A 55446-nucleotide genomic window follows, 5' to 3' on the forward strand; every position below is an offset into this window, starting at 1 on the left:
ACGAGACCACGAATGAAGACACGCCGGTCAGCGGCAAGGTCGTCGGCAGTGACGTCGATGGCGACGCGCTGACGTACACCAAGGGCAGCGACCCCGCGCACGGCACGGTCACGGTCAACGCTGATGGCACGTACACCTACACCCCGGGTACGAACTTCAACGGCACCGACAGCTTCACCGTCACGGTGAGCGACGGCCACGGCGGCACCACCACCAGCACCGTGAACGTGACCATCAACCCGGTCAACGACGCACCGACGGCGCCTAACTACAACCAGACCACGAACGAAGACACGCCCGTCAACGGCAAGGTGACGGGCGCTGACGTGGACGGCGATGCGCTGACCTACACGAAGGGCAGCAATCCCTCGAATGGCTCGGTGGTCGTCAACCCCGACGGCACCTACACGTACACGCCGAACCCGAACTTCAACGGCACCGATACGTTCACCGTCACGGTCAGCGATGGCCATGGCGGTACGACGACCAGCACCGTGACGGTCACGATCGACCCGGTGAATGACGCTCCGACGGCGCCCAACTACAACCAGACCACGAACGAGGACACGCCCGTCAACGGCAAGGTCATCGGCAGCGACGTCGACGGTGACGCGTTGACCTACACCAAGGGCAGCAATCCTTCGAACGGTGCTGTCACGGTCAATCCCGATGGCACGTACGTCTACACGCCGAACCCGAATTTCCACGGCACTGACACGTTCACCGTCACGGTGAGCGACGGCCATGGCGGCACGACGACGAGCACCATCACGGTCACCGTCGATCCGGTGAACGATGTACCCACGGTGCCCGACTACACCAAGACCACGAACGAAGACACACCCGTCAGCGGGCAAGTGGTCGGCAGCGACGTCGATGGCGACACGTTGACCTACACGAAGGGCAGCGATCCAGCGCACGGCACGGTGACGGTCAATGCCGATGGCACGTACACCTACACCCCGGGTGCTAACTTCAATGGCACCGACAGCTTCACCGTCACGGTGAATGACGGCCACGGCGGTACGACCACCAGCACAGTGAACGTGACCATCAACCCGGTCAACGACGCACCGACAGTCCCCAACTACACCGAGACGACGAACGAAGACACGCCAGTCAGCGGACAAGTGACCGGCAGCGACGTGGACGGCGACACGCTGACCTACGTGAAGGGTAGCGACCCCGCGAACGGCACGGTGACGGTCAACGCGGACGGCACCTATGCCTACACCCCGAATGCCAACTTCAACGGCACCGACACGTTCACCGTCACGGTGAGCGATGGCCATGGCGGCACGACGACCAGCACCATCACGGTCACGATCGATCCGGTCAACGATGCACCGACAGTCCCCAACTACACCGAGACGACGAACGAAGACACGCCGGTCAACGGCCAGGTTGTCGGCAGCGACGTCGACGGCGACACGCTGACCTACACCAAGGGCAGCGATCCGGCGCATGGCACGGTCACCGTCAATGCCGACGGCACGTACACCTACGTCCCTGGTGCCAACTTCCACGGCACGGACAGCTTCACCGTCACGGTGAGCGACGGCCACGGTGGCACGACGACCAGCACCATCACGGTCACCGTCGATCCGGTGAACGACGCACCCACGGTGCCCAACTACACCGAGACCACGAACGAAGACACGCCGGTCAGCGGCCAGGTCGTCGGCAGCGACGTCGACGGCGATACGTTGACCTACACGAAGGGAAGTGATCCGGCGCACGGCACCGTCACGGTCAACGCCGATGGCACATACACCTACGTCCCCGGCGCCAACTTCAACGGCACCGACACGTTCACCGTCACGGTGAGCGACGGCCACGGCGGCACGACGACCAGCACCATCACGGTCACCGTCGACCCGGTGAACGACGCCCCCACGGTGCCCAACTACGCCCAGACCACGAACGAAGACACCCCCGTCAGCGGTCAAGTGATCGGTAGCGACGTGGACGGCGACACGCTCACGTATGCACTGGGCAATGGTCCTGCGCATGGCACCGTCACGGTCAACGCCAACGGCACCTACACCTACGTCCCCAGCGCGAACTTCAACGGAACCGACACGTTCACCGTCACCGTGAGCGACGGCCATGGCGGCACGACGACCAGCACCGTGACGGTCACGATCGATCCGGTGAACGACGTGCCGACGGTGCCCAACTACAACGAGACGACCGACGAAGACACACCCGTCAGCGGCCAGGTCGTCGGCAGCGACGTCGACGGCGACACGCTGACCTACGTGAAGGGCAGCGACCCCGCGAACGGCACGGTCACGGTCAACCCGGACGGCTCCTACACCTACACCCCGAACGCCAACTTCAACGGCACCGACAGCTTCACCGTCACGGTGAGCGACGGCCACGGCGGCACGACCACCAGCACCGTCACCGTGACGATCGACCCCGTCAACGACGCTCCCGTGTTCGTCGACGGCGGCGGCACGCCGGTCGACACGGCCACCGGCTACGTCTTCGGCTACGACGAGAACCGCCCCGCGGGCACCGTGCTCGGCACGGTCCACGCCACGGACATCGACAGCGCGAACGTCACTTACAGCATCCTCTCGGGCAACGACAACGGCTACTTCGCCATCGATCCGGTTACCGGCGAGATCAGCCTCACGCCGGCAGGCGCTGCGGCCTTCGTCAACGACTTCGAAGCAGGCGCCAACGCGCACTCGCTGGTGATCGGTGCGACCGATGGCACGGCCACGACCACCATCCCCGTCACGCTCAACGAGCAGAACATCAACGACGCACCGACGGTGCCCGACTACGCCAAGACCACGGACGAAGACACACCCGTCAGCGGCAGTGTGGTCGGCAGCGACGTCGACGGCGACACGCTGACCTACGCCAAAGGCAGCGACCCATCGCACGGCACGGTCACCGTCAACGCCGACGGCACCTACACGTACACGCCCAACGCCGACTTCAACGGCACCGACAGCTTCACCGTCACGGTGAGCGACGGCCACGGCGGCACCACCACCAGCACCGTCACCGTGACCATCAACCCCGTCAACGACGCCCCGGTGTTCGTCGACGGCGGCGGCACGCCGGTGGACAGCGCCACCGGCTACGTCTTCGGCTACGACGAGAACCGCACTGCGGGCACCGTGCTCGGCACGGTCCGTGCCACCGACGTCGACAGCGCGAACGTCACCTACAGCATCCTCTCGGGCAACGACAACGGCTACTTCGCCATCGATCCGGCCACCGGCGCGATCAGCCTCACGGCGGCAGGCGCTGCAGCCTTCGTCAACGACTACGAAGCAGGCGCCAACGCGCACGCGCTGGTGGTCGGTGCGAGCGACGGCACCATCACGACGAACATCCCCGTCACGCTCAACGAGCAGAACGTCAACGAGGCCCCAGAGGCTCCCGACGACACCAAGACCACGGACGAAGACACGCCGGTCAGCGGCCAGATCGTCGGCAGCGACGTCGACGGCGACACGCTCACCTACACCAAGGGCAGCAACCCGTCGAACGGCACGGTGACGGTGAACCCCAACGGCACCTACACCTACGTTCCCAACGCCAACTTCAACGGCACCGACAGCTTCACCGTCACGGTGAGCGACGGCCATGGCGGCACGACCACCAGCACGGTGACCGTGACCGTCAACCCGGTGAACGACCCGCCGACGGCCACGGCGACCGACGCCGGCATCGTCTCCGAAGGCAGCCTGCCCGGCGGCATTGCGGCGGTGGGCGAGCCGTCGGTGCAATCGACCGGCAAGATCTCCATCGCAGACCCCGACAGCCTGGCGGGCGACCTGTCGGTGTCGCTCAGCGGCCCGGCCGGCGTCACCTCCGGCGGCCAGCCGGTGTCGTGGACCTGGGACGCGGGCACGCACACGCTCACGGGCAGCGTCACCGTCGACGGCGTCACCACCGAGGTGATGACCGTGGCGGTGGGCAATGTCACCGCCACGGGCGCGGGCCTGTTCGAGGCGGGCTACACCGTCACGCTGAAGGCGCCGATCGACCACCCGGCGGGCAACGGCGAGGGCGTGTCGAACCTGCAATTCCAGGCGCATGTGACAGACGGCCAGACCGCTGCTGCGCCGGTGAGCTTCGACGTGCCCGTCAAGGACGATGCGCCGGTGCTCGTGAACGGCGAGCAGTCCGTCGACGTGGCACCGATCAACACGAACCTGATGGTGATCCTGGACCTCTCCGGGAGCATGGGCGAGGAGAACCCGACGCGGCTCTCGCGTGCGAAGGAAGCCATCAAGAACCTGATCGACGGCTACGACATGTACGGCGATGTGCGGGTGCAACTCGTCACCTTCAGCACGACCGGGCAGGCACAACAGGCCTGGATGACGGCGGCCCAAGCCAAGACGCTGGTGCAGAGCCTGGAGGACGGGGGCAGCACCAACTACGACGCCGCCCTGGCTACGGCAATGACCGGCTTCGAGGCCAATGGCAAGCTGCAGGGCGCCCAAAACGTGTCCTACTTCCTCACGGACGGCGAGCCGACCCGGGGGGACGGCAACACCGGCCAGCTCGGGAACAACAGCAACGGCAGCAACGCGGCCGACTTCGGCATCCAGGCAGCGGAAGAAGCGATCTGGAAGACCTTCCTCACCACCAACAAGATCAACTCGTTCGCACTGGGCCTGGGTTCCAGCCTGGGCCCGACGGAGCAGGCCTACATCGACCCCATCGCCTACAACGGCAACACCGGCACGAACACCAACGGCAAGATCGTCACCGACACGAGCCAGCTGAACGACATGCTGCAAGGCACGATCAGCGTGCCGCCCACCGTCAGCAACCTGCTGACCGGCGGCCTTGGCGGTTCGTCGGGCTTCGGTGCCGACGGCGGCCATGTGTCCACGCTGACCATCGACGGCACCATCTACGCCTTCGACAGCAGCACGGGCCTGATGACGAAGACCGGCCCCGCCACCAGCAGCGACTACAGCTACAACCAGGCGACGCACCAGGTCACCATTGCTACCGACAAGGGCGGCAAGCTGGTGGTGGACTTCGACACGGGCGAGTTCAGCTACCAGGTGGCACCGCGCACCACCACCTCGCACAACTACGACGAGACCCTCAGCTACCAGGTGGTCGACCGCGACGGCGATGCGAGCAACGTGGCCACGCAGACGCTGCACGTCAACTACACGCCAGCAGCGGGGGCGGCAGCGCTCTTCACCTCGGCAGACTCGCTGGGCCTGGCCGGCGTCGACGAAGTGACGGTGTCGATCGAGCAGCAACAGCAACCGCACGATGCGCCGCATTTCCCCTTCGGCGACGGTACGGCGTGGGGCGGGCTGCAGCTGTCCGACATGCTGCAGGGCTTCGGCGCTGCCGAGTCGCTGCATGCACTGCTGCAGGCGGCGTTCCCGCCGGCCTTCGGGGGCGCGCAGGCGTCTCCCACGGTGCTGTCGCTGGCGTCGTCGGCCGATTCGCTCGCGGCCTACGCACCGCCGGTGGCGCCTTCGCTCGACGACGAGCTCCACATGGGCCTCGCGCTTCACCACTGACCGACCGGTGTGCCGGCGCCGCTTGCGGCGTCGGCACCTGGTGGTCTGCACGTCTTCACGCATGCTTGCTTCCCGTCATCTTTCGTCTGCTGCCGCGGGCCTTTTCTTCCTGCTCGCCGGATCGGCGGCGCTTGCGCAAGCGAGCACCGTCGCCCCGCTGGGCATGGCCGAGGCCGTGCGCCTGGCCGCCACCTCGCACCCGACCGTGCGCAACGCCGTCGGCCAGGCGCTGCAGGCGGGCGAGGGCATTGCGGCCGCGCGCTCGGGCTACTACCCGCAGGTCAGCGCCGGCCTCAGTGCGCGCACGGGCAATCGCCAACTGCAGGCCAACGGTCGCCGCCAGGTGCACCAGGCCTCGCTGTCGGTGACCCAGCTGCTGTACGACTTCGGCAAGGTGTCGAGTGCCGTGAGCGAGGCCGAAGCCTCGGCCACGGCCGCGCGCGCCAAGCTGCTGGTGGCGGTCGACGACGTGGTGCGCGACACCGCGCAGGCATGGATCGAAGTGCATCGCCAGCAGGCGCTCGGCGAGATCGCGCAGGCCCAGGTGAAGGGCGTGCAGTCGCTGGCCGGCCTCGTGGGCGAGCGCCAGGCCAAGGGCGCCACCAGCCAGTCCGACGTGGCGCAAGCGCAGTCGCGTCTGGAAGCCGCGCGCGCCCAGCAACTCAACACCGCGTCGCAGGCCGAGCGCTGGCGCCTGAACCTCATGCACCTGACCCAGGGCCGCGCGCCGGCCGACATCGCCGGCGAAGCGCCCGTGCCGCTCGCGAGCGCTTGCGCCGCGTTGCCGCAGACGGCCTTGCCCGCACCGACCGTGCAGATGGCGCAGGCCGAGCGCGACATGGCGCAGGCCGCGCTGCGCGGTGCCGATGCGCAACTGCTGCCCACGTTGTCGCTCAACGCCGCCGTCAATCGGGGGCTCGAATCGGGCGGGCGGCCCGCCGGCCAGTCCGCCAACGAAAGCACGTTCACCGTCAACTTCACCGCGCCGCTGTACGAAGGCGGGCGCAGCCAGGCCCGTCAGCGCGCCGCCGCGCACGCCGTTGAGGCGGCCGAGGCCGCGCTGGGCTATGCCGAACTCAGCGTGCGCCAGCGCCTCGAAGACGCGCGCGTGCAGTCGCAAGGCCACGCACAGCGCCTGCCCGTGCTCGCCGCGCGCGTGCACAGCACGCAGCGCACGCGCGACCTGTACCGCGAGCAGTACCTGCAGCTGGGCACGCGCTCGCTGCTCGACCTGCTCAATGCCGAGCAGGAGTTCCACGGCGCGCGCTTCGAACAGGCCGAGAGCGCGCACGAAGTGCAGCGCCTCGCCGTCGAGTGCCTGTACCAGTCGGGCCGCCTGCGCGAGGCCTTCGGGCTGGTCGATGCGGGCGAGCTCGTCGCCGGAGGCCAGCCATGACCGCCACCACCGTGCCCGAACTGTCCGCCGCGCGCGGCCCCGAGCTGCTCGCCGGCTGGGTCGATGCCGTGCTCGCCGTGGCCGCCCACTACCACCTCGACACCTCGCGCGAGCGCATCCGTGGCGCTGCCGCGTGGAGCGACCACGAAGACATCGGTGAGCGCGTGCGCCAGATGGCCCGCCAGGCCGGCCTCACCGTGCGCCAGGTCGCGCCGCGCCTGGACACCCTGAGCCCCTGGCGCCTGCCCGTGGTGCTGCAGCTGCGCGACGGGCAGGTGGCCGTGGTCACCGCCATCTCGGCGCAGGGCCTGCGCGTGATGCTCGGTGGCGACCAGGGCGCGGAAACCGTCTGCACGGTCGACGAGCTGCAACCCGCGCTCGAAGCCATGGCCGTGCTGCGGCCCGCGCAATCGGCACCCGACTCGCGCGTGGACGCCTACATCCGCCCGGTCGAGCCGCACTGGCTGCGCCAGATCGTGCTGGCCGACTGGCGGCCCTACGCCCACATCCTCGTCGCGTCGCTGGCCTACAACCTCATGGCGCTGGCCGGCACGCTGTTCTCGATGCAGGTGTACGACCGCGTCGTGCCCGCGCAGTCGCTGCCCACGCTGCATGTGCTGTTCGGCGGCGTGCTGCTGTCGATCGCGTTCAGCTGGGTCATGCGCGGCGCGCGCATGCGCATCACCGACGTGGTGGGCAAGCGCGCCGACCTGCGCATTTCAGACCGCGTGTTCGGCCACGCGCTGCGCGTGCGCGGCTCGGCGCGCCCGCGCGCCACCGGCACCTTCATTTCGCAGCTGCGCGAGCTGGAGCCCGTGCGCGAAATGCTCACGTCGACCACCGTGGCGGCCGTGGCCGACCTGCCGTTCTTCTTCGTGTTCTGCGTGCTGTTCTGGTTCATTGCCGGCTGGCTCGTGCTCGTGCCGCTGGCCGCGTGCGTGCTGCTGATCGTGCCCAGCCTGCTGGCGCAGCCGCGCCTGCGCGCGCTGGCCCAGACGGGCATGCGCGAATCGTCGCTGCGCAACGCCATGCTGGTCGAGGCCGTGCAGGGCATCGACGACATCAAGGGGCTGCAGGCCGAGCCGCGCTTCCAGAACCAGTGGAACCACTACAACGCCGTCAACGCCGACTCCGGCCTGCAACTGCGCGCGCTGCTCAACACCCTGAGCAACTGGACCCAGACCGTGCAGGGCGCCGCCTTCGCCTTCGTCGTGTTCTTCGGCGCGCCGCTGGTGATGGACGGTCACATGAGCACCGGCGTGCTCGTGGCCGCATCGATCCTGTCGACCCGCATGCTCGCGCCGCTGGCCGGCGTGACGCAGGTGCTCAACCGCTGGCAGCAGGCCAAGGTGGCCGGCGAGGCGCTCGACCAGCTCATGAAGCTGCCGGTCGACCACCCGCCCCACGAGACCCGCGTGCATCGCCCCGCCGTGCAGGGCGACTACACGCTGCGCGACGCCGTCTTCAGCCACGACGGCCAGACCACCGCGCTGCACGTGAAGGCGCTGCACATCGGCGCCGGGGAACGCATTGCCGTGCTCGGGCGAAACGGCGCGGGCAAGTCGACCTTGCTGCAGGCGCTGTCGGGCCTTATCGAACCGCGCGCGGGCAGCGTGCTGCTCGACGGCGTGTCGATGGCCCACATCGACCCCGCCGACGTGCGCCGCGACGTCGGCCTGCTCGCGCAGGACGCGCGCCTGTTCCACGGCACTCTGCGCGAGAACCTGCAGATGGGCACGCCCCACGCCACCGACGCCGAACTGGTGGCGGCGCTGCAGGCCACCGGCGCCTGGGCCTTCGTGCGCCGCCTGCCCACCGGGCTGGACCATCCGCTGCTCGAAGGCGGGCGCGGCCTCTCGGGCGGACAGCGCCAGAGCTTGCTGCTCGCGCGGCTGATGCTGCGCCGCCCCGGCGTGCTGCTGCTCGACGAGCCCACCGCCTCGCTCGACGAAGTGGCCGAACGCGAAGTGATCGAACAGCTGCGCGCGCTGCCCGCCGGCCGCACGCTGGTGGTGGCCACGCACCGCCCGGCCGTGCTCGAGGCGGTCGACCGCATCCTCGTGGTGGACGGCGGCGCCGTCGTGCTCGACGGGCCGCGCGACCAGGTGATGGCGCGGCTGCGCCAGGGCGCGGTCGCCTCGCGCGAGGCCATGGCCTCCGCAGGCCGTGGCAAGGAGGGGCAGGCATGAACGCCGTGACATTGACCAAGGCGCAGGTGCAGGCCGCCGCGCAAGCTCCCGCCGTATCCACCGCCACCGTGTGGGGCCCCGGCGGCGCCGACGACTTCGACGAAGCCCGCGCCAGCGGCTCCGCGCGCGTCGTGTGGTTCATCGCGCTCTTTCTGCTCGCCTTCTTCGTGTGGGCCTGGGTCTTCGAGATCGACGAGGTGTCCAGCGGCATGGGCAAGGTGATTCCCAGCTCGCGCGAGCAGCGCATCCAGTCGCTCGAAGGCGGCATCCTGGCCGAGCTGCGCGTGCACGAAGGCCAGATCGTCGAGAAGGGCCAGGTGCTTGCGCAGCTCGACCCCACGCGCGGCGAATCGAACGTGGAAGAAACCGCCGCGCGCTACCGCGCTGCCCTGGCCAGCAGCGTGCGCCTGCGCGCCGAGGTGCAAGGGCAGGGCAGCCTGCAGTTCCCCATCGAACTGAAGGCCTACGCCCAACTGGTCGATTCCGAAAGCGCGCTCTTCCGCTCGCGCCAGGGCAGCCTGCGCGACACCGTGTCCGGCCTGGGCCAGGCGCTTTCGCTCGTGCGCAAGGAGCTCGACATCACCCGCTCGCTGCAGGTGAGCGGCGCGGCCAGCAACGTCGAGCTCATCCGCCTGCAACGCCAGGCCGCCGATCTGGAGCTGAAGATTGCCGAGGCGCGCGCCAACTACATGGTGCGCAGCCGCGAAGAGCTGGCCAAGGCCGATGCCGAGGTCAAGTCGTTGTCGTCCGTGGTGCGCGGGCGCGCCGACTCGCTCGAGCGGCTCACCCTGAACTCGCCCGTGCGCGGCATCGTCAAGAGCTTGCAGGTGACCACCATCGGCGGCGTCGTGCCGCCCAACGGGTCGCTCCTGACGCTGGTGCCGCTGGACGACCAGCTGCTGGTCGAGGCGCGCATCTCGCCACGCGACATCGCCTTCATGCGGCCCGGGCAGGAGGCGCAGATCAAGATCACCGCCTACGACTACGCCGTGTACGGCGGCCTCAAGGGCCGCGTGGTGACCATCGCGCCCGACACCCAGCGCGACGAGGTCAAGCCCGAGATCGTGTACTACCCCGTGCTCGTGCGCACCGACTCCGACGCACTCACCGACAAGGCCGGCCGCCGCATGCCCATCGTGCCCGGCATGGTGACCACCGCCGACATCCGCACCGGCCGCAAGACCGTGTGGGACTACCTGACCAAGCCGCTGAACAAGGCGCGCGAAGCCATGCGCGAGCGCTGACCCGCGCGCGCCCATCTCTCCCCGCAAACCCATCCGACACCCATCCGACCCAAGAGGACGCTAGCCATGAAAACCACCCCGCACGCATCCCCCGCCGCTGCCGCCTTCGTGCTCGCCGCCGCGCTGCTCGGCGCCGCCGCTCCTGCGGTGGCCCGCGACAACCCCGTGGACCCCGTGAGCAACCCTGACAAGCTGGACTACCGCGACGTCGAGGCGCGCCGCCCCGACTTCAAGGAGCCCTTTCTGCGCGACGGCGTCGTGTCGCGGCCCGAGCGCTTTCGCGAGATCAAGCCCGGCCTCAACCAGGCCCAGGTGCTCGCCGTGCTCGGGCAGGCCCTGAAGCAGCAGCGCGGCGCGCTCGGCACCGAGTGGGACTACCACTTCAAGTTCCAGATGCCCCAGTCGGCCAACTACCTCGTGTGCCAGTACAAGGTCGTGTTCGACGACAGCCAGGCCGTGCGCAGTGCCGTGTGGCGCCGCCGCCAATGCCTGGACCTGCTGCCGCGCTGAGCCGCAACGCCGGCCCGCAGCCCATGCCTCGCGATTCCACGCGCGTGCCCCGTCCCTACGAGGCCTTCGTGTACGGCAACTCCGCCGACGAGCCCACGCGGCTGGCCGAGCGTTGCCTGGAGGTGATCGAGGGCACGCTGAAGAGCGTCGACCGCGTCGTGGCCTGCCTGCGCGCCGCCGAGCTGGAACACGGCATCGGCATCGCGGCCATGACGCGCGCGCAGATCGCCGACGCCGCCGAGTGGCACCGCGCCAAGCTGCAGGGCCTGCTGGCCGTGAAGCTGCAGCTCACCAACCGCGGCGGCGACATTCATCTGGTGGACGACCTGCACCTGGTCGTGCGGCTCAAGTCGCGCCTCACCGCGCCCGGCGGCTTTCTGCCGGAGCTGTACCACCTCATGCCCCATGGCTGACGTGGACGACGCGGCCCTCGAGGTGGATGCGTTCCGCCGCATGGGGCCTTGTCTTCTTCTGGCGTTGAACGACGACGCCCGCACGGCCGCCCTGGGAGGCGCGCCGTGATCCGCCGCACCAAGCGCTTTCGCAAGAACCTCTACCGGTTGAGCGACGTGGCGCTGTGGCTGCTCCTTGCGCTCTTCCTTGCGCTGGCGGCCGACGCGCTGCCGGCGCGAGGCGTCAGCCAGGACCACCACGACAGCGAAGCCGAGCGCGCCACGCACGCGCACTAGCTGGCGGCCGGCCCCGAGCCGAACCTTGCTTCGCCCCGTCTCGCCTCCGGTGAAGCCGAAAAACAGCGGCACCTCAGATAACTCGTCGATTCGAGAAATCGTCGACGAATTCTTTTCTCTTGCGCGGCTTCGCTTCTCTACAGTGAATGCCCCCGCGACAAGACGGCCCGCTGTAGCGGCCGACGAACCCCGTGAAAGGAACGCCTTCTTCCCAGACATTCATTGATTGATCGATCGATTGATTCGTGCGAGCGAATGAACCGCCTTGCCTCACGGCGGGTGTCGATGCCTCTTTGTGAAGCGACGACACGAATGTGAGGCACAAAAGGCGACGGCCAGGGTGCGTGAACACCCTGACCGTCTGACCACATGACGTGCATTACTTTGGAAAGAGAGCACACCAAATGGCTGATCGAATTATGGCCGGGCGTTCCACGCCCCAATCTCCCCGCCGCACACGCGGCGCGACCCCTTCGTCCACCCCCACAGGCGAAGACGCCCGAGACCTCCTCGAAATCAAACTGGCCCAGCTGAACTCCCTGCTGTGGTGCTGCTACGGCGACGGCAATGGGTGGTTCGAGGAAGCCGGGGAGAAACACCGGGATCACATGCTGTGGATCGCGGCGGATCTGGCTAGGGAGGCGGAGAGGTTGTTGGGGGAGAGTGGGAGGGGGTAGGGGCGGCGGTATACGACCTTCGAGGGCTGGGCTCTGGCGGCGGAGCCTAGCTCGCTAATGAAATGACTCGATGGTTTCCAAGCTCATCGTTGGGTGGATTGCCTGATTCTCAAGTTTGATTTCAGGTCGCTGCATGGGCGAGTTCGCAAGAAATTGCTTCATTCCGCCACTCCCGACGATATGGGATTTCCTGAATGAGAGCACCGGTGAACTCAATCCGCGATGCTTTTCCCATAGACGGCGTTCATGTCATCGGCGCCGAACTGCCATCTTGCGGCGATCTTCTTGGACAGAGGATTTGCCTCGAGCGTGTTCTGTGCTCGCTCGAACATGCTGGCATAGGTGACGGCGAAATGCGCGGCAAGCATGCAGGCGACACCGAACATTGATCCTGACAACATGCGTTGGGATTCGATCTCCGTGGCTTGCCCTACCTGAAGAGCGCTCGCGTAGCTGGAGTGCGAGTAGCCGCATAAAAAACTGTATATGTTGCGGAAGTAGATGGGATGAAATCCCGCATTGATCGCCAAATCGTCCCATGCCTTCCCAGTTTTCCACTCGCCGTCCAACAGTTTTCCCTGCTGTTTCTTGGTGAAAGAATGGAAGGATCTGTGCGATTGAAGTTTTTCGCGGAGACTTAGAACTTGATTCCATTCCACGGCGCGTACGCGTTGGCTAGTGCTCGTGGTTGCAACAAAATTCTGTCGATCCATCAAGCCGCCGAGGACCCAGGCGGTGTGCCGGAAGCGAGACTCTTCAAGATCGTTTTTGCCGAAGATGTAATAAAAAACCAAGTAAGTTTCGAGGCTCGCTCGCGCAAGAACCTTAACCGAGCTGTGATCTATAAAAGAACTTCCTTGCCCGCGAAAGAGAAGCACTGAGCCAGTACCAAGTTGCCTCATCGAATGGAGGTGGCGATACAACTTGGTAGCGAGCGTCTGACGGTCATTTAGCCACGCCTCTCCATCCCTTACCTCTTGACCTGCTTGCGACTGCACGAGTTCGACGAAAAGTTCAAGCAAGGTATTCAGATCTTGCTCAGAAGAAAATCCGAGATTGGTTGTCATGAATCTGTCTCCCTTGTACTAGGTTTCTTTGAAATTTCCAGAAGGACAAAAATGGAAAATTGGATATTCGATCATGCTGCTTTGGCCTATGTGAATCAGTGGTATGTGACAGATCGAGATTTTATTAATTGTCTGAAGATAAGGGGCGTTAAAAATGAGAATGTGATAAAAAGATTGGCATCTAAATACATGGTCGCGCGCTGCTTTAAGAGTAAAGATGGACTCTGGGCTGAGGTTGAGGTTGAAATCAACGGCGTGCTGAATAAATCCCTCGCCCCAGAGGATATGGTCGATGAATTGGCTGGTCGACTTGGGGCTATTTCCCCAATGAGAGATGCTAGCTATCTTCCTTCCGCCGCTTCCAAATTTCTTTGGTTTAATGGAAAGAAGAGCGTGCGCATCTATGATCGGCGCGCGGCGAAAGGCTTAGCAAGGCTTGATGGGGGCTTCAAAAAAAATGGCGAGTATGGTGATTTTCTTTCTTCGTGGAATGAGGCGTTTGAAGTATTCAAGCCAGAGATTAGGCATTCTTTGGATGAGTTAAGTTCTCATCTTCGGTGGTCGATTGTTCCGCCAGGAAGTCATGGGTTAATTTCTCTGGTTGCGAAAAGGTTATGGTTCGAGCAACGTGTGTTCGATAAATATCTCTGGCTTATTGGATCTGAAGAGGGCGCAAATTTTGGGTCGTTTATGTGATTTTCGAAAACACCGCAGTCGCGGAGGTGAGACAGCTTTGCGATAAGGGGTTATAGTGTAAAAATATTGCGTAAACTATATTGATCAAATGCGCCGCTCGTTAGGAGATAAAATGGCAAAGCGACGACCCCCGCCAGAAATTCGATGGCTTGATGATGCAGAGTGCCTTTACTATAGAGATCAACTCCGAATGGCTCGATACGCAGCGCTTGCTGACGCAGAGGGTTTTGGGGGAGTTTGTTATGCTCTTGAAGAGCTAGGGCTTCGTCTCTTGGGGCAGCAAGCTGATCTTGGCGCCTACGAAGAAAGAATTGGTTTGTATGCGAAAAAATCACCAGTCTTAAGTGATTTATCCAGAAATCTCCCATCTCGTTTCAAAAATTTTGATGCACTTTATCAAATTGTTCGAATGGCTCGAAACGACGCCATGCACATTGGCGCCTACGCGCGCCATGCAACAGAGGCAGCAATTGAGTTGTGTATCGGATTGGAAGAGTCTCTAATGACGGGTGTGAAAAGAACCGTGGGAAATGTCATGGTTAAATCGCCCATTACGGTTGAGCCATGGCAACCTGTTGCCCACGCGAGGCAACTAATGTTGATGCATTCATTTTCTTTCCTCCCAGTCCGAATCGCAGGCCAGTGGTGGCTGGTTTCAGAGCTTGGATTGGCTAAGTTCTTGTATACGAAGCGCGAAGAAAAATTAACGCGTCTCGGCTCAACTATCGAGTCCGCAAAAAAAGAAGGATTAGAGATGGTTTCGTGCTCTGATGGATTGCTTCTTTCCGTTTCCATGACGATTGATGCAGTCCTTGATGGAGCGAAAAATCAAAAAGGGCCAATGCTGTGGCTGGTCGTTGATCAGGATCGAAAAGACCATCTCGTAGGGGTTTTATCTCCCTTTGAATTGATGTAGGGAAAATTGGAGGTGATTTGAGTATTGTCTAAACCAATCAATTTGCCGTGATATTTAATTCAGAGGGAGAATTGAAGGTTGAACAGGCAGGCGATGCAAATGCTCCAATCTGCTTGTTGGCGTATTACCTCCGCGGCATATTGCGGTGGTTCATGCGTCAGTGCAACGGGCGGCGGAAGGTCAGCTGGCGTCTTTCAGTGGGGCATCAGCGACACGTCATCGAGTGGGTATGCGGCGTCGGCCTTCACTTCGGCGGTCCCAAGAGTGGCGCGACCTCTTCGTCTACCGCCACAGGCGGAGATATCCGAGACCTTCTTGAAATCAAACTGGCCCAGCTGAGCTCACTGCTGTAATGCTCCGACGGGAACGGCTGGTTCGAGGAAGCCAGATAGAGGCACCACGATTCACATGCTCTGGATCGCAGTGGATTTGGCGAGGGAGGCGGAGGGGGAGTGTGTGAGGGGGACTGGTTACACGACCGTCGTGTTCTTGTGATTGGCGGAAGTTCGCCTTCCATGCCCTCGAGTGCGACTGGGAGCGAGTGTCGATTTGCACTCGAGTGGCGGCAGGCGTCGAACAGGCCTGTCGGCTCCGAGCTTCGTCTCGATCCAGGACGAGGCTACTTCCTGCCGTCAAGTCGATAAGTGAACCGCGCTGAGGCGACTCCAATCACTGGCAACGTTCACAAATCTCCCTGACGTCTTGGCTTCTCTTGCGCGCCGAGTTCCAATCGACAATCCGACGAAGCAAAACGGCTACGACGAGCGGCGATGCTCCAACCAATCCCCTTGACTGCACATGATCTCCGACGTCCCAACTCCACAAGATTTTTATGACGCAGGGCACGAACTGTTCGACTTTGCTTGGGATACGGTCGCGCGATTTTGGATCGCGTTGGCAGAGGCCGAAGGCTGGGGCGTGGACAAGGACGAAGTTTCCGAGGAGTACTGGAAGGCCGCAAAAGGCCGTCTTGCTTCATCACTTGCCGTGACGCAGCAAGGCGTTGAATTGATATTGAAGGGAAAAGTCGCAGAAGTTTCTCCTTTCCTTCTTCTTTCCGACCCGCCTAGCAAATGGCCGGCGGAACCGAAGTCTTTTGCTGACTATCGAACGACCGATGCGCAAGACCTAGTTAAGTTGTTCAATTCCATTTCTGATTCAAAGCTTCCGGAATCCTTTGTTCATCGTTTCAATGAGCTGCGCAACAGCAGAAATAAAATATTTCACTCGGTAGATAAAAATCTGACAGTGGCAGCCGCCGAGGTGTTGGAGACTATTCTTGCGTTTAATAAGACATTTTTTCCAAACCAAAGCTGGCCGCACGAACGCGCTGAACTTGTAAGTCGATCGCCCGATTCAAAACTTGATGGCGACGATTGGAGTCGAAATTTCGTATGTCGAGAAATAGAGGTTGTGATTAAGATCCTCGAGCCGGCAGCGGCGAAAAATTATTTCGGAATTGATAAGAAAAAGCGCCTTTACCAATGCCCGGAGTGCTTGGACTTCATGAATAGTGACGACGATCGCTTGTACATGATGTCGCAATTGCAGCCGCCCACTGTAGGATGCAAAGAGCTATTCTGCCCAATTTGCAACATCAAACACTCGGTTGCCAGGCAGGTTTGCAGCAATTGTAGTGAATCCGTTCTTAGCGAAGAGGGGCGTTGCCTCTCCTGCGGTCAATGGAATGACCAATAAGTAACTTGCTGCGAATGGCACCATTTGATGATGCGTCATTTTGGTTCGATCTGAAAACTAAGATGTCACTTCGTGGTTTGATTTTCCGAAACACCTAACAGCTGGCATATTTTAATTCTTCCAACTATCTGCATATGCTACTTGTGCGTGGAGGGGCCAGTGGTCGTTTTGACCCTCGCTCTGGGTCCTGTGAATCAATGAGCGGAAATCTATGAAACGATCTGATTTTTGGAAAAACTTTCAACTTGGCGAAGAGATTCACATTTCCGGAGCATTCATCTACAACGGTCTGCGACACTTTCATGAGCTACGTAAATTAGATTTCTCCGACGAGCTCTTTGAGTTTTTGTATGAGCTGTCCGTCGGCATTGAACGGCTGCTGAAGACAGCTGTTGTCCTGTACGAACATACCGACACCATTGATCAAGAGGAATTAGAAAGATCGCTAATTACTCACAACCATCTTGATCTCGTGGCACGCCTGCGCCGCCATGTTGCGCTGAATTTAGGAACGAGGCATCACGATTTTCTGAGTCTGCTTAGCACCTTCTACAAATCGTTGAGGTACGACCGGTACACGTTGACCTCGGTATACGAGGGAAAAAGGGAAGCAAAGGCGATCCGTGCGATATTGGTGAAGCACTTGAAAGTCAATTTTCCAGACGAGAACTCGTTCTTTGATACCGACAATGATGATCAGTATCGTAAGTTCGTTCAGCGAACAGTTCTGAAAATTGTTAGAGAGGTGTACCGCATCATTAAAGATCGCGCGAGACAAATCAATCTCTATACATATGAGCTACGCAACCAGTCGAAGGCCGAAAGCGTTTTTCTTCGCGAAGTAAATATCGCTAACGAAGATGTGCTTTGGAAGGAGTTACTGATCTTCTTCATGAACGTCGAGGCGGATACAAGTTGCCTGCAATTTCTCAGGGGAACGCCACCACTTGAATTTGATCCCGCTTTGATTGCCGACTACCTCGACTGCTTCAAGTCGGACTCGTCGAAAGCCGGCGTGATGGATGAATTGGAGCACCTTTACGGCGAAATGGAGCATGACGAGCGGGATCAGCGGCTGAAGCATATGGAGGTCATCGGAGCGCTCAACGTGTTCTTCTCGGACGATGACGACGAGATTGACGATACCGATAACGGGGAGGACATCAAGCCGTGAAGCACTCGCCACTCTTGCTGCTTCCAGCCGCCCGGGTGGAGTCAGGACAACAGTTCGCAGATGACACAGCAGGCGCGCGAAGCTGTAGCCGTACAGCAACCGCAAGGGCATGCGTCGCCGCACGGAAGGATTTCTTCTTGTTCGATTTTTCGTAGTTGGCTTACGACAAGTCGAACAAATCAAAACCCGCCGCCGCAAGACGCTCACCTCTGCGGCATATCCTTAACCGAATACCCAAGACTCACAGTCGCATCCTCCGGAATCCCCGGCATCGTCGCATTCCAAGCCTGCCACTGCGCCCGCATCGCCTCCAGCCGCTGCGGCTCCTTCTTCCCTAGGTTCGCGCGTTCGCGCTCATCGGCCGGAATGTTGAACAGGTACTCGTTGCCGTCGACCTTCAGGTACTTCCAGTCGCCGTCGCGCATCGCTTCCTGGCCGCGGTGGTTCATGCGCCAGTGCAGGGGGCGGCGGAAGGTGTGGGTGGCGTCTTTCAGCACGGGCATCAGCGACACGCCATCGAACGGGTACGCCGCGTCGGCCTTCACGCCGGCGGCGTCGAGCATGGTGGCCGACCAGTCCATGGTCATGCACAGCTGAGTGCTCTCGCCGCCCTTGGCGATCACCTTGGGCCAGTGCGCGATCCATGGCACGCGGATGCCGCCTTCGGTCAGGTCCATCTTGCCGCCGACGAGCGGCCAGTTGTCGGAGAAGCGCTCGCCGCCGTTGTCGCTGGTGAACACGACGAGGGTGTTGTCGGCCATGCCGTGCTTTTCGAGCGCGGCCATGATCCAGCCGATGCCCTCGTCCATGTGATGGATCATGCGGCGGTACACATGAATGTTGCCGCCCGACAGGTCGAACAGGTTGTCCTTCACGAGCGGCGCCTTGTCGGCGTCGTCGCGGGTTTCCCATGGCCAGTGGGGGGCGGTGTAGTGCAGGCTCAGGAAGAAGGGCGCCTCTTGCGTGGCCATGCGTTCGACGTAGTCGACGGCGCGCTTGGAGAGCACGTCGGTCAGGTAGCCCTCGTCGTCCTTGTGCTCTTCTTCGCCGTACCAGAGGTCGTGGCGGCCGGCCGAGTCGCAGTGGGTGAAGTAATCGACACCGCCCGACATGGGGCCGAAGAATTCTTCATACCCCGAGCGCAGCGGGCCGAAGCTGGGCGGGTAGCCCAGGTGCCACTTGCCGATGAGCGCGGTCTTGTAGCCGCTGTCTTTCAGCAGCGACGGCAGGGTGGGGTGCTCGGTGGGCAGGCCCAGCGTGGTGCTGCCGCGGCTGCGGCTGTTGATGGGCTCTTCGGCCGCGCCGCGCAGGCGGTACTGATACCGCGCGGTGATCATCGCGAAGCGCGTGGGCGAGCACACGGGCGAATTCGAATAACCCTGCGTGAGCTTCAAACCGTTGGCGGCCAGGCCGTCGAGCACAGGCGACACGCGGCCAAAAGGCGCCTCGCGGCCGCCGTAGCAGCCGAGGTCGGCATAGCCGAGGTCGTCGGCCACGATGAAGATGATGTTGGGGCGGGTGCTGCGTGTCGTCATAGATCGCTGGAGGATTTCAATCAGGGTTGGTAGCCAGACTTTTGGACCACGGGCGCCCATTGCGCCTTGTAGGCCTTGAGCATCGCGGCGGTCTGCGCCTGGGTGCTCACCACCGGCGTCATGCCGGCGTCCTTGAACTTGCGTTGGGTGTCGGGGTCTTGCATCACGGCGTGGATGGTGGTGGCCAGGCGTTCGACTTTCTCCTTGGGCATGCTGGCCGGCGCGAAGAAGGTGTTCCAGCCGGTGGCGGCAAGGTCGAGGCCGGCTTCCTTGAAGGTCGGAATGGTGGGCGCGAAGGGCGAGCGCTTTTCGCCCGACAGCGCCAGGATGCGCAGCTTGCCGGCGGTGTGCTGGGGCAGCACGACGTCTTCGGTGTCGACGGCAATGGGCACCTGGCCACCGATCAAGTCATTCAGCAGCGGGGCGGAGCCGCGGTAGCCGATCACCTGGGTCTGCACCTTGGCCTTCTCGCCCACCATGAGGCCGAAGAAGTGCGGCAGGCTGCCGGTGGCGGGCACGCCCACGTTGGCCTGCTGCGGGTTGGCGCGCATCCATGCGAGCAGGTGGTTCAGCTCGCGCACGGGCAGGGTGGGCGACACGGCCAGCGCAAAGTCGTAGGCGTTGACGTGCGACACGGGCACGAAGTCACGCTCGGCGTCGTAGCCGTTGTCCTTGAAGACGAGGGGCGCCACCACCATCACGGCGGGGTTGGCGAGCATCAGCACGTTCTGGTTGGCGGGCGTGGCCTTGGCCTGCTGCGCGGCCAGGCGGCCGCCCGCGCCGGGCTTGTTGTCGACGATCACGGGCACGCCGAGCTGGGCCGCGAGCTTGTCGCCCACGATGCGCGCCACGCGGTCGGTGGCGCCGCCGGGCGCGTAGCCGACGACGATGCGCAGCGGGCTGTCGAGTGCGGCTTGGGCGGCCTGTGCGCGCGCCAGCGTGGGGGCGGCGATGGCCGCCACGAGGCCGGCCATGGCCAGCACGGTGGCGAGGCGGCGGCGGGCCGGGTTGAAGGAAGAAGCGAAAGCGGGGAGGGCGCGCGGGATCATGAAGGGTGTGTCCTTGGTGTCGATCGGTCGGTCAGTCGTTGGCCTGGAAGTTCACGGCCTTCATGATGCCGGCCCAGCGGGCAATGTCTTCGCGCATGGTCTTCACGAGCGCCTCGGGGCCGTCGGCCACGGGGTACATGCCGTTCTGCAGCAGCAGCTGGCGCACGTCGCGCGAGTTCACGGCGCGGATGATTTCAGTGCGCAGTTTCTCGGCGGTGGCGGGCGGCGTCTTCAGCGGCGCGTAGTAGGCGAACCAGGCGGTGGCCACCACGTCCTTGTAGCCGCTCTCGACGAAGCTGGGCAGCTGCGGCATGAGCGGCGAGCGCTTGTCGCCGCTGGTGGCCAGCACCTTCACGCGGCCGGTGGGCAGCATCTGCTGCGCGCCGCCGATGGTGTCGAAGTACACGGGCACGGTGCCGCCCATCACGTCCTGGCGCGCGGGCGTGGAGCCGCGGTAGGGCACGTGCACCATCTTCAGGCCGGCCGCGCGGTTGAGCATTTCGCCCAGAAAGTGCGAGGGCGTGCCGGCGCCGTACGAGCCGAAGCTCACCTTGTCGCCCTGCGCCTTGGCCCAGGTGATGAACTCGGCCAGCGTGTTGGCGGGCACGTCCTTGTGCACGGTGAGCGCCAGCTCGAAGCGCGCGGCGTTCACGAGCGGCACGAAGTCCTTGATGGGGTCGTACGACAGGTTGCGGTAGGCGCTGGGGAACATGGTCATCATGCTCGCGGTGCCCAGCAGCAGGGTGTGGCCGTCGGGCGGCGCGGTCTTCACGGCGTCCACGGCAATGCGGCCGGCCGCGCCCGAGCGGTTGTCGATGATGAGCGGGCCGAGCGAATCGCGCACCTGGTGGGCAATGGCGCGGGTCAGCACGTCCTGCGTGCCGCCGGCGGGCACGCCGATGAGCACCTTGATCGGCTGGCCGGGGGTGAAGGCGGCGGGCTGCTGCTGCGCGAACGCAAGCGGTGCGAAGGATGCAAGGGGTGCAAGGGCCAGCCCGCCAAGGGTGGTCAGGGTGCGGCGGCGGGTCGGGTCGGGAAGCTGGGGCATCGTCAATCTCTCCGGGGTCTCGTTCGGCGTTCGGCAGGGTCTGTGCGTGGCCGGGGCGGGTGGCCGCGGCTGCGGACGATTCTGGAGACGCTACATTCGATTGATCAAATCAACCATCGCCCGGATTTACCCGGCCTTTCGAGACCCCGCCCCATGACTGCCGAAGACGCCGCCACCCCGCCGCGCCGCCCGCTGGACGACCTGCTGCTGTACCGGCTGTCGCGCCTGCTCGCGGTGGCGGGCAGCATGGTGATCCGGCTGTGCGAGGGCCGCTTCGGCATCACGCGGCGCGAGTGGCGGCTGATCGCGGTGCTGGCCAGCCGGGGCGAGCTGGGCTCGTCGCAGCTGGCCGAGCACGCGCAGCTGGACCGGGCGCGCACCTCGAAGGCGGTGGGCTCGCTGGTGGCCAAGCGGCTGGTGTCGCGCACGGCGCTGGCGGGCGACCGGCGGCAGGTGCGGCTGGGCCTCACGGCGGCGGGGCAGGCGCTGTACGACGAACTCTTTCCGCTGGTGACGCGCATCAACGCCGAGCTGATGGGCACGCTCGACGCGGACGATGCCGCGCGCTTCGACGACGCGCTGCACCGGTTGCAGGCGCATGCCGAAACCATGGTGGCGCAGGCGGTGCTGCCCAAGGCCGATCGGGGGCGCCACGCGGCGGCTGCTGCGGCAGCGGCAGCAGGCAACGGCAAGAAGAACAGCACGGCGCGCAGCGGCAAGGCCGTCAGTCCACCTTCATCCCGGTCGCCTTGACGATGCGCCCGTAGCGCGCCTGCGCCGTGGCCAGGCGCGTGGTGGCGACCGCATCGGTTTCGGCCAGCGGCACCATGTCGAGCGAGGCCAGGCGGGCCTTCAGTTCGGGCAGGGCCAGCGCCTTGTGCAGCGCCTGGCGCAGGGTCTGCATCACGGGCTCGGGCGTGGCGGCCGGCACCATGGCGAGGTAGAGCACTTCGAACTCCAGGTCTTTCAGGCCCAGCTCGCCCACGGTGGGCACCTCGGGCAGCAGCGGCGCGCGCTGGCGGCCGGTGACGGCCAGGGCCCGCAGCTTGCCGCCCTGAATCTGCGGCAGCACGCCGGGCGTGGCGACGATGCCGGCCTGCACCTCGTTGCCGAGCATGGCCATCACGGCCGGGGCGTTGCCCTTGTAGGGCACGTGCACGATCTTCGCGCCGGTCGCGTTCGCGAAGATCTCGGCGGCGATGTGGCCCGGGCTGCCGTTGCCGGCCGAGCTGAAGGTGGCGGGCTCGGCCTTGGCCTGCGCGATGAAGTCGGGCAGCGTCCTGGCCTTCACCGAGGCGGCGGTGGTGAAGCTCAGGCCCGACGAGCTGAAGATCATCAGCGGCTTGAGGTCTTTGGCCGCGAAGGGCATCGAGGCGTACAGGTGCGGGTTGACGGTGAAGGTGCTGTCGATGCCCAGCAGCACGGTGTAGCCGTCGGCCGCGCTCTTGGCCACGGCGTCGGCGCCGATGTTGCCGCCCGCGCCGGGGCGGTTGTCGACCACGAAGGGCTGCTTCAGGTCTTTCTGCAGCGCGTCGGCCAGCGCGCGCCCGAGGATGTCGATGGGGCCGCCGGCCGGGAAGTTGACGAGGAACTTCACGGGCTTGGCGGGGTAGCTCGCCTGGGCCTGCGCGGCCGGCGCGGCGAGGCCGAGGGCCAGCGCGGCGCAGGCGGCGGCGAGCGTGAGGCGGCGGCGCGTGCCGAAGGAAGAGGAAGGCTTCGAGGAAAAAATCGTGGTCATGGGCTGCTTTGTCTGTCTCCGTATCCACGGCACTCTAGAAGGCTGCGCGGCGCGGCACAACTGAAGTCTCTTCCGCCAGCTATTCCCTCTGGTTATATTTGAAAGCACGTCGCCCCACTGGCTTCGAGGAGAACCGCATGTCAGCCATGAACTTTGAGCGCCTGAAGATGCGCCACCTGCAATGCCTGGTCATGGTGGCGCAGGAGCGCAACCTGGTGCGCGCGGCCGAGGCGCTGTCACTCACGCAGCCGGCGGTGTCGAAGACGGTGGCCGAGCTCGAAGAGATCGTGGGCCGCCAGTTGCTGCTGCGCCGCCGCCGCGGCGTGGAGCTCACGCCGGCCGCCGAGGTGCTGGTGCGCCATGCGGTGTCGGCGCTGCGCGGCCTGCGCGAAGGCCTGGGCCTGGCCATGGACCAGCCTGAGGCCGACCAGCTGCGCGTGGCGGTCGGCGCCTTGCCCAACATGGCGGCGCACCTGCTGCCCGAAGCCGTCGCGCGGCTGCATGCGGCGCACCCGGCGATGCGCGTGCGCGTGGTGAGCGGCACCAACGCGCAGCTCATGACGCAGCTGCGCCAGGGCGAAATCGACCTCGTGCTCGGCCGGCTGGCGCAGGCCTCGGCCATGGCCGACCTGGCCTTCGAGCAGCTGTACAGCGAGGTGTTGCTGCTGGTGGTGCGCCCCGGCCATCCGCTGGCGTCGCGGCGCAAGCCCACGCTCGACGCGCTGGCCGCCTACCCGCTGGTGCTGCCGGTGTCGGGCACGCTGATCCGGCACACGGCCGACGCCTTCCTCATCGCGCAGGGGCTGGCGCTGCCGGCGCGGCTGGTGGAGGCCACCGACACCAGCTTTGCGGTGGGCCTGCTGCAGCGCTCCGACGCGGTGTGGTTTGCGCCGCAGGGCGCAGTGGAAGGCTTCGTGGCGCGCGGCGAACTCAAGCGCGTGGCCATCGACACGGCAAGCACCGAAGGCCCGGTGGGCGTGACCGTGCGGCGCGGCGCCGAGACGGGCGAGGGCGCGCGCCTGCTGCTGGACACCATCCGGGGCATTGCGGCCACGCGCGCTGCCTGAAGGGTTTCTTCAGGGTTCCTTCAGAATAGATCGAGCGCTCGGTCTAATAATTCGGGCATGACCGAATTCCGCGAGAACCACCGTGCGCAAAGTTGACCCCGAACGCCAGCAGGCCAAGCGCCGCCAGATCCTGGAGGCCGCGGGCGACTGCTTTGCGCGGCGCGGCTTCCATGCCACCACCACCGCCGAGATCTGCGCCGCCGCGGGCATGAGCCCGGGCAATCTCTTTCATTACTTCCCCAGCAAGAACGCGATCATCGAGGCCCTGGCCGAGGAGGAGTGGCGCGACACGGCCGCGTACTTCGCCGCGATCGACGACGACCCGGCCGACCCGCTGGAGGTGGTGCTGTCTTTCCTCGACGTGGTGATGGTCTTTGCCTCCGACCGCAGCTACTCGCGGCTGGCGCTGGAGGTGGCTGCCGAAACCTTGCGCAACCCCGTGGTCTGCGCCAGCGTGGCCGCGGGCGACACCGAAATGCGCGACGGCCTCGCGGCCCTGCTGCGCAAGGCCGCGGCGCGCGGGCAGATCGACCCCGAGCTCGACCCCGTGCAATCGGCCAACTGGATCGCCGCGCTCATCGACGGCGTGTTCTCGCGCCTGGCGCTCGACACGGGCTTCGACCCCGCGCGCGAGGCCCCGATGCTGCGGCGCGTGGTGGGCCGCTTTCTCGCGAAGCCGGGGCGGGGCGCATGAACCACACCCCCGTTGCAGTCGAGCGCCAGTCGCTCGTCGATGCGTTGCGCGGCTTTGCGCTCTTGGGCATCCTGGTCGTGAACATCGCGGCCTTTGCCTCGCCGTACTACGGCCAGCCGCTGCCCGACCCGATGATGCGTTCGGGGCTGGACCGCGTGGCGGCCTTTGCCGTCGCGTTCTTGTTCGAGACCAAGTTCTACCTGCTGTTCTCGTTCCTGTTCGGCTACAGCTTCACGCTGCAGATGCAGTCGGCGCAGCGCAGCGGCAAGCCCTTCGTGCCGCGCCTGGCGCGCCGGCTGGTGGCACTGTGGTGCATCGGCGCGCTGCATGCGGTGCTGCTGTTCCATGGCGACATCCTCACGACCTACGCGGTGCTCGGCGCCGTGCTGCTGGCGCTGCGTCACCAGAGCGACGCCGTGCTGGCGCGCTGGGCACTGCGGCTGGTGCTGGCGACCGCGATGGTGTGGGGTGCCATCGGCATGCTCGCGATGCTGGGCGGCCCGGCGACCGAAGACGTTCTTCGCACCGCGAGGGCCGATGCGGCCTCGGCACTCGCGGCCTACCGCGGCACGGCCGCGACGGTCATCCGCCAGCACCTGCGCGAGCTGTCGCAGGTGTGGATCGTGCTCGGGCTGGTGCAGGCGCCGATGGCGCTGGCGATGTTCTTCGCGGGCGTCATCGAGGGCCGTCGAAACCTGTTCGCGCGGGCCGACCGCTACCGCCCGCTGTTCAAGCGCCTGCTGGTGCCCGGGCTGGTGCTGGGGTTGCCGGGCGCGGCCGTGTATGCGTGGACCGCGTCCGTCGTGCCGGGCTCGCGCTGGGACGTGCTCGGCCTGGCGGTCGGCGTCTTCACCTCGCCGCTGCTCACGGCGACGTATGTGGGCGCGATGATGTTGCTGTTCCAGTCGCGCTGGGGCGGCTGGCTGGCGCAGGCGCTGGCACCGGCGGGGCGCATGGCGCTGTCGAATTACCTGCTGCAGTCGGCGGTGTGCGCGTGGCTCTTCCTGGCGTATGGGCTGCGGCTCATCGGCGAGCTCGGGCCGTTCATGAGCCTGATGGTCGCCTTCGGCATCTTCGGTGCGCAGATGCTGGTCAGCCGCTGGTGGCTGGCACGCTTTGCGTACGGCCCGGTGGAGTGGGTGCTGCGTGCCTTCACCAACCTCGAATGGCCCGCCCTGCGGCGTATGCAACGGTCACGTTGAACGACGAGAATGCCCTCGTTCCAACGAGGAGGATGCGCCGATGAGTTCCATGGAAGACGTGTGGGCCTACCGCGAAGAGACGCTCTACCCGCGCCTGTTCGGCCCCGAGCGCACCGGCATCTACGTGCTGGACTTCGACGACTTCAAGGCGCTGGGCGCCGAAGACGTCGACCCGCGCTGGCTGCACCTGGGCGTGTTCGAGTTCGCGCCCACGCCCGTGCGCAACACCTGGCTGTACGTGACCTCGGGCGGCTCCACGCCCTGGGAAACGGAGCCGGCCGACTACGACCCCGAGGACTATTCGTGGATCGGCTCCGAGCTGGTCATCGAGGTGCCGTCGCAGCCGCAGGACCAATGGGCCATCAAGCTGCTGCGCCGCCTGCTCGCCTACAACGTGCTGCTCGCGCACTCGCACTTCGGTGAAGACAAGCAGCCCTTCGACTACGGCGACCGCATTCCCGTCGGTGAAGCGATCCGCGAGAAGGGCACCGTGGCCCTGCGCCATGTGGTGCTGATGGAGCCGAAGCACTACCCCGCGACGGCGCAGCTCGATTCGGGCCGCTTCGACTTCCTGCACCTCGTCGGCATCAACGATTCCGAACGCGACTGGGCCAAGGCCCACAGCTCCGAGGCGCTGCTGCGCCTGCTCGAAGTGCATGGCGGCGCGCCCGTGACCGACGCGCGGCGCAAGGCGGTCGTTTGAGCCGCGCGAAGGGCGCGGCCACCGTCGGCGGTGCCGAGCGTTCGCACGGGCGAGCGCTCGAGCTGGCCGAGTCGCTCGGCGCGATGGGCCCCATCGAGGTCAAGCGCTTCTTCGGCGGCTTCGGCCTCGTGCAGGCCGGCGTGCAGTTCGCCTTCGTGATGAAGGGCACGCTGTACCTGCGCGTGGACGACGCCACCCGGCCGGAATTCGAGCGACTGGGCGCGGTGCCGTTCTCGTACGCGACCAGCGCCTCGACCGTGAAGGTCGCGAGCTACTACGAGGCGCCGGTCGATGCGCTCGAAGACCCGCACGCCTTGCGCGAGTGGGCGACGAAGGCGCTGGCGAGCGCGCTGGGTGCGCGCAAGCCCGCGCGCCGCAAGCCGGCCAGTTGATTCGTCAACGCGACAACAGCGTTGACAGCTGAAACACCGCAAAGCCCAGCAGCAGCGCGCCCGACAGCTTGTTGATGCCCTGCAGCACGCGCGCGCCGAGCTTGTGCCGCACCATCGACACGATGCTCGACAGCCCCAGCCACCACAGCGCCGAGCCGAGGAACACCCCAGCCACCATCGTGAGCGCCGCACCGCTGCCGCTGCCCACGTGGCCGCTGCCGAGCGAGGCGAACACCGCGACGAACGACAGGATCGTCATCGGGTTGGCCAGCGTGAGCACGAACACCGACAGCAGCGCTTTCACCGGCGTGGCCGCGTCTTCCGCGGCCCGGGCCTGCGTGGCGACTGGCGCGCGCAGCAGCTGCACGCCCATCCACGCGAGAAAGGCCGCGCCGCCGAGCGCCAGCGGCACGCGCGCCGCGACCATCGTCGACACCACGGCCGACACGCCGAACGCGCCGATGGCGCCGTAGCAGGCGTCGGCCAGTGCGGCGCCGAGGCCGCTGAGGAAGCCGATGGTGCGGCCGTGCGCAAGCGTGCGCTGGATGCACAGCAGGCCGATGGGGCCCACGGGTGCGGCGATCGACAGCCCGATGACAAGGGCCTTGAGAAAGAGAGCGAAGTCCATGCCGTCGATTGTTCGGCGAGGCCTGCAGGACGAGAATGATGAAATTCAGGCGCGCGGCATGCCTTGCCTGAAATCGGAAGCGAAATTCTCAATCGGGCCTGAAATCCATGGAAATCGACGCCAAGAACTGGCAGCTCCTCGACGTGCTGCAGCAGGACGCGCGCACCTCGCTCACGGCGCTCGCGCGGCAGGTGGCGCTGTCGGTGCCTTCCACCTCCGAGCGCGTGAAGCGCCTTGAAGAAGCCGGCGTCATCGAGGGCTACCGCGCCGTGGTGCCGCCGCGCAAGGCAGGCTACACCGTCACCGCGCTGGTCGGCATCACCACCGCGCAACCCGACAAGGCCCGGCTGCTGAAGCTGCTCGGCAGCCGGCGCGAAGTGCTCGAGTGTTTTCACGTCACGGGGCAGGACTCGTACGTGCTGAAGGTGGTCGCGCGCGACATCGAACACCTCGAATCCTTCGTGAGCAGCATCAACCACCTGGGCGAGACGCGCACCTCGATCGTGATGTCGGTGCCGATCGCGGCGCGCGCGGTGGCGGCACCGGCGGGCACCGTGCCTGACTGAGGCGCGCTTCTCTCGCCCCAAAAAAATGGTCCGCACAAAGGCGGACCGAATGGACCCGCCTGACGGGCTCCTGGAGAAACGGAACATCCGCGGGCGCAGGGCCGCCCGCGGTCATTCACTCACTTGCTTGCTTCTTTGCGCGTGACAGTCTTCCCTGATCAGAACGAGTGGCGCAGCCCGACGTCGTAGCCCGTCGAGGTCTTGGGCACGAACACCCCGGTGTTCACGAAGGCAGGGCCACCGACCGTGAGCGCCGCGCCGTTCTTGTTGCTGATGCGCGCGACGGTGGCGTACAGGGCGGTGCGCTTGGACAGGTTGTGGATGTAGCCGATGGCCAGTTTGTTGGCCTTGGGGTCGGCGACCGACGGCGTGAACGGCAGGTTGACGGCGTTGAGGTCGTACTTGACCTGCGAGTACGAGGCGCGGATCAGGCCGGGGCCGACCGGCGCGGTCACGCCGATCAGGTAGCCCGTGAGGTCGACGTCCGGCGCGCCACCGGCCAGCGGCGTGACCGCGTAATCGCGCGTTTTCTTGATTCGTGACAATTCGCCGAACAGCTTGACCACGCCGAAATCGTAGGAGCTGCCGAGATTGAAGGTCTTGACGTTGTCGGTGGTGCCCGCATAGAAATTGTCGGCCGCCGTGCTGTTGCCATACGACACGGCCACGTCGAACGGGCCATTGGCATAACCGATACGACCGCCCAGATAACGGCCTGCGCGCGATGCGGCCGAATTGCCCGAATTGAGCGCGCCCGCCGCATTGACGCCGGGCGGCGTTGCCGTTCCGGGGTTGTATTTGGTGTTTTCATGCAGCGCGTACATGAATTGGCCATAAAAGCCGCCGAGGTTCTTCGGCAGGAAATAGCCGATCGAATTGCTGGCGCGGTTGTAATTGAGGTCGCCCCCGAACCCGCCCGAGCCGCCGCCGGCATTCGTGTTGGCGGCGGTGAAGATCAGGCTGCGGCCCACGCCGACGATGCCGAAGGGGTCGAACACGATGTCGTTCCAGGCCGTCGGCACGTAGTCGCGGCCCAGGCGCAATTCACCGAAACCGCCCGACAGGCTGACCGTGGAACGGCGCTGGAAGGTGGTGATGCCGGTCTTGCCATCGTCGGGGCTGATCGGCGCCTCGAGCCAGAAGCTGGCCGCAAGCCCGCCGCCCAGGTCCTCGGTGCCGCGAAAGCCGAGCCGGCTCGTGGAATAGCCGCCCGAACTCAGCGCGGTCTGGCTCGCAGTGCGCGTGCCCTGGTTCACGTAGAACGGGTTGAACAGCGTGGCGCCGTTCATGTCCTGCGATTTCGACGAGTAATTGCTGATGCCCGTGTCCACCACGCCAAACAGCGTGACGGAAGACTGTGCATTGGCGAACCCGACACCGAACAGTGCGGCAGCGGTGAGGAATTGTCTTTTCATTTTTGCCCTTGAATTGAATATGAAATTCATCGCTCCCACGCACTGCGTTGGAGCTCCGGTTCGGCATGCGGAAATAAATTCAATTGATTTCTTCTGCCTTCCGCATGGTTCATGCGTCTGGGCAAATCATATCGATCGATTGCGACAGGAAAAGACCGAAACCGACTTTTTCAATTACGTTTTCCGTGCAGCCGGGTTACGAATTGGAAAGCTCCGCTTGCCGCTTGCAGAGAATTGATGAATTGGTCTTCATCCTGTCGTTTTTGTAATTGAACCGTTCGCGCGGCGACGGTCCGAATTTCTAGCGTGTCGGCATGGCGAAGCAAAACCGCCATCGCCGAAGCGGGTGGTCCTCTTCGGCGTTCAACGAAGGAGATGACACATGACGAACAGGAAGATGGCCTTTGCGCTGGCGGCGATGGCCGCCGCAGCGCTCCCGCTGATGGCCGGCGCACAAACCAGCCAGCAGCACGTCGAGGGGCCGGCGCATTTCGCGGCGACCGAAGCCGGCATCAAGGAGCACCCTGAAAACGCCGGCCCGGGCAAGACCGACGCCCAGGTGGTGGCCGAACTGCGCGCCGCGCAGCAAAGCCCCGAGTGGGCCGGCGTGCTGCGCTGGGGCGCACCGATCCCCGTGAAGGCCACGCAACCGCGCACGCGCGCCGAGGTGGTGGCCGAACTGGAGCGCGCGCAGTCGCAACCGGGCTGGGAGCGCGCCTCGCGGCTGGGCGCGCCGATGGTGTTGCCGGCGGCGGCGCCTGCGCGGTAGGGGGCCGAAAGGCGGCGCCGGTCTGTAGACGATCGGCGCCGCTGCCTTGGTTGATGTCTTCGACCAAGGCGCGAAAAGCTTCCAGGCCTCTTAGGGCAGCTTGGCCCGCAAGTTGTCGAGGCGGGTGGGCGGGAGCTGAATGGAGCCTTCGTCGTAGGACGTGTCGGAGGTGTCGTAGATCAACCACCCGTCGTCCGTCCAACTGAGCGCGACGCCGTGCTCCCTGTAGGTGCGTTCAGCGAGCAGCGTCGGGTCGCCGGTGCGGTAGAGCCTCAGAAGGATCGTTCGACCTCTGGTGAAGGCAGTCTTCGCCGTGTAAGACACACCTTGGACGGTGGCAACGTCGACGCGCCACCTGTACGGATGCTCGCCAGCACGCGCCCGGTCCTGCACGTCGACGCAATAGTTGACGGACCAAAGAACGACCGCGATGCAAAGAACCCACCGCAGAGCGCGGGTCCCTCGGCGCAGCATGGCACGGATGTCGGGCATCACAAGGCAACCCTGATCGGGGTGTCGAGCTTCATCGTGACTGCGTCGGTATAAATGATGAAGTCACCTCCCTGGTTGTGCGTGCGTTGCCAAGCGCGAAAGTCAGAATTCTTGACCGGATACAGCACTGCATCCTTGGCATGCACATCGCCTTGTGCCACGGGGTAGTCGAGCCACCCGATGTTCGCCATTGCTGCGGTCTGGTGGGCTGGCACGATCGCCACGTGGCTGGGGCTCCAATGTCCGAGGTATTGCGACGCTCTGCCTTTATCGTCTGTGAAGGTGAAGTTGTCTTTCACGTACACGGAGATGTGGGTCACGACAGCCGATTTGTTCTTGTGCTCGAAGTAAGCGTGAGAGATCGCTGCATAGAGATTGAAGGAGCCCAGGGCGCAAGTCAGGTCGTCTGGAACGCCGTCATTGGAGATCGACTGCGTGAGGAACTGCGTCAACTTCTGGCTCAGGGTTCCTTCAACAGGTGCTTTCTGGATCTGAAACTCCTTGTGAAAGCGCACGATATCGCCTTGGCATTCCAGCCAAGGTCGAATGTCCTGTCGGTTGCGGAACGGACGCAGCACTTTGGCAATCTCCCGTTGCGCGGCCACTGTCTCGAGCTGAGACATCAGATAGTCCACTCCCTTTCTTGCCCTCGCAAACTTCAGCACCCAGTCCATCTTGATGGAAGTGGTGTCGATCATTGCCGGCGGATAGGGCACGCCGTTTTGGTTGATGCCGTCGCGCTCGTCGTCCGGCGTGGGCGGATAGTTCAACGCCCCCGCAAACCACTTGTCCATCAAGTCCGCCCCGACCGGCGCGCCGATCTTGCGCATCGCGCCGGGGATGTCCTGGATGTCGAACGGCGGGACGGTCTGGACAGGCTTCGCTTTTTCTTTCGGAGGAGGCGGGGGCGCAGGCGGTGAGTTCAGCCAGTGCCGCACGCTGCCTACAGCATTCGACGCTGCCTCTGCAGCGTGGATCGCTCCGCGTACCGTGTTGACATAGGGGTCTTGCTTGGCGGTCCTCCGTGCAGGCACCTCCACCGATTTCCGCGCGGCGGGGGCTGCTGCAGGCCGGCCCCGCACGGGTGGGGGCGACCGGCTTGTGGAAAGCGCGATGTCCTCGCGACAGATCTCGCCGGTCTGCGGCGACCAGGAGCGCATGAAATTGTTCGACTTGCGAAAGTCGATCTTCTCGCCTGCTAGCGATGGCATCGTCTGGATCCTCCCTGCAGCCTTCGAGCGCTGATGTGCGTCGTTTCGGCAGACAGGGATGGTCGATGCATGACGCCTCTTTCGGCGCTTTCCGGCTCGCGGAGAAAAGTCCTTTTCGTGGAATCCGATCGACTTTCGGTATGCGGTGCGACGCTGCCGTCGCCGACTCTCAGCGACGTATTCCCGGCCGCTTGGTCTCTCAGCCCGCCGCCGCGCCGTGCATCACCGCCGGCTGCCCCATCGCCGGATCGTTGCCCTCGAAGCGCATCTTCGGCAGGAACTGCGGGTACTCGCGCTGCATGAAGTCGATGACGCCTTCGCGCACGTGGCAGCGCAGGTCGAAGGCCAGGCCAGAGGTCGCTGCGGTGCAGAGCACGCGGACCTGCATGGTGCGTTCGGTGGCGTCGGTCACGCGCAGGTTGAAGAAGCGGCCGTCCCACTCGGGCGCGGCCTTCACGAGGCGCTCGACCTCGGCGCGCAGCGGCGCCAGCGGCGTGCCGTAGTCCAGGTAGAAGAAGACCGAGCCGAGCAGTTCGGCCGAGTGGCGCGTCCAGTTCTGGAACGGCTTCTCGATGAAATAGGTGAGCGGCAGGATGAGGCGCCGGTCGTCCCAGATGCGCACGACCACGAAGGTGCCGGTGATTTCCTCGACCCGGCCCCATTCGCCCTCGACCACGAGCACGTCGTCGATGCGGATCGGCTGCGACAGCGCGATCTGCAAGCCCGCGATGAGGTTGCTGAAGACGGGCTTGGCCGCCAGGCCGGCCACGATGCCGATCACGCCGGCCGAGGCCAGCAGGCTGGCGCCGACCTGGCGCGCGCCGGGGAAGGTCATGAGCATCATGGCGCCGCCGGCCACGACGACGACCGACATGGCGGTGCGCGCGAGCACACGGGTCTGCGTGAGCACGCGGCGTGCCTGCAGGTTGTCGGAGATGTCCGAAGGGTGCTGCGCGAGCACGCCGTCGGCGAAGCCGCTGATGGCCTTGAGCACGAACCAGGTGCTGGCCGCGATGAGCAGCAGCCCCGTGAGATGCCGCACGCTGCCGATGAAGCGCAGGTCGTCCGGCGCCGCCTGCCACACCATCATGAGCGCCGCCAGCGGCAGCACCAGCCGCGCGGGGGCGGTGCAGTTGAGCACCATCGCATGCACGGCGGGCGCCGGGCGGGTGATCCGCCTGAGGACCATGCCCCCGATGCGGTGGGCGAGAAGGGCGAGGGGCGCGGCGATCAGGGCGGCAATCCAGGTGCCGAACCAGGGGTGTGCGAGGAGCTCTTGGGTCATCAGGCGGGGGTGGTCTTTGCTTCTGGGGTGGTGTCGTTCAGTGGTTGAAGAATGCGCGCTGCGTCGTCGCGCAGCTGCGTGGCGAGCGCCGTGGCCAGGTCGAGCCGGCGCACCAGCCAGGGGCTGATGTCGTTGTCGAACGGGTCAGGCAAGGGAATGGGGCCGCCGACGGTGGTGGCACCCGTGCTCTCGGGGTGAGAGGGCCCTGCGATCGGAATGGTTCCCAGGGCGGCCTCGATGCGTTGCGCGGTGCGCACGAGCGGGCCTTCGATGTCGCCCGGCGTGAGGCGGTCGCGCCGCAGCACGAGCATCGACTTCACGGCGCTGAGCTGCGCGAGCAGCTGGTAGCTGTGGGCCTGCAGATGCTCCAGCGGCTCCAGCGGCGGCTGCACGGCGCGCGGTTCGGAGAGCGAACGCTGCGTGGCCTGCACGAGCGCGGAGAGGCTGTCGTAGGCCTCGCGGCGCGCGAGCCGCCATTCGAGCTCGGGGCTGCTCTGGATGGCCTGCAGCTGGCCCAGGCCGAGCGCGAGCCGCGCATGGCGCGCTTGCGCGGTGAGCACGCGCGCCACCAGCGCCGGGATCTGCGTGCGCTCCCACGAGGGCAGCACGTAGCAGAAGCCCCAGGCCAGCGCGGCGCCGATGAGCGTGTCGGCGATGCGCTCGAACAGCGCGAAGATGGGCGCGGTGCCGGTGTTCAGCATGTGGGCCTGCAGCAGGCCCAGCACGGTCGCGGCCACGGCGGTGACGAGGTAGCGCCGCACCGCGAAGCTGTGGGCAATGGCCTGCGCGATGGTCACGGTCACGAGCAGCATCAGCGGCGACGGGTGCGCCGACAGCAGGCCCACCGCGAGCACGCAGCCCAGCAGCGTGCCGGCGACGCGGCTGTTGCGCCGCTCCAGGGTCTGCGAGAGGCTGCCGCGCAGCACGACCACGATGGTCAGCAATATCCAGTAGTCGTGCGAACCCCAGGGCATCGACACGGCGATGCCGTAGCCGGCCGCGATGGCCAGCGCCGCGCGAATGGCGTGGCGCAGCGGCGGTGCGTCCCAGCGCCACAGTGCGAGGAAGGGGCGCAGCGACCAGTCGGTCGGGCTCACGAAGAGCTGCCAGTTGGCGCGCACCACGGCCAGGTTGGGCTCGGCGTCGCCGCGCGCCATGGCCGCCAGGCGCAGCACCTCGTCGTTGATGTGGCCGATGCGGCTGGCCAGCCCGCGCGCGAGCATGGCGGCCGAGGGGCCCATCTGGCCGTGCGTGTCTTCGTCGTCCGCCGTCACATGGATCGCGGCCAGGCGCGGCCGGCGGTCGGCCACGGCGGCGGGGTGGCGGCGCATGAGCAGCGCATCGGCCAGGCCGGTCGTTTCGTCGGCCAGCTCTTCGAGGATGCGGCGCATCTCGACCAGCGCCTGCGCGTGCGACGGATGGGCGCGCAGGGCGTCGAGGTCGAGTTCGCTGGCGAGCAGCTGGTCGCGCATCTCGAGCACGATGACGAGCATGCCGGCCAGGCGCTGGCGGCGCGGCGTGCGCGGCGACTCGAGCACGATGTCGCGCGTGGCCTGCAGCTGGTCGGCCAGCGCGGCCTGCTCGCGCAGCAGCTGGCCCAGCAGCGAGGCGGGGGTGTCGCGGATGTCGCGGGTCTCGTCCTGCGGCGTGAACTGGCTGGCCTCGGTGCGCATGAGCGCGGCCAGCGAAAACAGCACGTCGGCGATCGACTGGGTGCGAAAGCGCCCGTTGAGCAGCAGGTTGGCGAGCGTGGCCCACACCACGTACAGGCCGGCGCCCAGGCCGAACTCGGTGGTGCGCGCGATGGCGTCGGACAGCCCGGCGGGCGCTGGCGTGGCCATGGAGAAGACCATCGAGAACATCACCGCGATGGCGATGGGAATGCCGCGCTTGCCCCAGGCCATGGCCACGAAGGCCATGAAGGTGGCGGGCACCAGCAGCATCCCGAGGCGGATCGGTGCGCCGTGCAGCATCTGCACCGCGAAGAACAGCGGCAGGCCGATGAGCGGCGCCGGCAGCATCTGCAAAAACTTGCCGCGGCGCGGGCCGGGCAGGTCGGGCGGCGCCGTGACGATCACGCCGGTGGCGGCGGCCGAGGCGGCCAGGGTGCCCAGCCACAGGTGCACCCCGCCCGAGATCACGAGCAGGCCGAGCGCGACGGTGAGCCCGCTCGCGACGTAGTGGCTCAGCGCAATGCGCAACGCCGCACGAACCCGCGCGGCGGCGCCCGGCCCCGTCATCACTTGGCGGAGGCGTCGCCCTCGGCGGGCGCCTCGCGCTTGATGCGGGTGAGCTTGCGCGGGGCGGCCGGCGCGGCGGGGGCTGCGGCGGCCGGGGTTTCGGCGCTGCCGTCGAGCGGGGCGGCCGTGGCTTCGGTCACGGTGCTGCGGGCGTACAGGTCGACCGAGGCGTCGGCGGGGCTCGACCTGGTCGAGGCCGACACGGCGCGCACGCGGTCGCTGGCGCGCAGCTTGTCGTCCACGTTGGCGAACTTGGAGTACTTGGCGAGCAGCGGCACCAGCTGGCCGTACACGCGCGGGGCGCCGGCCAGGCATTCGCGCTGGTCGAGGAACTCGGGCTCGCCGGTGAAGTTGCCGATGAGGCCACCGGCCTCGGTCACCAGCAGCGAGCCGGCGGCCACGTCCCAGGGGTTCAGGCCGGTTTCGAAGAAGCCGTCGGTGAAGCCCGCGGCCACGTAGGCCAGGTCGAGCGCGGCGGCGCCGGGGCGGCGCAGGCCGGCCATGCGGGGCATCATGTCCGCCATGATGGCCAGGTACTGCTTGAAGTTGTCGCCGGTGCGGAACGGGAAGCCGGTGGAAATGAGGCACTCGCTGAGCTTCACGCGCTTGGACACGCGGATGCGGCGCTCGTTCATGTAGGCGCCGCGGCCCTTGGTGGCCGTGAACAGGTCGTTGCGCGACGGGTCGAAGACGACCGCCTGCTCGATCTTGCCGCGCACCGACAGCGCGATCGACACGCAGTAGACCGGGAAGCCGTGGATGAAGTTGGTGGTGCCGTCGAGCGGATCGATGATCCAGACGAATTCGGAGTCTTTGGCGCCGTATTCGGTGCCCGATTCTTCGGCCAGGATGCCGTGCCCCGGGTATGCGCCCAGCAAGGTCTCGATGATGACCTTCTCGCTGGCGTGATCGACTTCGGTGACGAAGTCGTTGACCTGCTTCTGGGAGATGCGCACGGCCTCGACGTCGAGGGCGGCGCGATTGATGATGGCGCCGGCGGCGCGTGCGGCCTTGACGGCCACATTGAGCATGGGATGCAGGTTGGGGGACGACATTCTGGATTGTGAGAAGAACGGGTGGGAGAGGTCCCCAAGAATGCAATCTGGGCGACCCTGCGGTCCGGCGATGCGGGCGGCGAGAATCGGGCATTTTACCGGCTCAGCCCGTTTGTGTCTTCCCCACCCGTCATGCGCACCCGTTTCATCCTCATCCAGACCAGCCACGCCGGCAATGTGGGCGCCGCCGCCCGCGCCATGAAGACCATGGGTTTCGACGACCTGGTGCTGGTCGCGCCGCGCTGGGCCAACGTGCTGCGGCGCGAGGAAACCATCCAGCGCGCCAGCGGCGCCCTGGACGTGCTGAACAACGCCCGCATCGTCGAAACGTTGGACGAAGCCCTCGACGGCGTGACCCACCTGTGCGCCACGGCCATGATCCCGCGCGACTTCGGCCCGCCCACACGCACGCCGCGCGAGCACCTGGAACCGCTGGGCAAGCAGGGCGACCAGCACGTGGCCTTCCTGTTCGGCTCCGAGCGCTTCGGCATGCGCAACGAGGACGTCTACCGCTGCAACGTGGCCCTGAGCATCCCGACCGACCCGAAGTTCGGCTCGCTCAACCTGGGCGCGGCGATCCAGGTGGTGGCCTACGAATGGCGTCTGGCGCTGGGCGGCTACGGCGTGCGCGAGGCCATCGCCCCGGTGCAGGCGGCCGACGCGCAGGCCGTGGCCGGCATGCTCGACCACTGGGAACGCTCGCTGGTGGACATCGGCTTTCTCGACCCGGCGGCGCCCAAGAAGCTCATGCCGCGGCTGCAGCAGCTGTTCAACCGCGCGCAGCCCACGCCCGAGGAAATCCACATCCTGCGCGGCATCGCCAAGGCCATGAGCGATGCCACCCGCGGCCCGCGCGGCAGCTGAACCGTCACAAAACCCCATCGCGCGTAAGCGAAGACGCCCGGCTTTAGACTGCCCGGCCCCTATCGATATAACGACAACAAAGGCAGCGATGTTCTCTCGACTGCGCGCCGACATCCGGTGCATCCTCGAACGCGACCCGGCCGCCCGCAGCGCCTGGGAAGTGATCACGGTCTACCCCGGCTTCCATGCCGTGGTGCTGCATCGCTGGGCGCACGCCTGTTGGACCCACGGTTTCAAGTGGCCGGCCCGCTTCATCGCGCACTGCGCGCGCGCGTTCACGGGCATCGAGATCCACCCGGCCGCCAAGATCGGCGAGCGCGTGTTCTTCGACCACGCCATGGGCGTGGTGGTCGGCGAAACCGCCGAGATCGGCGACGGCTGCACCATCTACCAGGGCGTGACCTTGGGCGGCACCTCGCTCTACAAGGGCACCAAGCGCCACCCGACGCTGGGAAAGAACGTGGTGGTGAGCGCGGGCGCCAAGGTGCTGGGCGGCTTCGTCGTGGGCGACGGCGCCAAGATCGGCTCCAACGCGGTGGTCATCAAGCCGGTGCCGGCCGGGGCGACCGCGGTGGGCATTCCGGCGCGCATCATTCCGTCGAAAGAGGGCGAGAGCGCCGACGTGGCCGCGCCGCAGAAGTTCTCGGCCTACGGCATCACGCAGGACGACGACCCGCTGAGCCAGGCCATGCGCGGCCTGATCGACAACGCCTCGAGCCAGGAGCACCAGATCGCGCTCCTGTGGCAGGCCATCGAGAAGCTGTCGGCGCAGCCGGGCACCAAGGACTGCGTGCCGGGCGACGCGGCGCGCGGCGAGTCGTTCGAGGCCGACAAGCTGACGCAGCTGATCGGCAAGTAAGAGCCGATCGACCGGCGCTTCAGCCGGCCCGCTTGCCCGGCGCGTGCAGCGTGCCGTGCACGTGCCCCGCGTGCTGGCCGAAGGTCTCGGGTGCGAGCGCGGCCGTGTCCAGCTCCTGCAGGATGCCGCAGGCGCTCGCCGATTCGGGGCCGCCGCACTGCAGGCGCAGCGCCTTCAACTGTTTTTCGAGCGTCTTCAGCTCGGCGATGCGCGAGGCCACGTGGCCGATGTGGTCGTCCAGCAGCTGGTTCACCTCGCCGCAGTCGTCCTGCGGCGCATCGCGGAATTTCAGCAGGCTGCGGATCTCGTCGAGCGTCATGTCCAGCGAGCGGCAGCGGCGGATGAAGCCCAGGCGCTGGGCATGCTCGTCGTCGTAGATGCGGTAGTTGCCGTCGGTGCGCGCGGGCGCGGGCAGCAGCTGCTCGCGCTCGTAGTACCGGATGGTTTCGACCGGCGTGTTCGTGGCCTTGGCCAGTTCACCGATTTTCATGATGCGGCATCTCAAGGAAGTGGCAATCAACGGTTGACTCTACACCTGCTTCAGGGTTTCCAATGAATGCATGACGAATCAGAACACCCTGAATCAGCCGGTGCCGCGTGCAGCGCCGCATGACCACGACCATGACCACGACCATGACCACGGGCACAGCCATGGACATGATCACGGGCATGACCATTCGCACGATCACGCCCCCGCCGCGCCGGCAACGGCCTGCTGCGGCAGCGCGGTGTGCGGCAGTGCCCCGGCATCGGCCGAGCCGGCCGATCTGCCGAAGGGCGCCGTGCTGTTTCGCATTCCCACCATGGACTGCGCGGTGGAAGAGTCCGAAATCCGCCGCGCCCTCGAGCCCGTTGCGGGCGTGAAGGCCCTGCGCTTTCGCCTGAGCGAACGCACGCTGGCCCTCACGACCGAAGACGGCGCGCTGCCCGCCGCGCTCGACGCCATCCGCCAGGCCGGCTTCAAGCCCGAGCCGGTGGCGTCGTCGACGGGGCAGAAGGCCGAGCCCGCGCACTTCGCCGGCATGTCGACCGGGCTGGCGCGCCTCGTGGCCGCGCTGGTGCTGGCCATCGCGGCCGAGACCGTGTCCTTCCTCGCGCTCGACGGCGTCGGCTTCATGGCCGCCGAAATGGGCCTCGCGCTCGCGGCCATCGCGCTGGCCGGCCTGGACACCTACAAGAAGGGCTTCGCCGCGCTGGTGCGCGGGCGCCTCAACATCAATGCGCTGATGGCCGTCGCCGTCACGGGCGCCTTCATCATCGGCCAGTGGCCCGAGGCCGCGATGGTGATGGCGCTGTACGCCATCGCCGAGCTCATCGAGGCCCGCGCCGTCGACCGCGCGCGCAACGCCATCCAGAGCCTGCTCGCGCTCGCGCCCGAGCAGGCCGAGGTGCGGCAGCCCGACGGCAGCTGGCAGACCGTGCGCGCCGACGCGGTGGCGCTCGATGCCGTGGCCCGCATCCGCCCCGGCGAGCGCGTGCCGCTGGACGGCGTGGTGCTCGAAGGCACCAGCGCCATCGACCAGGCGCCGGTCACGGGCGAGAGCATTCCGGTCGACAAGGCCGCGGGCGATGCGGTGTTTGCCGGCACCATCAACCAGACCGGCGCGCTGGTGTTCCGCGTGACGGCCGTCGCGGCCAACACCACGCTCGCGCGCATCATCCACGCGGTCGAAGAGGCGCAGGGTTCGCGCGCGCCCACGCAGCGCTTCGTCGACAAGTTCGCCGCCATCTACACGCCCACCGTCTTCGTGCTGGCGCTGGCCATCGCGGTGCTCACGCCGTGGCTGCTGGACTGGACCTGGGTGCAGGCCGTCTACAAGGCGCTGGTGCTGCTGGTCATCGCCTGCCCGTGCGCGCTGGTCATCTCCACGCCGGTGACGGTCGTGAGCGCGCTGGCCTCGGCCGCGCGGCGCGGCATCCTCATCAAGGGCGGCACCTACCTCGAGGAGGCGCGCAAGCTCAAGGCCGTGGCGCTCGACAAGACCGGCACCATCACCGAGGGCAAGCCCAAGCTGGTCGAGTCGGTGCTGATCGACAAGGCTGCGGGTGACGAGGGCGCGGTGTACGCACTGGCCGCCAACATCGCGGGCCGTTCCGATCACCCGGTGTCGAAGGCCATCGCCCAGGGTCTGGGCGGCGCAGTCGAAGAGGTCGGCGACTTCACCGCGCTGCCCGGACGCGGCGTGCAGGCCACGCACGCCGGCCAGACCTACGTGCTGGGCAACCACCGGCTGATCGAGGAGCGCGGCCTGTGCTCCCCGGCACTGGAAGCCGAGCTGAAGCGGCACGAAGAAGCCGGTCGCACCGTGACGCTGCTCGCATCGGACACCTCGGTGCTGGCGCTGTTCGCGGTGGCCGACACCATCAAGCCCTCGTCGCAGGCCGCCGTGGCCGAGCTGCGCGCACTCGGCGTGACGCCCGTGATGCTCACCGGCGACAACACCGCCACCGCGAAGACCATCGGCGCGCACGCCGGCATCGACGACGTGCGAGGCAACCTGTTGCCCGAAGAAAAGTTGGGCGCCATCCAGGCCCTGCAGCAGCGCTACGGCGCCGTTGCGATGACCGGCGACGGCATCAACGACGCCCCCGCGCTCGCCAAGGCCGACATCGGCTTCGCCATGGGCGGCGCCGGCACCGACACCGCGATGGAAGCGGCCGACGTGGTCATCATGAACGACGACCTGCGCCGCATCCCCGAGACCATCCGCCTGTCGCGCCGCTCGCATGCCGTGCTGTGGCAGAACATCACCCTCGCACTCGGCATCAAGGGCGTGTTCTTCGTGCTCGCGGTGTTCGGCAGCGCGACCATGTGGATGGCGGTGTTCGCCGACATGGGGGCGAGCCTGCTGGTGGTGGCGAACGGGCTGCGGCTGATGCGCATGCCCAAGGAGTGAGTGGGGGCGGGGCTCGAGCGAGGGGCCCCGGGGCGCGTGGCGCCGGCGGCGATGGCACTAACATCGGCCGCTGTTCCCGCTTTCACCGCGACCCCGCCATGTCCGTCACCACCCTCCTGCTGCAACTCGTCGTCATCCTCACCACCGCGCGCCTGTGCGGCTGGGTGCTGCGCCATGTGGGGCAGCCGAGCGTGGTGGGGGAGATGGCGGCGGGGTTGATGCTCGGGCCGGCGGTCATGGGGCTGCTGTTCCCGTCGCTGCACGCGCAGCTGTTCGCCAAGGAGTCGCTGCAGGGGCTGTCGTCGCTGGCGACGGTGGGGCTGGTGCTGTTCATGTTCGTGGTGGGCCTGGAGCTGCGGGCCACGCGCAACATGCGCGCGCAGCTGCAGGCGGCCGGTGCGGTGGGCGTGCTCAGCGTGCTGGTGCCGCTGGTGCTGGGCCTGGCGATCTCGCCGGCGCTGCATCCCACGCTCGCGCCGGCCGGCGTGGGTTTCTGGCCCTTCGCGCTGTTCATGGCGGCGGCGCTGTCGATCACGGCCTTCCCGGTGATGGCGCGCATCCTGAAAGACCGCGGCATGACGCGCACGCCCTTCGGCCAGCTCTCGCTGAGCGCCGCGGCGGTGGTCGACGTGTTCGCGTGGATCCTGCTGGCCTTCGTGGTCGCGCTGGTGGGCACCAGCGACGGCTACGCGGGCCTGATCAAGATCACGGTCGGCGTGGTGGTGATGCTCACGGTGCTGTTCCTCGGGCTGAAGCCGGCCTTTGCGTGGCTGTTGCGCGTGAAGGCGCCCGACGGCGAGCCGTCGACCACGCTGATGGCCGCGCTCATGATCGGCCTGCTGGTCACGGCGCTGCTGACCGAGTGGCTGCACCTGCACGCGGTGTTCGGCGCCTTCCTGTTCGGCGCCTGCCTGCCGCGCGACGACCGCCTGCTGCGCTCGCTGAGCGAGCGCATCGAGCCGATCTCCATCGTGGTGCTGATGCCGCTGTTCTTCGCGCTCGCGGGGCTGGGCACCACGGCCAACGCGTTCTCGGGCGCCAGCCTGGGCGCGATGCTGCTGATCGTGGGCGTGGCCACCGTGGGCAAGATCGCGGGCGGCGCGGCCGGCGCGCGCATTGCTGGCTACAGCTGGCGCGACAGCCTGGCCACCGGCTCGCTCATGAACGCGCGCGGGCTGATGGAGCTCATCGTCATCAAGATCGGCCTGGACGTCGGCCTGATCGGCCCCGAGCTCTTCACGATGCTGCTGGTGATGGCGCTGGCCACCACCGCGATGACCGGGCCGCTGATGACGCTGTGCGTCGGCCGCAAGCCGAAGCCCGCCGAGACGGCGGTGCACGCCGAGCCCTGAACCCCTTCAGCCGCTGCGGCGCACGCTGAACCCGATGCGCGTCTCGCCGCCCTGGCTCGACGCGAACACCTGCCCGCCGTGCATGCGCGCGATCGCCTCGACGATCGACAGGCCCAGCCCGTGGTGGCGCGTGGAGCCGTCGCGCGCCTGGGCCGCGCGGTAGAAGCGCTCGAACAGGCGCGGCAGGGCCTCGGGGTCGATCGGCGCGCCGCGGTTGATCACGGCGATGGTGTCGTGTTCTCCGCCAGGGGCGGCCGCGATCTCGATGCGCAGCGTCGAGGCCGGTTCGGCAAAGCGGATCGCGTTGCCCAACAGGTTGAAGAGGGCGCGCCGGATCAGCCCCGCGTCCACCTCGGCCACGGCCTCGCCGTGCACCTCGGCACGCAGGCCGGCCTCGTCGAGCATGGCGTCGTAGAAGTCGATCACGTCGCGCGCCTGCTCCGCCAGGCTCACCGGGGCCATCGAGCGCGCCGAGGTGCCGCGGTCGGCCTTCGAAAGAAACAGCATGTCGGTCACGATGCCCGACAGCCGCCCCATCTCCTCGAGGTTGGAGGCCAGCACGGCCTGCAGCTCCTCGTTGCTGCGCGGGCGCGTGAGCGCCACCTCGGTCGAGCCCAGCAGGTTGGCCAGCGGCGTGCGCAGCTCGTGCGCCACGTCGGCGTTGAACGACTCCAGCTGCACGTAGGCGCGCTGCACCCGTGCCAGCAGCGCGTTGAACTGCGTGATCCAGGGCCGCAGCTCCTGCGCGAAGGCGCCGGGGTCGATCGACTGGTGGACGTGGTCGGGCGTGATGGCCGCGGTGCGCTCGGCCAGCGCCTTCAGCGGCCGCAGCCCGCGTCGCACCAGCCACATGCCGGTGAGCGACACCAGCGCCGTGCCCAGCACCACCGCGCCCAGCAGGGTCCAGGCCAGGCGTTCGAGCAGCCGGGAGTCCTGCGCGATGTTCACGCCGACCTGCACCGACAGGTCGGTGTGGAAGTCGCCGTTCTGCCAGGGCACGACGATGGCGCGCCGCAGCCAGCGGCCCTGCGGCGGCGGCGTGGACTGGAACAGCGGCTTGCCGGCGTTGGCGATCGACAGGGTCACGTCGTCCTGCATCGAGAAGAAGTCGTCGAGCTTGTGCCGCAGAAAGACGAGGTCGCCGCCTTTCTCGGCCTCCTTGAGCAGGTGCTCGACGAGCACCGTCTTCTGGTCGAGCGCGTCGCGCTGCTTGGCGCCGAAGCTCCAGGCGGTCACGAGGTAGATCGCCAGGCAGATGATGCTCAGGCCGGACAGCGTCTGCGCGGCGAACCAGAACGAGAGCCGGCTCTGTATTGAATGTGGTCTTGTCTTCATTCGCGACATACCGCGGAACCGGCTTTGCCGGGCCGCTGGTATGGCCCCCTGCAAGGGGGTTGGCGGCCACACGAAGTGGGCAAGCCTGGGGGTGTACTCATACCCAGGAGCGGTCTTCGAGTACGTAGCCCATGCCGCGAACGGTGTGCAGCAGCTTCACGTCGAAGGGGTCGTCGATCTTGCTGCGCAGGCGGCGGATGGCCACCTCGACCACGTTGGTGTCGCTGTCGAAGTTCATGTCCCACACCTGCTCGGCGAGCGTGGAGCGCGACAGGATCTGCCCGCGCCGGCGCAGCAGCACCACGAGCAGCGTGAACTCCTTGGCCGTGAGGTCCAGCCGCGTGCGGTTGCGCATGCACTTGCGGCTCACCAGGTCCAGCTCCAGGTCGGCCAGGCGCAGCACCGTGGGCTCCTGCGTCTTGCCGCGCCGCAGCAGCGCCTGCACGCGCGCCAGCAACTCCGAGAAGGAGAAGGGCTTCACCAGGTAGTCGTCGGCGCCTTGCTGCAGGCCCTGCACGCGGTCTTCGACCTTGTCGCGTGCGGTGAGCACCAGCACGGGCACGTTCTTCGTGCGGCGAATGGCCTGCAGCACGGCAAAGCCGTCGATGCCCGGCAGCATCACGTCCAGCAGCACGAGCGCGTAGTCGCCCTCGGTGGCGAGGTAGCGGCCTTCGATGCCATCGCGGGCGATGTCGACCACGTAGCCGTTCTCTTCCAGCCCCTTTTTCAGGTAATCGCCCAGTTTGGGTTCGTCTTCGATGACAAGAATTCGCATGGTACGGATCGTACCCAAGGCCTTTCGAGACGCTGGTTACGATTTAGTAATCCTATTGAAGGACAAAGCGCCGACACGCTGTCGTACAGTGGGCCGGGCCCTCGGTTCGCAGGGCTTTTCTTGGTCGGCGCGCCACGCCCCGTCGATATACTTTTGTCAACAATGCGCCGCTGGCTCCTGATTTTCCTGCTGTTTCTCTTGCCTTTCCAGTACAGCTGGGCGGTGTCGGCCGCCTATTGCCTGCACGAAGGCGACAAGGGAAGCGGCCACTGGGGCCACCACGAGGACGAGCCGCGCGGCACCGACCGCACCCACGCGGGCGACGGCGCCAAGAAAGACAGCACCCGCCAGCCCAACGCGGCGGTCGGCCATTGCATCGTTGCCCACTTCGGGCAGGCTCAGCATGCGGACACCGCCGCCGCGCTGCCGGCCCAGGCGCCCGTGGCTTCGCAGCCGCTGCGCGCCGTTTCCACCGAACGCTTCGCCTCGCACATCGCCGAAGTGCCGGTGCGCCCCGACTGGTTGCTCTCCGCCTGATTCGGCGAGAGCACAGCCCCTTTTCTTTTTCTGATCTCACTCATCAGCTGAGCGCTCCTCGCCGAATTCGTCCGTCCGTTGTTTTGCAACTCAGGAGAATTCGATGCGCACGCTTTTCGTGCCGCTGGCCGTGTTGGCCTTGGCGGTACCCCCGGCCTTTTCACAGCAGATCCCGCAGGCGGCCGGTCCCTCGTCGTCCCTGTCGGCACCCGCCCGCACGCTGGAGCCCGAAGGCCCGCTGACCCTGCGCACTGCCGTCGCGCTGGCGCTGCAGGCCAACCCGGGCCTGTCGGCCGCGCGCCATGAACAGGCCGCCGCCGACGGCGCCGTGGTGCAGGCCGGCGCCTGGCCCAACCCCACGCTCGACACGCAGCTGGAAGACCTGCGCCGCAACAACCGCACGACCACGCTGCAGCTGAGCCAGCCCCTCGAGCTGGGCGGCAAGCGCGCCGCGCGCGTCACGGCGGCCGAGCGTGCGCGCGACCAGGCGGTGTCGGCGCTGTCGGCGCGGCGCGCCGAACTGCGCGCCGCGGCCGTCACCGCCTTCTTCGACGTGCTGACCGCGCAGGAGCGCCTGCGGCTGGCGCAAGACTCGGTGGGGCTCGCGCAGATCGCCACCCGCGCCGCGGCCAACCGCGTGGCGGCCGGCAAGGTGTCGCCGCTCGAGGAAACGAAGGCGCGCGTGGCCGAGGCCGGCATCCGCGTCGAACTGCTGCAGGCCGAGGGCACGCTGCGCGCATCGCGCCAGCTGCTGGCCGCGCTGTGGGGCAACCCGGCGCCGCGCTTCACGCAGGTGGACGGCGCGGTCGACCACCTGCCCACCCAGGCCGCTGCGCCCGAAGTGGCGCGCCGCCTGCCCGATGCGCCCGTGCTGCGCCAGGCCCGGCTCGAGGTCGAACGCCGCCGCGCGCTCAGCGACCTGGAGCAGGCCAAGCGCATTCCCGACGTGACCGTGTCGCTCGGCGTCAAGCGCGTGCCGGCATCGGAAGGCGAGGGCGGCGAGGCCGTGAGCAGCAGCCGGCGCAACCAGGTGGTGGTGGGCCTGTCGGTGCCGCTGCCCATCTTCGACACCAACCGCGGCAACATCGCCGAGGCACTGAGCCGCGAAGACAAGGCACGCGACGAGCTCGCCGCCGCCGAGCTGCAACTGGGCGCCGACGTGGCGCAGGCCAGCGAGCGCCTGCGCTCCGCGCGCGCCACCGCCGAGACGCTGCAGCGCGACGCACTGCCCGGCGCCGAGACCGCCTACCGCGCCGCCACCAAGGGCTTCGAGCTGGGCAAGTTCAGCTTTCTCGAGGCGCTCGACGCGCAGCGCACGCTGTTCCAGGTGCGCAACCAGTACCTCGTCGCGCTGGCCGAGGCGCACCGCGCGGCCGGCGAGCTCGACCGCCTGCTGGGCACCGAGGGCGACGACATCGCCTCGAACGCGACGCCGAACGTGCGCTGAAGAAGAACACCGAACCGATTCCGACCATGACCACACCACACAACCGCACATCGTCCGCCGGCCGCAAGCAGTGGATCGCCATTGCCGCCGTTTTGCTCGCCGGCCTCGTTGCCGGCGCGCTCATCCTGCGCACCGCGCCGTCCAAGCCCGAGGCGGGCGGGCACTCGGAGTCCGCCGGCCATGCCGACGGCGAGCACCACGAGGAAGACAAGGGCCACGCCAAGGGCAAGGAAGACGACCACGGCCATTCGCATGACGAAGGCCATGGCGACAAGGAACACCACGCGGAAGAAGGCAAGGACGCAGGCAAGGAGCCCGCCAAGGAAACGCCTGCATCGGCAGAGCCGCAGAAGGCCGCCGCCAACGCCCACAAGGAAGACGAAGAAAAGATCCCCTTCACCGACGAGCAGGTCAAGGCCGCCGGCATCGCGATCGACAGCGTCGGCCCGGCGCGCATCAAGACGTCGCTGCAGCTGCCCGGCGAGATCAAGTTCAACGAAGACCGCACGGCCCACGTGGTGCCGCGCGTGGCGGGCGTGGTCGACAGCGTGTCGGCCAACCTGGGCCAGGAAGTGAAGCGCGGCCAGGTGCTGGCCGTGATCTCCAGCCCCGCGCTCTCGGAGCAGCGCAGCGAGCTGCAGACCGCGCAGCGCCGGCTGGCGCTGGCGCGCACCACGCACGACCGCGAGAAGAAACTGTGGGAAGAAAAGATCTCGCCGCAGCAGGACTACCTGCAGGCCGAGCAGGCCATGCAGGAGGCGCAGATCGCCGTGGCCAACGCCAACCAGAAGCTGCTGGCGCTGGGCGCCACGCCCGGCTCGTCGGCGCTGGGCCGCTACGAACTGCGCGCGCCCTTCGACGGCATGGTCGTCGAAAAGCACATCTCGCTGGGCGAATCGGTGGGCGAGGCGGTCAACGTGTTCACCATTTCCGACCTGTCGACCGTGTGGGCCGAGATCAGCGTGCCCGCCAGCAGCCTGAATCTGGTGCGCGTCGGCGAGGCCGTGACCATCCGCGCCGGTTCCTTCGACCAGGCCGCGCGCGGCACCGTGTCGTACGTGGGCTCGCTGCTGGGCGCGCAGACGCGCACCGCCACCGCGCGCGTCACGCTCACCAACCCGCAGCGCACCTGGCGCCCGGGCCTGTTCGTGAACGTGGAGCTGGTGGCGTCGGAAACCGATGCGCCCGTCACCGTGTCGGCCGAAGCCGTGCAGACGGTGGACGACCAGCCCACCGTGTTCCTGCGCGTGCCCGGCGGCTTTGTGCCGCAGCACGTGAAGACCGGCCGCAGCGACGGCCAGCGCATCGAGATCGTGGGCGGCCTGAAGCCCGGCGCGGCCTATGCGGCCAGCGGCAGCTTCGTCGTGAAGTCGCAGCAGGGCAAGAGCTCGGCCACGCACACCCACTGAGGACGACCGCATGTTCGAACGCATCATCCGCTTCTCCATCGAGCAGCGCTGGCTGATCCTGCTGGCCGTGCTCGGCATGGCGGCGCTCGGCGTCTTCAGCTACCAGAAGCTGCCCATCGACGCCGTGCCCGACATCACCAACGTGCAGGTGCAGATCAACACCTCCGCGCCCGGCTACTCGCCGCTCGAAGCCGAGCAGCGCGTCACGTACCCCATCGAGACCGTCATGGCCGGCCTGCCGGGCCTGCAGCAGACGCGCTCGCTGTCGCGCTACGGCCTGTCGCAGGTCACGGTGATCTTCAAGGACGGCACCGACATCTACTTTGCGCGCCAGCTCGTGAACGAGCGCATCCAGTCGGCGCGCGAGAGCATGCCGCCCGGCGTGTCGCCGGTGATCGGGCCCATTTCGACCGGCCTGGGCGAGATCTACCTGTGGACCGTCGAGACCGAAGAGGGCGCGAAGAAGGCCGACGGCAAGCCCTACACGCCCACCGACCTGCGCGAGATTCAGGACTGGATCATCAAGCCGCAGTTGCGCAACGTGCCGGGCGTGACCGAGATCAACTCCATCGGCGGCTACGCCAAGGAGTTCCAGATCGCACCCGACCCCGCGAAGCTGCTGGCGCACGGCCTCACGATGACCGACCTGGTCACCGCGCTGGAGCGCAACAACGCCAACGTGGGCGCGGGCTACATCGAGAAGCGCGGCGAGCAGTACCTCATTCGCGCGCCGGGGCAGGTGAAGTCGGTGGAAGACATCGGCAACGTGATCCTGGGCAACGCCGGCGGCATTCCGCTGCGCGTGTCCGACGTGGCCGAGGTCGGCATCGGCCAGGAGCTGCGCACCGGCGCCGCCACCGACAACGGCCGCGAGGTGGTGCTGGGCACCGTGTTCATGCTCATCGGCGAGAACAGCCGCACCGTCTCGCAGGCGGTCGACAAGAAGATGCAGGAGATCAACCGCACGCTGCCCGCGGGCGTGAAGGCCGTGACGGTGTACGACCGCACGGTGCTGGTCGACAAGGCCATCGCCACCGTGAAGAAGAACCTCTTCGAGGGCGCGGTGCTGGTGGTGGCGATCCTGTTCCTGTTTCTGGGCAACATCCGCGCGGCCATCATCACCGCCACGGTGATCCCGCTGTCGATGCTCTTCACCTTCACCGGCATGGTGAACCAGAAGGTCAGCGCCAACCTCATGAGCCTGGGGGCGCTGGACTTCGGCATCATCATCGACGGCGCCGTGGTGATCGTGGAGAACTGCGTGCGGCGCCTGGCGCACGCGCAGGAGAAACACGGCAGGGCGCTCACGCGCAGCGAGCGCTTTCATGAAGTGTTCGCGGCCTCGCAGGAGGCGCGCCGGCCGCTGCTGTTCGGCCAGCTGATCATCATGATCGTGTACCTGCCGATCTTTGCGCTCACCGGCGTCGAGGGCAAGCTGTTCCACCCGATGGCCTTCACCGTGGTGATTGCGCTCTTGGGCGCAATGATTTTGTCGATCACCTTCATCCCGGCCGCCGTGGCGCTGTTCATCGGCAACAAGGTCGCCGAGAAGGAAAACCGCCTCATGCTGTGGGCCAAGCGCGGCTACGCGCCGCTGCTGTCGCGCGCGATGAACGCCAAGCCGCTGGTCATCACCACGGCCGTGGTGGCCGTGGTGCTGTCGGGCCTGCTGGCCACGCGCCTGGGCACCGAGTTCGTGCCCAGCCTGAGCGAGGGCGATTTCGCCATCCAGGCGCTGCGCATTCCGGGCACCAGCCTCACGCAGTCGGTCGAGATGCAAAAGCAGCTCGAGCGCACGCTGAAAGACAAGTTCCCCGAGATCGAGCGCGTGTTCGCGCGCACCGGCACGGCCGAGATCGCATCCGACCCGATGCCGCCGAACATCTCCGACGGCTACATCATGCTCAAGCCCGAGAGCGAGTGGCCCAAGCCCAGGCGCACGCGGCCCGAGCTGCTGGCGGCCGTGCAGGAAGAGGTCGAGAAGCTGCCGGGCAACAACTACGAGTTCTCGCAACCGATCCAGCTGCGCTTCAACGAGCTGATCTCGGGCGTGCGCAGCGACGTGGCCGTGAAGATCTTCGGCGACGACATGGACGTGCTCAACCAGACTGCCGCGCAGGTGTCGAACGCGCTGGGCAAGGTGCCCGGCGCCGCCGAGGTGAAGGTGGAGCAGACCACCGGCCTGCCCATGCTCACCGTGAACATCGACCGCCAGAAGACCGCGCGCTACGGCCTCAATGTGGGCGACGTGCAGGACGCCATTTCGACCGCCGTGGGCGGGCGAGAGGCCGGCACGCTGTTCGACGGCGACCGCCGCTTCGACATCCTCGTGCGCCTGCCCGAGACCCTGCGCACCGACCTGGACGCCATCCGCCGCCTGCCGATCGCGCTGCCGAAGGGTGCGGGCGGCGAGGGGCTACGCACCAGCTTCATCCCGCTGGGCGAGGTGGCCACGCTCGACCTCGCGCCCGGCCCCAACCAGGTCAGCCGCGAAGACGGCAAGCGCCGCATCGTGGTGAGCGCCAACGTGCGCGGGCGCGACCTCGGCTCCTTCGTGGCCGAGGCCGAGGAGGCCATGCGCGCCGTGCGCATTCCGCCGGGCTACTGGACCGTGTGGGGCGGCCAGTACGAGAACCTGGCCTCCGCCACGCAGCGCCTGCAGGTGGTGGTGCCCGTGTCGCTGCTGCTGGTGTTCACGCTGCTGTTCGCCATGTTCGGCAACCTGAAGGACGGGCTGCTGGTGTTCACCGGCATTCCGTTCGCGCTCACGGGCGGCATCGTCGCGCTGTGGTTGCGCGGCATTCCGCTGTCGATCTCGGCGGCCGTGGGCTTCATTGCGCTGTCGGGCGTGGCCGTGCTCAACGGGCTGGTGATGATCTCGTTCATCCGCAACCTGCGCGAGGGCGGCCTGCCGCTGGACGAAGCGATTCGCGAAGGCGCGCTCACGCGGCTGCGCCCCGTGCTCATGACCGCGCTGGTCGCCTCGCTGGGCTTCGTGCCCATGGCCATCGCCACCGGCACCGGCGCCGAAGTGCAGCGCCCGCTGGCCACCGTGGTCATCGGCGGTATCCTGTCGTCGACCGCGCTGACGCTGCTGGTGTTGCCGCTGCTGTACCGCATCGCGCACCGGCGCGATGAAGACGAGGTGCAGGAAGTCAACGCAGAGCAGCAACACGGCGCACCTCTCGATCCCGCACTGCAAGGTTCCCATGGCCCATGAGCATTCACACGCCACAGCCGTTGCTGGTGGCAACGAGAAAGCGCTGCGCTGGGCGCTGGCGCTGACCTCCACCTACCTCGTTGCCGAGGTGATCGGCGGGCTCGTGTCGGGCAGCCTGGCGCTGCTGTCCGACGCGGCCCACATGGCCACCGACACCGTGGCGCTGGCCATCTCGCTGGCCGCCATCTGGCTGGGCAAGCGGCCGGCGGACAAGCGCCGCACCTTCGGCTACTACCGCTTCGAGATCCTGGCGGCCGTGGTCAATGCGGTGCTGCTGTTCTTCGTGGCGATCTACGTGCTCTACGAGGCGTACCGGCGCATCTCGCAGCCGGCCGAGATCCAGTCGACCATGATGCTGCTCGTGGCCATCGGCGGCCTGGTGGTCAACCTCATCGGCATGCGCCTGCTGGCCAGCGGCAAGGACGAGAGCCTCAACGTGAAGGGCGCCTACCTGGAAGTGTGGGCCGACATGCTCGGCTCCGTCGGCGTGATCGTGGGCGCGCTCGTCATCCGTTTCACCGGCTGGGCCTGGGTCGACTCGGTGATCGCCGTCGCCATCGGCCTGTGGGTGCTGCCGCGCACCTGGCGCCTCTTGCGCGAGAGCCTCAACGTGCTGCTCGAAGGCGTGCCCGACGACGTCGACCTGCCCGAGGTCGAGCGCGCGCTGCAGGCGCAGCCGGGCGTGGCCGGCCTGCACGACCTGCATGTGTGGGCGCTGTCCAGCGGCAAGGTGAGCCTGAGCGTGCACGTGGTGTGCACGCCCGACGTGGTCGACCTGGCGCCGCTGATGCTGCGGCTGCGCGGCCTGCTGGCCGAGAAGTTCGACATCCACCACTCGACCGTGCAGGTGGAGCGCGTGCCGTGCGAGCAGGCGGGGGAAGGGCATGGGTTCGGGCCTGCGGTGACGGCGGGCTGACGCCAGGGCGGGGCACAACAAAAAACGCGACAGTCGCACGGGGCAACTGTCGCGTCGGGGGCGGCGCCGATGGGGCGCCGCGTGGCCTGACTGCAAGCTTAGAGGATGGTCACGTGGACCTTGTCTTCGACCAGCAGCTCGGCGGTGCCGGCGAGGTTGGTGTAGACGCTGTAGGTCACGCCGCCGACCGTGGCTGCATTGCCCAGGGTCCAGCTGTCGTTGCCGCCGAGCAGGTTCACATCGCCGTTGGCGCCGTTGACCAGCATCTGCACCTTGCCGTCGGCCGAGACCATGTCGCGTGCGCCACCGGCCAGCAGGTCGTGTGCGCTCAGCGCCAGCGTGTTGCCGCCTGCGCCCAGGTCGAACTTCTCGAAGCCCTGGAGCTTTGCGCCGAGCGCCGACAGGTCGATGTGCATGGCCTTGCCGTCCATGACCAGGGTGTCGATGCCAAGACCGCCTTCAACGCGCTCGAAGTCGCCGCTGTTGATGCGGATCGTGTCGTCGCCCGAGCCGCCGTGCACCGTGTCGCCCGTGCCGACATTCATGAAGGTGTCGTTGCCGGCGCCGCCGCTGAGGCGGTCGGCGAAGCCGAGCTTGGCGATGATCGTGTCGTCGCCTTGGGTGTAGCCCTGGGTCGAGTGGCTCAGCACTTCGTCATCGGGGAGCGCGTCTGGCATGGCATCCGACGGTGCTTCGAACGTGCCGACCGCACCGACCAGCGTCGAGTTGGTGACCTTGACGGTCACGCCCTGCTGCACCAGCAGTTCGGCGGCGAGCGACGAATGCTGGTAGCTGTCGTACGCCACGCCCTGCACCGTAACGCTGCTCTTCTTGACCCAATCACCCTGGTCAATGCCGCCGGCCAGCAGGTCGCTCAGGTTCACGGTGTCGCCGGCATTGCCCTTGACCATCATCTGCACACGGCTCTTGTCGCCCTGGTAGAACAGGTCGACGCCGCCGTTTTTCAGCACCTCGGCCAGCGACAGGGTCAGCGTGTTGTAGTTGGTGCCCGTGATGTCGATGACCTCGATGGAACTGAGCTTGCTCCCCACCTTGGTCAGGTCGAGCACGTGCGCGTAGCCCTCGAGCTTGAGCGTGTCGATGCCGCCGCCGCCGTGGATACCCGCCGTGGCCTGGTTGAAGTAGCTCGTTGCGCTCACCTGCAGCGACACCACATCGTCTTCCGCGCTGCCGTAGAAGGTCTCGGGCGCGTAGTCGATCAGGTTCGGGTCGCGCGTTTCCGCCACGTGGTTCACCACCTTCTGGCTGAACGCGTCCAGCGTCACGCTCGGGCTCAGCGAGATGACCTTGAACGAGCCGATGTCCACCAGCTCCGCCGAGGTGTAGGTGAACACCTTGGTATGGCGCGCATCGGTACCACCGATGAAGTTCTCGGTGTGGATGAGATTGCCCTTCACGTCGAACACCTGGATCTGCGCACCCATGGCGTTGTCGATGCCGGTCAGACGCAGCGTGAAGTAGTTGGCCGGCTTGTCCAGGGTGAACAGCGCGTTCGCCTGTGCGGTGTCGTTCAGCGTCAGGCCGGCCAATGTGGTCGTCGTCGCGGCCTTGTAGCTCAGGCTGCCCGTGGTCGTGACCTTGAAGCCGGTGCCGGTGTACACGTCGCCGACAGGCGCCTTCTGCAAGGTGTCGCTGGCCGTCGTCAACGTGGCCGTGCCTACCACCTCGTAGGGCTTGGACACCGCGCCGATCGCACCGTCCTTGCCGATGATCTGCGCGGTGACCGCGAAGTCCTTGGCCGCGCCCTGGTACGAGTAGGTCACGGTCGACGGAACGTTGAGGGTGGCGATGCCGCCGTTGATGTCCAGCTGTGTCAGCACCTGGTCGTAGGTGCTCATGCCCCACTGGATGTGCACCGTGTCGCCAGCCTTGGCGCCCGTACCGGCGAGCGACAGCAGCACCTGCGAGCCGTCTTGCGCCTTCGTGGTGGTGTAGATGCCTTCGGCATCTGGAATGCGCATGATCGACGGTGCCTCGGCCGCCTCGACCAGCGTGACTTCGCGCTCGACCACCGCGCCGCTGTGGCCCTGGCCGTCGCTGATGCGGACCTGAACGCTCCAGTCGCTGCTGTGCGCCGGGGTGTCCACGAAGGCCCAGTTCTTGCCGTTGACCACGGCGTCCTGCCAGGTCTTGCCGCCATCGACCGACACCTGGACCTTCATACCGCTGGCCAGTGCGCCACCGAGGCTGCCGGTGACCACGCGACCAGCGTTGCCATCGGCGGTCACGAAGTCGGTGGCGACCCCGCTGTCCTTGCCCAGGCCATCGATCGTGATCGACGTGTTTAGGCCGAGCTTCACCTCGACGCCCTGCTGAACGAGCACTTCCGCCGCCAGGCCCGAGTGCTGGTAGACGTCATAAGCAACGCCGCTCAGGGTGACCTGTCCGCTCTTGCTCCAGTAGCCCAGGTGGTCGTTGTTCAGAAGGTCGCCCAGGTCGACGACGTCGCCGCTGTTGCCCAGCACCTGCATCTGCACGCGCCCGTCGTTGACGAACAGGTTCATGCCGCCGTTTTCCATCACTTCGGCCAGCGACAGCTTGAGAGTGTTGTTGCCTGTGCCGGTGAGGTCGATGACCTCAACAGAACTGATTTTTTCCGCCAAAGCGATCAGATCAAGAATCTGGCTCGCTCCAGTCAGCTTCACAGTGTCCACGCCGGATTCGCCATGAAGTCCAGAAGCCAACCCGGTCAACGTGGAACCGCCTGCAACAGAAAATACATTGTTTGAGGATCCTCCGTAATTAACTTCTTCAATATCTTGAAGCTCTGGCTGCGGGATTAGGAGATTTAGATTGGCATTGAATGTTTGGAATTTTTCAATAGAAATTCCATTTGCAGACATTTCGACATCAAACAGGACGCGTGTTGATTGCCGCCGAAATTTGACCCAGTTAACGCAGTAATTTCCGTCTAAGACTGACCCACGTAAAACCCTACCCT

At 66.4% G+C, this 55446-nt stretch carries 44 protein-coding genes; 28 read left to right on the forward strand and 16 right to left on the reverse strand.

Annotated elements, in window-relative coordinates:
- The 7 genes from AC07O4_RS30450 to AC07O4_RS30480 form a co-directional block, all read left to right on the forward strand.
- Nucleotides 1-5528, forward strand: a 5528-nt coding sequence (locus AC07O4_RS30450; protein ID WP_495306471.1) for a beta strand repeat-containing protein, incomplete at its 5' end; no start/stop codon positions are given.
- 61 nt (nucleotides 5529-5589) lie between these two features.
- Entirely contained in the window at nucleotides 5590-6924 is a 1335-nt protein-coding gene (locus AC07O4_RS30455) for a TolC family outer membrane protein (protein ID WP_495306472.1), read from the forward strand.
- Nucleotides 6921-9113 carry a type I secretion system permease/ATPase gene (locus AC07O4_RS30460; RefSeq protein WP_495306473.1) on the forward strand — a complete coding sequence of 731 codons (2193 nt, stop codon included), beginning with the start codon at nucleotides 6921-6923 and terminating at the stop codon, nucleotides 9111-9113. Before AC07O4_RS30455 ends, AC07O4_RS30460 begins: the two co-directional genes overlap by 4 nt.
- Nucleotides 9110-10357 (forward strand): beta-barrel domain-containing protein, encoded by a 1248-nt coding sequence (locus AC07O4_RS30465; RefSeq protein ID WP_495306474.1) that lies wholly within the window; start codon nucleotides 9110-9112, stop codon nucleotides 10355-10357. The genes AC07O4_RS30460 and AC07O4_RS30465 overlap by 4 nt, the downstream gene beginning before the upstream one ends.
- A gap of 66 nt (nucleotides 10358-10423) precedes the next feature.
- Nucleotides 10424-10867, forward strand: a complete 444-nt coding sequence (gene bamE, locus AC07O4_RS30470) for an outer membrane protein assembly factor BamE domain-containing protein (RefSeq protein WP_062479197.1) — start codon at nucleotides 10424-10426, stop codon at nucleotides 10865-10867.
- Nucleotides 10868-10890: 23 nt separating this feature from the next.
- Nucleotides 10891-11280, forward strand: coding sequence for a hypothetical protein (locus AC07O4_RS30475; RefSeq protein WP_495306475.1), 390 nt, complete (start codon nucleotides 10891-10893; stop codon nucleotides 11278-11280).
- 105 nt (nucleotides 11281-11385) lie between these two features.
- Nucleotides 11386-11556, forward strand: coding sequence for a hypothetical protein (locus tag AC07O4_RS30480; RefSeq protein ID WP_157627413.1), 171 nt, complete (start codon nucleotides 11386-11388; stop codon nucleotides 11554-11556).
- 889 nt (nucleotides 11557-12445) lie between these two features.
- Here AC07O4_RS30480 and AC07O4_RS30485 read toward each other — a convergent pair.
- Entirely contained in the window at nucleotides 12446-13300 is an 855-nt protein-coding gene (locus tag AC07O4_RS30485) for a DUF5677 domain-containing protein (RefSeq protein ID WP_495306476.1), read from the reverse strand.
- Nucleotides 13301-13351: 51 nt separating this feature from the next.
- Between AC07O4_RS30485 and AC07O4_RS30490 the strand changes: the two genes are divergently transcribed.
- The 4 genes from AC07O4_RS30490 (at nucleotide 13352) to AC07O4_RS30505 (ending at nucleotide 17784) form a co-directional block, all read left to right on the forward strand.
- The gene (locus tag AC07O4_RS30490) at nucleotides 13352-13996 is read left to right on the forward strand and encodes a hypothetical protein (protein WP_495306477.1); all 645 of its coding nucleotides are present in this window, start codon (nucleotides 13352-13354) and stop codon (nucleotides 13994-13996) included.
- Between the two features lie 190 nt (nucleotides 13997-14186).
- Entirely contained in the window at nucleotides 14187-14912 is a 726-nt protein-coding gene (locus AC07O4_RS30495; protein ID WP_495306478.1) for a hypothetical protein, read from the forward strand.
- Between the two features lie 798 nt (nucleotides 14913-15710).
- Complete coding sequence (locus AC07O4_RS30500) at nucleotides 15711-16610, forward strand: hypothetical protein (protein WP_495306479.1); 900 nt, start codon at nucleotides 15711-15713, stop codon at nucleotides 16608-16610.
- Between the two features lie 211 nt (nucleotides 16611-16821).
- Nucleotides 16822-17784, forward strand: coding sequence for a hypothetical protein (locus AC07O4_RS30505; protein ID WP_495306480.1), 963 nt, complete (start codon nucleotides 16822-16824; stop codon nucleotides 17782-17784).
- Between the two features lie 203 nt (nucleotides 17785-17987).
- On the opposite strand, the gene AC07O4_RS30510 is transcribed toward AC07O4_RS30505, so the two are convergent.
- From AC07O4_RS30510 to AC07O4_RS30520, 3 genes are all read right to left on the reverse strand, one after another.
- Complete coding sequence (locus AC07O4_RS30510) at nucleotides 17988-19319, reverse strand: sulfatase family protein (RefSeq protein ID WP_492684350.1); 1332 nt, start codon at nucleotides 19317-19319, stop codon at nucleotides 17988-17990.
- A gap of 20 nt (nucleotides 19320-19339) precedes the next feature.
- Nucleotides 19340-20293: a Bug family tripartite tricarboxylate transporter substrate binding protein gene (locus AC07O4_RS30515; protein WP_095949153.1), complete on the reverse strand. Its 954-nt coding sequence runs from the start codon at nucleotides 20291-20293 to the stop codon at nucleotides 19340-19342.
- Between the two features lie 106 nt (nucleotides 20294-20399).
- Entirely contained in the window at nucleotides 20400-21416 is a 1017-nt protein-coding gene (locus tag AC07O4_RS30520) for a Bug family tripartite tricarboxylate transporter substrate binding protein (protein WP_095746125.1), read from the reverse strand.
- Between the two features lie 153 nt (nucleotides 21417-21569).
- On the opposite strand from AC07O4_RS30520, the gene AC07O4_RS30525 reads away from it, so the two are divergent.
- Nucleotides 21570-22169, forward strand: a complete 600-nt coding sequence (locus AC07O4_RS30525) for a MarR family winged helix-turn-helix transcriptional regulator (protein WP_495306481.1) — start codon at nucleotides 21570-21572, stop codon at nucleotides 22167-22169.
- On the opposite strand, the gene AC07O4_RS30530 is transcribed toward AC07O4_RS30525, so the two are convergent.
- On the reverse strand, nucleotides 22141-23154 hold the full coding sequence (locus tag AC07O4_RS30530) for a tripartite tricarboxylate transporter substrate binding protein (RefSeq protein ID WP_495306482.1): 1014 nt from the start codon (nucleotides 23152-23154) through the stop codon (nucleotides 22141-22143). The genes AC07O4_RS30525 and AC07O4_RS30530 overlap by 29 nt on opposite strands.
- Before the next feature lie 137 nt (nucleotides 23155-23291).
- Here AC07O4_RS30530 and pcaQ point away from each other — a divergent pair, with 137 nt between their 5' ends.
- The 5 genes from pcaQ to AC07O4_RS30555 all read left to right on the forward strand — a co-directional run bounded on the left by pcaQ (nucleotide 23292) and on the right by AC07O4_RS30555 (nucleotide 27212).
- The gene (gene pcaQ / locus AC07O4_RS30535; protein ID WP_159270974.1) at nucleotides 23292-24221 is read left to right on the forward strand and encodes a pca operon transcription factor PcaQ; all 930 of its coding nucleotides are present in this window, start codon (nucleotides 23292-23294) and stop codon (nucleotides 24219-24221) included.
- Nucleotides 24222-24303: 82 nt separating this feature from the next.
- Entirely contained in the window at nucleotides 24304-24915 is a 612-nt protein-coding gene (locus AC07O4_RS30540) for a TetR/AcrR family transcriptional regulator (protein WP_307638635.1), read from the forward strand.
- Nucleotides 24912-26117, forward strand: coding sequence for a DUF418 domain-containing protein (locus AC07O4_RS30545; RefSeq protein ID WP_447745929.1), 1206 nt, complete (start codon nucleotides 24912-24914; stop codon nucleotides 26115-26117). Before AC07O4_RS30540 ends, AC07O4_RS30545 begins: the two co-directional genes overlap by 4 nt.
- 40 nt (nucleotides 26118-26157) lie before the next feature.
- Entirely contained in the window at nucleotides 26158-26820 is a 663-nt protein-coding gene (locus AC07O4_RS30550; RefSeq protein ID WP_307589002.1) for a suppressor of fused domain protein, read from the forward strand.
- Nucleotides 26817-27212 carry a TfoX/Sxy family protein gene (locus tag AC07O4_RS30555; protein ID WP_495306483.1) on the forward strand — a complete coding sequence of 132 codons (396 nt, stop codon included), beginning with the start codon at nucleotides 26817-26819 and terminating at the stop codon, nucleotides 27210-27212. Before AC07O4_RS30550 ends, AC07O4_RS30555 begins: the two co-directional genes overlap by 4 nt.
- A 4-nt stretch (nucleotides 27213-27216) precedes the next feature.
- Here the strand turns inward: AC07O4_RS30555 and AC07O4_RS30560 are convergent, their stop codons facing one another.
- Entirely contained in the window at nucleotides 27217-27840 is a 624-nt protein-coding gene (locus tag AC07O4_RS30560; protein WP_495306484.1) for a LysE/ArgO family amino acid transporter, read from the reverse strand.
- Nucleotides 27841-27947: 107 nt separating this feature from the next.
- Here AC07O4_RS30560 and AC07O4_RS30565 point away from each other — a divergent pair, with 107 nt between their 5' ends.
- Nucleotides 27948-28406, forward strand: coding sequence for an Lrp/AsnC family transcriptional regulator (locus tag AC07O4_RS30565; RefSeq protein ID WP_495306485.1), 459 nt, complete (start codon nucleotides 27948-27950; stop codon nucleotides 28404-28406).
- A 158-nt stretch (nucleotides 28407-28564) separates the two neighbouring features.
- On the opposite strand, the gene AC07O4_RS30570 is transcribed toward AC07O4_RS30565, so the two are convergent.
- On the reverse strand, nucleotides 28565-29821 hold the full coding sequence (locus AC07O4_RS30570; RefSeq protein ID WP_495306486.1) for a porin: 1257 nt from the start codon (nucleotides 29819-29821) through the stop codon (nucleotides 28565-28567).
- Nucleotides 29822-30203: 382 nt separating this feature from the next.
- Here AC07O4_RS30570 and AC07O4_RS30575 point away from each other — a divergent pair, with 382 nt between their 5' ends.
- Nucleotides 30204-30590: a hypothetical protein gene (locus AC07O4_RS30575; RefSeq protein WP_062479149.1), complete on the forward strand. Its 387-nt coding sequence runs from the start codon at nucleotides 30204-30206 to the stop codon at nucleotides 30588-30590.
- Between the two features lie 90 nt (nucleotides 30591-30680).
- Here the strand turns inward: AC07O4_RS30575 and AC07O4_RS30580 are convergent, their stop codons facing one another.
- From AC07O4_RS30580 to AC07O4_RS30600, 5 genes are all read right to left on the reverse strand, one after another.
- Nucleotides 30681-31082, reverse strand: a complete 402-nt coding sequence (locus AC07O4_RS30580; RefSeq protein WP_495306487.1) for a hypothetical protein — start codon at nucleotides 31080-31082, stop codon at nucleotides 30681-30683.
- Entirely contained in the window at nucleotides 31082-32293 is a 1212-nt protein-coding gene (locus tag AC07O4_RS30585) for a DUF6402 family protein (protein ID WP_495306488.1), read from the reverse strand. The genes AC07O4_RS30580 and AC07O4_RS30585 overlap by 1 nt, the downstream gene beginning before the upstream one ends.
- A 199-nt stretch (nucleotides 32294-32492) precedes the next feature.
- A complete protein-coding gene (locus AC07O4_RS30590; protein WP_495306489.1) occupies nucleotides 32493-33578 on the reverse strand; it encodes a mechanosensitive ion channel family protein in 1086 nt (361 codons plus the stop codon).
- On the reverse strand, nucleotides 33578-35818 hold the full coding sequence (locus AC07O4_RS30595) for an FUSC family protein (protein WP_495306490.1): 2241 nt from the start codon (nucleotides 35816-35818) through the stop codon (nucleotides 33578-33580). The genes AC07O4_RS30590 and AC07O4_RS30595 overlap by 1 nt, the downstream gene beginning before the upstream one ends.
- Complete coding sequence (locus AC07O4_RS30600) at nucleotides 35818-36873, reverse strand: inositol monophosphatase family protein (protein WP_139706900.1); 1056 nt, start codon at nucleotides 36871-36873, stop codon at nucleotides 35818-35820. The genes AC07O4_RS30595 and AC07O4_RS30600 overlap by 1 nt, the downstream gene beginning before the upstream one ends.
- Before the next feature lie 132 nt (nucleotides 36874-37005).
- Here AC07O4_RS30600 and AC07O4_RS30605 point away from each other — a divergent pair, with 132 nt between their 5' ends.
- Nucleotides 37006-37737, forward strand: a complete 732-nt coding sequence (locus tag AC07O4_RS30605; protein WP_095949130.1) for an RNA methyltransferase — start codon at nucleotides 37006-37008, stop codon at nucleotides 37735-37737.
- The gene (cysE, locus tag AC07O4_RS30610) at nucleotides 37709-38596 is read left to right on the forward strand and encodes a serine O-acetyltransferase (protein ID WP_263281350.1); all 888 of its coding nucleotides are present in this window, start codon (nucleotides 37709-37711) and stop codon (nucleotides 38594-38596) included. The genes AC07O4_RS30605 and cysE overlap by 29 nt, the downstream gene beginning before the upstream one ends.
- Before the next feature lie 19 nt (nucleotides 38597-38615).
- Here cysE and cadR read toward each other — a convergent pair whose 3' ends face one another.
- Nucleotides 38616-39086, reverse strand: a complete 471-nt coding sequence (gene cadR, locus AC07O4_RS30615) for a Cd(II)/Pb(II)-responsive transcriptional regulator (protein WP_139706896.1) — start codon at nucleotides 39084-39086, stop codon at nucleotides 38616-38618.
- 70 nt (nucleotides 39087-39156) lie between these two features.
- Here cadR and AC07O4_RS30620 point away from each other — a divergent pair, with 70 nt between their 5' ends.
- On the forward strand, nucleotides 39157-41493 hold the full coding sequence (locus AC07O4_RS30620; protein WP_495306491.1) for a heavy metal translocating P-type ATPase: 2337 nt from the start codon (nucleotides 39157-39159) through the stop codon (nucleotides 41491-41493).
- Between the two features lie 98 nt (nucleotides 41494-41591).
- The gene (locus tag AC07O4_RS30625; protein ID WP_495306492.1) at nucleotides 41592-42845 is read left to right on the forward strand and encodes a cation:proton antiporter; all 1254 of its coding nucleotides are present in this window, start codon (nucleotides 41592-41594) and stop codon (nucleotides 42843-42845) included.
- Nucleotides 42846-42851: 6 nt separating this feature from the next.
- On the opposite strand, the gene AC07O4_RS30630 is transcribed toward AC07O4_RS30625, so the two are convergent.
- Entirely contained in the window at nucleotides 42852-44180 is a 1329-nt protein-coding gene (locus AC07O4_RS30630) for a heavy metal sensor histidine kinase (protein WP_495306493.1), read from the reverse strand.
- A 97-nt stretch (nucleotides 44181-44277) separates the two neighbouring features.
- On the reverse strand, nucleotides 44278-44955 hold the full coding sequence (locus AC07O4_RS30635) for a heavy metal response regulator transcription factor (RefSeq protein WP_095746105.1): 678 nt from the start codon (nucleotides 44953-44955) through the stop codon (nucleotides 44278-44280).
- Between the two features lie 162 nt (nucleotides 44956-45117).
- On the opposite strand from AC07O4_RS30635, the gene AC07O4_RS30640 reads away from it, so the two are divergent.
- From AC07O4_RS30640 to AC07O4_RS30660, 5 genes are all read left to right on the forward strand, one after another.
- A complete protein-coding gene (locus tag AC07O4_RS30640) occupies nucleotides 45118-45492 on the forward strand; it encodes a hypothetical protein (RefSeq protein WP_495306494.1) in 375 nt (124 codons plus the stop codon).
- Between the two features lie 103 nt (nucleotides 45493-45595).
- Nucleotides 45596-46939 (forward strand): TolC family protein, encoded by a 1344-nt coding sequence (locus AC07O4_RS30645; protein ID WP_495306495.1) that lies wholly within the window; start codon nucleotides 45596-45598, stop codon nucleotides 46937-46939.
- A gap of 26 nt (nucleotides 46940-46965) precedes the next feature.
- Nucleotides 46966-48348, forward strand: coding sequence for an efflux RND transporter periplasmic adaptor subunit (locus AC07O4_RS30650; protein ID WP_495306496.1), 1383 nt, complete (start codon nucleotides 46966-46968; stop codon nucleotides 48346-48348).
- 10 nt (nucleotides 48349-48358) lie between these two features.
- On the forward strand, nucleotides 48359-51568 hold the full coding sequence (locus tag AC07O4_RS30655; RefSeq protein ID WP_495306497.1) for a CusA/CzcA family heavy metal efflux RND transporter: 3210 nt from the start codon (nucleotides 48359-48361) through the stop codon (nucleotides 51566-51568).
- Nucleotides 51558-52484: a cation diffusion facilitator family transporter gene (locus AC07O4_RS30660; RefSeq protein ID WP_495306498.1), complete on the forward strand. Its 927-nt coding sequence runs from the start codon at nucleotides 51558-51560 to the stop codon at nucleotides 52482-52484. The genes AC07O4_RS30655 and AC07O4_RS30660 overlap by 11 nt, the downstream gene beginning before the upstream one ends.
- Nucleotides 52485-52582: 98 nt before the next feature.
- On the opposite strand, the gene AC07O4_RS30665 is transcribed toward AC07O4_RS30660, so the two are convergent.
- A complete protein-coding gene (locus AC07O4_RS30665) occupies nucleotides 52583-55159 on the reverse strand; it encodes a hypothetical protein (RefSeq protein WP_495306499.1) in 2577 nt (858 codons plus the stop codon).
- Nucleotides 55160-55446 lie beyond the last annotated feature (287 nt).

This window comes from Variovorax sp. GW821-FHT09D04, from assembly GCF_059416405.1.

Excerpts from the sequence above, each read along its gene's own strand:
- AC07O4_RS30455 (WP_495306472.1), top strand. The coding sequence starts at position 5,590 with ATGCTTGCTTCCCGTCATCTTTCGTCTGCTGCCGCGGGCCTTTTCTTC.
- AC07O4_RS30460 (WP_495306473.1), top strand. The coding sequence starts at position 6,921 with ATGACCGCCACCACCGTGCCCGAACTGTCCGCCGCGCGCGGCCCCGAG.
- AC07O4_RS30465 (WP_495306474.1), top strand. The coding sequence starts at position 9,110 with ATGAACGCCGTGACATTGACCAAGGCGCAGGTGCAGGCCGCCGCGCAA.
- bamE (WP_062479197.1), top strand. The coding sequence starts at position 10,424 with ATGAAAACCACCCCGCACGCATCCCCCGCCGCTGCCGCCTTCGTGCTC.
- AC07O4_RS30475 (WP_495306475.1), top strand. The coding sequence starts at position 10,891 with ATGCCTCGCGATTCCACGCGCGTGCCCCGTCCCTACGAGGCCTTCGTG.
- AC07O4_RS30485 (WP_495306476.1), bottom strand. The coding sequence starts at position 13,300 with ATGACAACCAATCTCGGATTTTCTTCTGAGCAAGATCTGAATACCTTG.
- AC07O4_RS30490 (WP_495306477.1), top strand. The coding sequence starts at position 13,352 with ATGGAAAATTGGATATTCGATCATGCTGCTTTGGCCTATGTGAATCAG.
- AC07O4_RS30495 (WP_495306478.1), top strand. The coding sequence starts at position 14,187 with ATGGCTCGATACGCAGCGCTTGCTGACGCAGAGGGTTTTGGGGGAGTT.
- AC07O4_RS30500 (WP_495306479.1), top strand. The coding sequence starts at position 15,711 with ATGATCTCCGACGTCCCAACTCCACAAGATTTTTATGACGCAGGGCAC.
- AC07O4_RS30505 (WP_495306480.1), top strand. The coding sequence starts at position 16,822 with ATGAAACGATCTGATTTTTGGAAAAACTTTCAACTTGGCGAAGAGATT.
- AC07O4_RS30510 (WP_492684350.1), bottom strand. The coding sequence starts at position 19,319 with ATGACGACACGCAGCACCCGCCCCAACATCATCTTCATCGTGGCCGAC.
- AC07O4_RS30515 (WP_095949153.1), bottom strand. The coding sequence starts at position 20,293 with ATGGCCGGCCTCGTGGCGGCCATCGCCGCCCCCACGCTGGCGCGCGCA.
- AC07O4_RS30520 (WP_095746125.1), bottom strand. The coding sequence starts at position 21,416 with ATGCCCCAGCTTCCCGACCCGACCCGCCGCCGCACCCTGACCACCCTT.
- AC07O4_RS30525 (WP_495306481.1), top strand. The coding sequence starts at position 21,570 with ATGACTGCCGAAGACGCCGCCACCCCGCCGCGCCGCCCGCTGGACGAC.
- AC07O4_RS30530 (WP_495306482.1), bottom strand. The coding sequence starts at position 23,154 with ATGACCACGATTTTTTCCTCGAAGCCTTCCTCTTCCTTCGGCACGCGC.
- pcaQ (WP_159270974.1), top strand. The coding sequence starts at position 23,292 with ATGTCAGCCATGAACTTTGAGCGCCTGAAGATGCGCCACCTGCAATGC.
- AC07O4_RS30545 (WP_447745929.1), top strand. The coding sequence starts at position 24,912 with ATGAACCACACCCCCGTTGCAGTCGAGCGCCAGTCGCTCGTCGATGCG.
- AC07O4_RS30550 (WP_307589002.1), top strand. The coding sequence starts at position 26,158 with ATGAGTTCCATGGAAGACGTGTGGGCCTACCGCGAAGAGACGCTCTAC.
- AC07O4_RS30560 (WP_495306484.1), bottom strand. The coding sequence starts at position 27,840 with ATGGACTTCGCTCTCTTTCTCAAGGCCCTTGTCATCGGGCTGTCGATC.
- AC07O4_RS30565 (WP_495306485.1), top strand. The coding sequence starts at position 27,948 with ATGGAAATCGACGCCAAGAACTGGCAGCTCCTCGACGTGCTGCAGCAG.
- AC07O4_RS30570 (WP_495306486.1), bottom strand. The coding sequence starts at position 29,821 with ATGAAAAGACAATTCCTCACCGCTGCCGCACTGTTCGGTGTCGGGTTC.
- AC07O4_RS30575 (WP_062479149.1), top strand. The coding sequence starts at position 30,204 with ATGACGAACAGGAAGATGGCCTTTGCGCTGGCGGCGATGGCCGCCGCA.
- AC07O4_RS30580 (WP_495306487.1), bottom strand. The coding sequence starts at position 31,082 with ATGCCCGACATCCGTGCCATGCTGCGCCGAGGGACCCGCGCTCTGCGG.
- AC07O4_RS30585 (WP_495306488.1), bottom strand. The coding sequence starts at position 32,293 with ATGCCATCGCTAGCAGGCGAGAAGATCGACTTTCGCAAGTCGAACAAT.
- AC07O4_RS30590 (WP_495306489.1), bottom strand. The coding sequence starts at position 33,578 with ATGACCCAAGAGCTCCTCGCACACCCCTGGTTCGGCACCTGGATTGCC.
- AC07O4_RS30595 (WP_495306490.1), bottom strand. The coding sequence starts at position 35,818 with ATGACGGGGCCGGGCGCCGCCGCGCGGGTTCGTGCGGCGTTGCGCATT.
- AC07O4_RS30600 (WP_139706900.1), bottom strand. The coding sequence starts at position 36,873 with ATGTCGTCCCCCAACCTGCATCCCATGCTCAATGTGGCCGTCAAGGCC.
- AC07O4_RS30605 (WP_095949130.1), top strand. The coding sequence starts at position 37,006 with ATGCGCACCCGTTTCATCCTCATCCAGACCAGCCACGCCGGCAATGTG.
- cysE (WP_263281350.1), top strand. The coding sequence starts at position 37,709 with ATGCCACCCGCGGCCCGCGCGGCAGCTGAACCGTCACAAAACCCCATC.
- cadR (WP_139706896.1), bottom strand. The coding sequence starts at position 39,086 with ATGAAAATCGGTGAACTGGCCAAGGCCACGAACACGCCGGTCGAAACC.
- AC07O4_RS30620 (WP_495306491.1), top strand. The coding sequence starts at position 39,157 with ATGACGAATCAGAACACCCTGAATCAGCCGGTGCCGCGTGCAGCGCCG.
- AC07O4_RS30625 (WP_495306492.1), top strand. The coding sequence starts at position 41,592 with ATGTCCGTCACCACCCTCCTGCTGCAACTCGTCGTCATCCTCACCACC.
- AC07O4_RS30630 (WP_495306493.1), bottom strand. The coding sequence starts at position 44,180 with ATGAAGACAAGACCACATTCAATACAGAGCCGGCTCTCGTTCTGGTTC.
- AC07O4_RS30635 (WP_095746105.1), bottom strand. The coding sequence starts at position 44,955 with ATGCGAATTCTTGTCATCGAAGACGAACCCAAACTGGGCGATTACCTG.
- AC07O4_RS30640 (WP_495306494.1), top strand. The coding sequence starts at position 45,118 with ATGCGCCGCTGGCTCCTGATTTTCCTGCTGTTTCTCTTGCCTTTCCAG.
- AC07O4_RS30645 (WP_495306495.1), top strand. The coding sequence starts at position 45,596 with ATGCGCACGCTTTTCGTGCCGCTGGCCGTGTTGGCCTTGGCGGTACCC.
- AC07O4_RS30650 (WP_495306496.1), top strand. The coding sequence starts at position 46,966 with ATGACCACACCACACAACCGCACATCGTCCGCCGGCCGCAAGCAGTGG.
- AC07O4_RS30655 (WP_495306497.1), top strand. The coding sequence starts at position 48,359 with ATGTTCGAACGCATCATCCGCTTCTCCATCGAGCAGCGCTGGCTGATC.
- AC07O4_RS30660 (WP_495306498.1), top strand. The coding sequence starts at position 51,558 with ATGGCCCATGAGCATTCACACGCCACAGCCGTTGCTGGTGGCAACGAG.